The 56,764-nt window shown below is 72.2% G+C and carries 53 protein-coding genes, 1 pseudogene and 1 riboswitch (1 of these 55 cut by a window edge); of the genes and pseudogenes, 24 read left to right on the forward strand and 30 right to left on the reverse strand.

Annotated features, from left to right (window positions below):
• Positions 1–68: 68 nt before the first annotated feature.
• Positions 69–1,169, reverse strand: a complete 1,101-nt coding sequence (locus tag ABD932_RS42475; protein ID WP_345021712.1) for a pyridoxal-phosphate-dependent aminotransferase family protein — start codon at positions 1,167–1,169, stop codon at positions 69–71.
• Positions 1,170–1,352: 183 nt separating this feature from the next.
• On the opposite strand from ABD932_RS42475, the gene ABD932_RS42480 reads away from it, so the two are divergent.
• The 6 genes and pseudogenes from ABD932_RS42480 to ABD932_RS42505 all read left to right on the forward strand — a co-directional run.
• A complete protein-coding gene (locus ABD932_RS42480) occupies positions 1,353–2,201 on the forward strand; it encodes a transporter substrate-binding domain-containing protein (protein WP_345021714.1) in 849 nt (282 codons plus the stop codon).
• Between the two features lie 6 nt (positions 2,202–2,207).
• The gene (locus ABD932_RS42485) at positions 2,208–3,050 is read left to right on the forward strand and encodes an amino acid ABC transporter permease (protein ID WP_345021716.1); all 843 of its coding nucleotides are present in this window, start codon (positions 2,208–2,210) and stop codon (positions 3,048–3,050) included.
• Complete coding sequence (locus tag ABD932_RS42490; RefSeq protein ID WP_345021718.1) at positions 3,047–3,856, forward strand: amino acid ABC transporter ATP-binding protein; 810 nt, start codon at positions 3,047–3,049, stop codon at positions 3,854–3,856. Before ABD932_RS42485 ends, ABD932_RS42490 begins: the two co-directional genes overlap by 4 nt.
• Positions 3,857–3,890: 34 nt before the next feature.
• Positions 3,891–4,982: an amidohydrolase family protein gene (locus tag ABD932_RS42495; RefSeq protein ID WP_345021720.1), complete on the forward strand. Its 1,092-nt coding sequence runs from the start codon at positions 3,891–3,893 to the stop codon at positions 4,980–4,982.
• A gap of 166 nt (positions 4,983–5,148) precedes the next feature.
• Positions 5,149–6,081 carry an SCO1860 family LAETG-anchored protein gene (locus tag ABD932_RS42500; RefSeq protein WP_345021722.1) on the forward strand — a complete coding sequence of 311 codons (933 nt, stop codon included), beginning with the start codon at positions 5,149–5,151 and terminating at the stop codon, positions 6,079–6,081.
• A 117-nt stretch (positions 6,082–6,198) separates the two neighbouring features.
• Positions 6,199–7,310, forward strand: a pseudogene (locus tag ABD932_RS42505) (DUF2264 domain-containing protein); the annotation flags it as partial.
• On the opposite strand, the gene cobC reads toward ABD932_RS42505, so the two are convergent.
• From cobC to ABD932_RS42585, 16 genes are all read right to left on the reverse strand, one after another.
• Positions 7,258–8,319 carry an Rv2231c family histidinol phosphate aminotransferase CobC gene (gene cobC, locus ABD932_RS42510; protein WP_345021724.1) on the reverse strand — a complete coding sequence of 354 codons (1,062 nt, stop codon included), beginning with the start codon at positions 8,317–8,319 and terminating at the stop codon, positions 7,258–7,260. The pseudogene ABD932_RS42505 and the gene cobC overlap by 53 nt on opposite strands.
• On the reverse strand, positions 8,309–9,256 hold the full coding sequence (locus ABD932_RS42515) for a sirohydrochlorin chelatase (protein ID WP_345021725.1): 948 nt from the start codon (positions 9,254–9,256) through the stop codon (positions 8,309–8,311). Before ABD932_RS42515 ends, cobC begins: the two co-directional genes overlap by 11 nt.
• Positions 9,253–9,867 carry a precorrin-8X methylmutase gene (locus ABD932_RS42520; protein WP_345021727.1) on the reverse strand — a complete coding sequence of 205 codons (615 nt, stop codon included), beginning with the start codon at positions 9,865–9,867 and terminating at the stop codon, positions 9,253–9,255. Before ABD932_RS42520 ends, ABD932_RS42515 begins: the two co-directional genes overlap by 4 nt.
• Positions 9,864–11,591, reverse strand: a complete 1,728-nt coding sequence (gene cobJ / locus ABD932_RS42525; protein WP_345021729.1) for a precorrin-3B C(17)-methyltransferase — start codon at positions 11,589–11,591, stop codon at positions 9,864–9,866. The genes ABD932_RS42520 and cobJ overlap by 4 nt, the downstream gene beginning before the upstream one ends.
• Complete coding sequence (cbiE, locus tag ABD932_RS42530; protein ID WP_345021731.1) at positions 11,588–12,826, reverse strand: precorrin-6y C5,15-methyltransferase (decarboxylating) subunit CbiE; 1,239 nt, start codon at positions 12,824–12,826, stop codon at positions 11,588–11,590. Before cbiE ends, cobJ begins: the two co-directional genes overlap by 4 nt.
• Complete coding sequence (gene cobM / locus ABD932_RS42535; protein WP_345021733.1) at positions 12,823–13,641, reverse strand: precorrin-4 C(11)-methyltransferase; 819 nt, start codon at positions 13,639–13,641, stop codon at positions 12,823–12,825. The genes cbiE and cobM overlap by 4 nt, the downstream gene beginning before the upstream one ends.
• A gap of 100 nt (positions 13,642–13,741) precedes the next feature.
• Positions 13,742–14,488: a precorrin-2 C(20)-methyltransferase gene (gene cobI / locus ABD932_RS42540; RefSeq protein WP_345021735.1), complete on the reverse strand. Its 747-nt coding sequence runs from the start codon at positions 14,486–14,488 to the stop codon at positions 13,742–13,744.
• Complete coding sequence (locus tag ABD932_RS42545) at positions 14,473–16,026, reverse strand: cobyrinic acid a,c-diamide synthase CobB (protein WP_345021737.1); 1,554 nt, start codon at positions 16,024–16,026, stop codon at positions 14,473–14,475. Before ABD932_RS42545 ends, cobI begins: the two co-directional genes overlap by 16 nt.
• Entirely contained in the window at positions 16,020–16,619 is a 600-nt protein-coding gene (gene cobO / locus ABD932_RS42550; protein WP_126390914.1) for a cob(I)yrinic acid a,c-diamide adenosyltransferase, read from the reverse strand. The genes ABD932_RS42545 and cobO overlap by 7 nt, the downstream gene beginning before the upstream one ends.
• Positions 16,619–18,613: a putative cobaltochelatase gene (locus ABD932_RS42555; protein ID WP_345021740.1), complete on the reverse strand. Its 1,995-nt coding sequence runs from the start codon at positions 18,611–18,613 to the stop codon at positions 16,619–16,621. Before ABD932_RS42555 ends, cobO begins: the two co-directional genes overlap by 1 nt.
• Complete coding sequence (cobN, locus tag ABD932_RS42560; RefSeq protein ID WP_345021742.1) at positions 18,610–22,281, reverse strand: cobaltochelatase subunit CobN; 3,672 nt, start codon at positions 22,279–22,281, stop codon at positions 18,610–18,612. The genes ABD932_RS42555 and cobN overlap by 4 nt, the downstream gene beginning before the upstream one ends.
• The gene (locus ABD932_RS42565) at positions 22,278–23,828 is read right to left on the reverse strand and encodes a cobyric acid synthase (protein WP_345021744.1); all 1,551 of its coding nucleotides are present in this window, start codon (positions 23,826–23,828) and stop codon (positions 22,278–22,280) included. Before ABD932_RS42565 ends, cobN begins: the two co-directional genes overlap by 4 nt.
• On the reverse strand, positions 23,825–24,766 hold the full coding sequence (locus ABD932_RS42570) for a cobalamin biosynthesis protein (RefSeq protein WP_345021745.1): 942 nt from the start codon (positions 24,764–24,766) through the stop codon (positions 23,825–23,827). The genes ABD932_RS42565 and ABD932_RS42570 overlap by 4 nt, the downstream gene beginning before the upstream one ends.
• Positions 24,767–24,865: 99 nt before the next feature.
• A riboswitch (cobalamin riboswitch) is annotated at positions 24,866–25,011 on the reverse strand.
• 107 nt (positions 25,012–25,118) lie between these two features.
• The gene (locus ABD932_RS42575; protein WP_062142391.1) at positions 25,119–25,340 is read right to left on the reverse strand and encodes a hypothetical protein; all 222 of its coding nucleotides are present in this window, start codon (positions 25,338–25,340) and stop codon (positions 25,119–25,121) included.
• A 43-nt stretch (positions 25,341–25,383) separates the two neighbouring features.
• Positions 25,384–26,616, reverse strand: coding sequence for an inorganic phosphate transporter (locus ABD932_RS42580; RefSeq protein ID WP_345021747.1), 1,233 nt, complete (start codon positions 26,614–26,616; stop codon positions 25,384–25,386).
• Positions 26,617–26,780: 164 nt separating this feature from the next.
• A complete protein-coding gene (locus ABD932_RS42585; protein ID WP_345021748.1) occupies positions 26,781–27,527 on the reverse strand; it encodes a lysozyme in 747 nt (248 codons plus the stop codon).
• A gap of 206 nt (positions 27,528–27,733) precedes the next feature.
• Here ABD932_RS42585 and ABD932_RS42590 point away from each other — a divergent pair, with 206 nt between their 5' ends.
• The 3 genes from ABD932_RS42590 (at position 27,734) to ABD932_RS42600 (ending at position 31,356) form a co-directional block, all read left to right on the forward strand.
• Positions 27,734–28,474: a class II aldolase/adducin family protein gene (locus ABD932_RS42590; RefSeq protein ID WP_345021750.1), complete on the forward strand. Its 741-nt coding sequence runs from the start codon at positions 27,734–27,736 to the stop codon at positions 28,472–28,474.
• A gap of 167 nt (positions 28,475–28,641) precedes the next feature.
• Positions 28,642–29,769 carry an alpha/beta fold hydrolase gene (locus ABD932_RS42595; RefSeq protein WP_345021752.1) on the forward strand — a complete coding sequence of 376 codons (1,128 nt, stop codon included), beginning with the start codon at positions 28,642–28,644 and terminating at the stop codon, positions 29,767–29,769.
• Positions 29,770–29,952: 183 nt separating this feature from the next.
• A complete protein-coding gene (locus tag ABD932_RS42600) occupies positions 29,953–31,356 on the forward strand; it encodes a hypothetical protein (RefSeq protein ID WP_345021754.1) in 1,404 nt (467 codons plus the stop codon).
• Positions 31,357–31,368: 12 nt separating this feature from the next.
• On the opposite strand, the gene ABD932_RS42605 is transcribed toward ABD932_RS42600, so the two are convergent.
• Positions 31,369–31,782, reverse strand: a complete 414-nt coding sequence (locus tag ABD932_RS42605; protein WP_345021756.1) for a VOC family protein — start codon at positions 31,780–31,782, stop codon at positions 31,369–31,371.
• Between the two features lie 310 nt (positions 31,783–32,092).
• Here ABD932_RS42605 and ABD932_RS42610 point away from each other — a divergent pair, with 310 nt between their 5' ends.
• The 4 genes from ABD932_RS42610 (at position 32,093) to ABD932_RS42625 (ending at position 36,104) form a co-directional block, all read left to right on the forward strand.
• Positions 32,093–32,920, forward strand: a complete 828-nt coding sequence (locus ABD932_RS42610; RefSeq protein WP_345021757.1) for a hypothetical protein — start codon at positions 32,093–32,095, stop codon at positions 32,918–32,920.
• A gap of 92 nt (positions 32,921–33,012) precedes the next feature.
• Positions 33,013–34,611 (forward strand): ABC-F family ATP-binding cassette domain-containing protein, encoded by a 1,599-nt coding sequence (locus ABD932_RS42615; RefSeq protein ID WP_345021759.1) that lies wholly within the window; start codon positions 33,013–33,015, stop codon positions 34,609–34,611.
• Between the two features lie 335 nt (positions 34,612–34,946).
• Positions 34,947–35,168, forward strand: coding sequence for a helix-turn-helix domain-containing protein (locus ABD932_RS42620; RefSeq protein ID WP_004002281.1), 222 nt, complete (start codon positions 34,947–34,949; stop codon positions 35,166–35,168).
• 132 nt (positions 35,169–35,300) lie between these two features.
• Positions 35,301–36,104: an enoyl-CoA hydratase/isomerase family protein gene (locus ABD932_RS42625; protein WP_345021761.1), complete on the forward strand. Its 804-nt coding sequence runs from the start codon at positions 35,301–35,303 to the stop codon at positions 36,102–36,104.
• Positions 36,105–36,116: 12 nt separating this feature from the next.
• Here ABD932_RS42625 and ABD932_RS42630 read toward each other — a convergent pair whose 3' ends face one another.
• Positions 36,117–36,839, reverse strand: coding sequence for a nucleopolyhedrovirus P10 family protein (locus ABD932_RS42630; RefSeq protein ID WP_345021763.1), 723 nt, complete (start codon positions 36,837–36,839; stop codon positions 36,117–36,119).
• Positions 36,840–36,926: 87 nt separating this feature from the next.
• Between ABD932_RS42630 and ABD932_RS42635 the strand changes: the two genes are divergently transcribed.
• From ABD932_RS42635 to amaP, 5 genes are read left to right on the forward strand one after another with little or no spacing between them, the layout of a single operon-like run.
• Positions 36,927–37,403 (forward strand): Asp23/Gls24 family envelope stress response protein, encoded by a 477-nt coding sequence (locus ABD932_RS42635; protein WP_345021765.1) that lies wholly within the window; start codon positions 36,927–36,929, stop codon positions 37,401–37,403.
• A gap of 60 nt (positions 37,404–37,463) precedes the next feature.
• Positions 37,464–37,649 (forward strand): hypothetical protein, encoded by a 186-nt coding sequence (locus ABD932_RS42640; protein ID WP_345021767.1) that lies wholly within the window; start codon positions 37,464–37,466, stop codon positions 37,647–37,649.
• A gap of 20 nt (positions 37,650–37,669) precedes the next feature.
• On the forward strand, positions 37,670–38,029 hold the full coding sequence (locus tag ABD932_RS42645) for an Asp23/Gls24 family envelope stress response protein (RefSeq protein ID WP_345021768.1): 360 nt from the start codon (positions 37,670–37,672) through the stop codon (positions 38,027–38,029).
• Positions 38,026–38,706 (forward strand): DUF6286 domain-containing protein, encoded by a 681-nt coding sequence (locus ABD932_RS42650; RefSeq protein WP_345021770.1) that lies wholly within the window; start codon positions 38,026–38,028, stop codon positions 38,704–38,706. The genes ABD932_RS42645 and ABD932_RS42650 overlap by 4 nt, the downstream gene beginning before the upstream one ends.
• A complete protein-coding gene (gene amaP / locus ABD932_RS42655; RefSeq protein WP_345021772.1) occupies positions 38,703–39,290 on the forward strand; it encodes an alkaline shock response membrane anchor protein AmaP in 588 nt (195 codons plus the stop codon). The genes ABD932_RS42650 and amaP overlap by 4 nt, the downstream gene beginning before the upstream one ends.
• Here amaP and ABD932_RS42660 read toward each other — a convergent pair.
• The 5 genes from ABD932_RS42660 to ABD932_RS42680 all read right to left on the reverse strand — a co-directional run bounded on the left by ABD932_RS42660 (position 39,287) and on the right by ABD932_RS42680 (position 44,344).
• Positions 39,287–40,042, reverse strand: a complete 756-nt coding sequence (locus ABD932_RS42660; RefSeq protein ID WP_345021774.1) for an SDR family oxidoreductase — start codon at positions 40,040–40,042, stop codon at positions 39,287–39,289. The two genes, amaP and ABD932_RS42660, sit on opposite strands and share 4 nt — an antisense overlap.
• A 4-nt stretch (positions 40,043–40,046) precedes the next feature.
• Positions 40,047–41,831, reverse strand: coding sequence for a glycoside hydrolase family 15 protein (locus ABD932_RS42665; protein ID WP_345021776.1), 1,785 nt, complete (start codon positions 41,829–41,831; stop codon positions 40,047–40,049).
• An 88-nt stretch (positions 41,832–41,919) separates the two neighbouring features.
• A complete protein-coding gene (locus tag ABD932_RS42670) occupies positions 41,920–42,237 on the reverse strand; it encodes a hypothetical protein (protein WP_345021778.1) in 318 nt (105 codons plus the stop codon).
• Positions 42,234–42,809, reverse strand: a complete 576-nt coding sequence (locus ABD932_RS42675; protein WP_425587597.1) for a sigma-70 family RNA polymerase sigma factor — start codon at positions 42,807–42,809, stop codon at positions 42,234–42,236. Before ABD932_RS42675 ends, ABD932_RS42670 begins: the two co-directional genes overlap by 4 nt.
• A complete protein-coding gene (locus tag ABD932_RS42680) occupies positions 42,806–44,344 on the reverse strand; it encodes a sodium:solute symporter family protein (protein WP_345021780.1) in 1,539 nt (512 codons plus the stop codon). Before ABD932_RS42680 ends, ABD932_RS42675 begins: the two co-directional genes overlap by 4 nt.
• A gap of 171 nt (positions 44,345–44,515) precedes the next feature.
• Between ABD932_RS42680 and ABD932_RS42685 the strand changes: the two genes are divergently transcribed.
• The 4 genes from ABD932_RS42685 to ABD932_RS42700 all read left to right on the forward strand — a co-directional run bounded on the left by ABD932_RS42685 (position 44,516) and on the right by ABD932_RS42700 (position 48,286).
• Positions 44,516–44,764, forward strand: a complete 249-nt coding sequence (locus ABD932_RS42685) for a DUF3311 domain-containing protein (RefSeq protein WP_345021782.1) — start codon at positions 44,516–44,518, stop codon at positions 44,762–44,764.
• 96 nt (positions 44,765–44,860) lie between these two features.
• Entirely contained in the window at positions 44,861–47,014 is a 2,154-nt protein-coding gene (locus tag ABD932_RS42690; protein WP_345021784.1) for a carbon starvation CstA family protein, read from the forward strand.
• Positions 47,011–47,202 (forward strand): YbdD/YjiX family protein, encoded by a 192-nt coding sequence (locus ABD932_RS42695; protein WP_345021786.1) that lies wholly within the window; start codon positions 47,011–47,013, stop codon positions 47,200–47,202. Before ABD932_RS42690 ends, ABD932_RS42695 begins: the two co-directional genes overlap by 4 nt.
• A gap of 133 nt (positions 47,203–47,335) precedes the next feature.
• Positions 47,336–48,286: a hypothetical protein gene (locus ABD932_RS42700; RefSeq protein WP_345021788.1), complete on the forward strand. Its 951-nt coding sequence runs from the start codon at positions 47,336–47,338 to the stop codon at positions 48,284–48,286.
• 36 nt (positions 48,287–48,322) lie between these two features.
• On the opposite strand, the gene ABD932_RS42705 is transcribed toward ABD932_RS42700, so the two are convergent.
• The 3 genes from ABD932_RS42705 to ABD932_RS42715 form a co-directional block, all read right to left on the reverse strand.
• Entirely contained in the window at positions 48,323–49,114 is a 792-nt protein-coding gene (locus ABD932_RS42705) for an SURF1 family cytochrome oxidase biogenesis protein (protein WP_345021790.1), read from the reverse strand.
• A 58-nt stretch (positions 49,115–49,172) separates the two neighbouring features.
• Positions 49,173–49,406, reverse strand: coding sequence for a hypothetical protein (locus ABD932_RS42710; protein WP_078916415.1), 234 nt, complete (start codon positions 49,404–49,406; stop codon positions 49,173–49,175).
• A gap of 79 nt (positions 49,407–49,485) precedes the next feature.
• Positions 49,486–50,493 carry a DEDDh family exonuclease gene (locus tag ABD932_RS42715; RefSeq protein WP_345021794.1) on the reverse strand — a complete coding sequence of 336 codons (1,008 nt, stop codon included), beginning with the start codon at positions 50,491–50,493 and terminating at the stop codon, positions 49,486–49,488.
• A 196-nt stretch (positions 50,494–50,689) separates the two neighbouring features.
• Here ABD932_RS42715 and ABD932_RS42720 point away from each other — a divergent pair, with 196 nt between their 5' ends.
• Together ABD932_RS42720 and ABD932_RS42725 are read left to right on the forward strand one after the other, a co-directional pair.
• Positions 50,690–51,400, forward strand: a complete 711-nt coding sequence (locus ABD932_RS42720; RefSeq protein WP_345021796.1) for a VIT1/CCC1 transporter family protein — start codon at positions 50,690–50,692, stop codon at positions 51,398–51,400.
• 161 nt (positions 51,401–51,561) lie between these two features.
• A complete protein-coding gene (locus ABD932_RS42725; protein ID WP_345021797.1) occupies positions 51,562–52,605 on the forward strand; it encodes a zinc-dependent alcohol dehydrogenase family protein in 1,044 nt (347 codons plus the stop codon).
• 36 nt (positions 52,606–52,641) lie between these two features.
• Here ABD932_RS42725 and ABD932_RS42730 read toward each other — a convergent pair whose 3' ends face one another.
• The 3 genes from ABD932_RS42730 to ABD932_RS42740 form a co-directional block, all read right to left on the reverse strand.
• Positions 52,642–53,649 carry a CopD family protein gene (locus ABD932_RS42730; RefSeq protein ID WP_345021798.1) on the reverse strand — a complete coding sequence of 336 codons (1,008 nt, stop codon included), beginning with the start codon at positions 53,647–53,649 and terminating at the stop codon, positions 52,642–52,644.
• 135 nt (positions 53,650–53,784) lie between these two features.
• Positions 53,785–55,179 (reverse strand): CoA transferase, encoded by a 1,395-nt coding sequence (locus ABD932_RS42735; RefSeq protein ID WP_345021799.1) that lies wholly within the window; start codon positions 55,177–55,179, stop codon positions 53,785–53,787.
• A gap of 73 nt (positions 55,180–55,252) precedes the next feature.
• Positions 55,253–56,764 carry the 3' portion of a S8 family peptidase gene (locus ABD932_RS42740; protein WP_345021801.1) on the reverse strand. It continues 21 nt past the right edge of the window, so only the last 1,512 of its 1,533 coding nucleotides appear in the window; its start codon lies beyond the right edge, outside the window; it ends in the stop codon at positions 55,253–55,255.

Below are 56,764 nucleotides of genomic sequence, written 5' to 3' on the forward strand. Positions count from 1 at the left end.
GGCGGGGTGGAAGGGGCGGAGCCCCTTCAAGGGCGGGACGGGTAGGGGCGGCGGGGGCGAGAAAACCCCTACACCCACCCCGCGTCCACAGCCCGAAGCGCCCCCTCCACATCCACGCCCAGCCCCTCCTCCGCCAGCGCAGCGCCCAGCGCCGCCAGACTCCCGCGCACAGCCCCCACCGTCGCGTCCACCCCGTAGTGATTGACCCGAATCATTTCCTTGGCCAACGCCCCGCCCCCGGCGGCCAGCGGCAACGCCGACTCGGACGCCAGCGCCCGAGCCACCACCTCCGACGCCACCACCCCCGCCGGCACCCTCAACGTCGTGGCGACCGGCGCGGCCTCCCGGTCGTCGTACACATACGGCTCCAACCCCGCACCCAGCGCCACCGCCCCGGCCCGAGTCGCCAGCGCCGCGGCCCGATGGCGGCCCATCACCGCCTCCAGCCCGACCCCCTCGATCCGCTCCACGCACGCCTCCAGCGCCAGCATCTCCAGCTGCGCAGGCGCGTGCAGCAGCGCCTTGCGCCCGCCGTCGACCCAGCGCTCCTTCCAGTCCAGCAGCGACAGGTACGACCGCCGCGGCGCCCGAGGATTCGCCGCCATCCGCGCCCACGCCCGCTCGCTCACCGACACCGCCGACACCCCGGCCGGCCCGCCCATCGCCTTCTGCGCCCCGATCACGCACAGGTCCACGCCCCACGCGTCCGGCAGCACCGGCTCGGCCCCGATGGACGCCACCGCGTCCAGGTAGAACAGCGCCCCGTGGGCCCGCACGACCTCACCGATCTCGGCGACGGGGTTGGTGTTGCCGGTGGCCGCCTCCGCGTGCACGAGGGACACGAAGTCGATCTCGGGGTGCTCGGCGAAGGCCTCGCGGATCTGGTCCGCCGTGACGGCCGTGTGGAAGGGCACCGCCAGATCGATCACGGTCGCGCCGCAGTCGCGCAGCCAGTTCCCGAAGGTCTGCCCGTACGGACCGGTGATCACGTTCAGCGCGGTCGTGCCGGGCCCGGCCGTCCCGCGGATCGCGCCTTCCAGCGGCAGCAGCGCCTCGCCCTGCATGATCACGACGTCCTGCCCGGTCCCGAGCAGCCGTGCCACCCGGTCCTCGATGGCGGCGAATCGTGCGGCGCTCAGCGGGGCAAGGTCCAGGAAGGGGTGGGTCACGACAGGGCTCTCTTCGCTCTCTTCGCTCCGGGATCGACGATCACGAGGGTAACCGGCTGCCCCAACCCCCCTTCCGAATCCCGACTTCTTAGGTCGAACGGCCCCTATACCATCGGTTTGGTTTGAGGATCTCAAACATCTCCTTATAATCGGAACCCACAGTTCCCTGACAGGAGGCTCCCCGTGAAGACGACCTTCGGGCGCCGGACCCGCATTCTGGCCGCCACCACCGCGACGGCCGGGCTGGTGCTCGTGGCCGGCTGCACCTCCAGCGACGACGGCGGCAGCGGCACGAAGACCGCGGCCGGCGGTGTCGAGCTCGTCAAGGCGGGCCAGCTCACCACCTGCACGCACCTGCCGTACCCGCCCTTCCAGTCGGAGATCGGCGGCAAGGTGCAGGGCTTCGACGTCTCTCTGATCGACCTGGTCGCCAAGGACCTGGGCGTGAAGCAGGAGATCCTCGACACGCCCTTCGAGAACTTCAAGACGGGCGCCTTCCTCAACTCCGGCGAGTGCGACCTCGCCGCCGCCGGCATGACCATCACCGAGGAGCGCAAGAAGAACGTCGACTTCTCGGACCCGTACTTCGAGGCCACTCAGGCCGTCCTCGTCGACAAGAAGAGCGGCATCTCGTCCTTCGCCGACCTCGAGGGCAAGAAGGTCGGCGCCCAGGCGCAGACGACCGGCGAGGACTACGCCAAGAGCAAGGGCCTGGACCCGGTCTCCTTCGAGTCCTCCGACGCCGTCCTCAACGGCCTGCGCACCGGGCAGGTCCAGGCCGTGGTCATCGACTACCCGGTCGTCCAGGGCTGGCTGAAGGACAAGGCCAACGCGGCCGCCTTCGAGGTCGCCGAGCAGGTCAACACCGGTGAGCAGTACGGCGTCACGGTGAAGAAGGGCAACGACAAGCTCCGCGAGGCCATCAACAAGGCGATCAACGACGCCAAGGCCGACGGCACGTACAAGAAGCTGTACGAGCAGTGGATCGGCCCGTACGACGAGTCCGCCGCCTCTCCGTCGCCCGCCGCCTGACCCCCCATGAGTGACGCAGACGTACAACTCCAGTCGAAGCAGCCCAAGAAGAAGGGCCTGACCCGGCGGCAGAAGCGCAGCCTCTCGCGCGGCATCCAGTACGTCGTGTTCGTCGCGGCCGTGATCGTCTTCGCGGTCGCGGCCGACTGGGACCGGCTGGCGAACCAGTTCGCGCAAGGGGACATCGCCCGGGACATGTTCCCGGACGTCATCACGCTGGCGCTGAAGAACACCGTGCTGTACACCGTGTCCGGGTTCGTCTTCGCCCTGGTGCTCGGACTGGTGGTCGCGCTGATGCGGCTGTCGTCCGTCGCGCCCTACCGCTGGGTCGCCGGCGTCTACATCGAGATCTTCCGCGGACTGCCCGCCCTGCTGATCTTCATCTTCATCGGCGTGGCCGTTCCGCTGGCCTTCCCCGGCACGGAGATCGTCGGCGGGACGTACGGCAAGGCCGCCATCGCGCTCGGCCTGGTCGGGGCGGCGTACCTGGCGGAGACGTTCCGCGCCGGCATCCAGGCGGTGCCCAAGGGGCAGATGGAGGCGGCACGGTCGCTCGGCTTCTCGCCCGCCCGGGCCATGATCTCGATCATCATCCCGCAGGCCTTCCGGATCATCCTCCCGCCGCTGACCAACGAGTTCGTGATCCTCTTCAAGGACTCCTCGCTGGTCCTGCTCCTCGGCGTCACCCTCGAGGAGCGAGAACTCGCCAAGTTCGGGCGTGACCTGGCCAGCACGACCGCCAACTCCACGCCGATCCTGGTCGCCGGCCTGTGCTACCTCCTGGTGACCATCCCGCTCGGCTTCGTCGTACGCCGTATGGAGGCGAAGGCCCAGGAGGCCGTGAAATGAGCGAGAGCCTTCTCAAGGCCGGCCCGGAGATCGAAGTCCGCGGCCTGCACAAGTCCTTCGGCGACAACGAGGTGCTGCGCGGCATCGACCTGGAGATCAACCAGGGCGAGGTCGTGTGCGTCATCGGTCCGTCCGGCTCGGGCAAGTCGACGCTGCTGCGCTGCGTGAACCTGCTGGAAGAGCCCACCAAGGGCCAGGTCTTCGTCGGCGGCACCGAGCTCACCGACCCGGACGTCGACATCGACGCCGCACGCCGTCGTATCGGCATGGTCTTCCAGCAGTTCAACCTGTTCCCGCACCTCACGGTGACCGAGAACCTCACGCTGCCGCAGCGCCGGGTCCTCAGGCGGGACAAGGCGAGCGCCGCCGAGGTCGCCGCCGAGAACCTGGAGCGCGTCGGCCTCGCGGAGAAGGCGACGGCCTACCCGGCCTCCCTCTCCGGCGGTCAGCAGCAGCGCGTCGCCATCGCCCGTGCCCTCGCCATGGGCCCCGAGGTGATGCTGTTCGACGAGCCGACGTCGGCGCTGGATCCCGAGCTGGTGGGCGACGTCCTGGCCGTCATGCGCATGCTCGCCAACGAGGGCATGACGATGATGGTCGTCACCCACGAGATGACCTTCGCGCGCGAGGTCGCCGACCGCGTCGTCTTCATGGACGGCGGCGTGATCGTCGAGGACGGCGCCCCCGACCAGGTCATCGGCAACCCCCAGCACGAACGCACCCGGCACTTCCTGTCGCGGCTTCTGGACCCGGCGATGGCCGAGGTGGAGGAGGAGACCTCGGACCAGGTGGGCAAGAGCGACTAGCCGGTCACCAGGGTCCGGTCATTAGGGTGCAGTCATGAGCGAACGCGCGGTGCTGCACGTGAAGGGCCGGGTCCTCGTCGGACCGGACGACGTCCGGGACGAGCTGTGGGTCGTCGACGGCCGGATCTCCTACGACCGTCCCGTCGGCGCCCACGACGTCCGCACCGTCGAGGGCTGGGCCCTGCCCGGCCTCGTCGACGCGCACTGCCATGTGGGCCTCGGCGCGCACGGACCGGTCGACGACGATGTCGCGGAGAAGCAGGCGCTGACCGACCGCGAGGCGGGCACCCTGCTGATCCGGGACGCCGGATCGCCCTCCGACACCCGTTGGGTCGACGACCGCGACGACCTGCCGAAGATCATCCGGGCCGGCCGGCACATCGCCCGCACCCGCCGCTACATCCGCGGCTACGCCCACGAGATCGAGCCGGAGGACCTCGTCGCGTACGTCGCCCAGGAGGCCGAGCGCGGCGACGGCTGGGTCAAACTGGTCGGCGACTGGATCGACCGCGACCTCGGGGACCTCGCGCCCAGCTGGCCGCGGGAGACGGTCGAGGCGGGCATCGCGGAGGCCCACCGCCTGGGCGCCCGCGTCACCGCGCACTGCTTCTCCGCGGAGTCCCTGCCGGACCTGGTCGAGGCGGGCATCGACTGCATCGAACACGCCACGGGCCTCACCGAGGACCTGATCCCGCTCTTCGTCGAGCGCGGCGTGGCGATCGTCCCCACCCTCGTGAACATCGCGACCTTCCCGAAGCTGGCCGACGGCGGCCAGTCCAAGTTCCCCCGCTGGTCGGACCACATGCGCCGCCTCCACGAACGCCGCTACGACACGGTCCGCTCCGCCTACGACGCCGGCATCCCGGTCTACGTCGGCACGGACGCGGGCGGCACCCTGCCGCACGGTCTGGTGGCGGCCGAGGTGGCGGAACTGGTCACCGCGGGAATCCCCGCCGTCGAGGCCCTCGCGGCAACCACCTGGGCGGCCCGGACATGGCTCGGCCGCCCGGGCCTCGACGAGGGCGCGGCGGCGGACCTCGTGGTGTACGAGACGGATCCGCGGGCCGACGTACGGGTGCTGGCGGCACCGCGACGGGTCGTCCTGAACGGGAAGATCGTGAGCTGAGTCGGCTGTTGCGCCTGTGACTGTGGAGAACGTGCGTGCCACGGGGTTCGAAAACCTGCACGGGAAACACACGTAGGGGTGAACTCCCGTAAGGATGCTGACCGGGCATCCCGCATGCGCGATTCTTGGCAGGTCCCGAGCAAGTCTCCTCCGAGGGGTCCCCACCTTGAACGGCAAGAACTTCCGCCTGCCCGCACGCCGTCTCGCCACCGTCGCGACGGCCACCGCCCTGGCCGCCGGGCCCGCGGTCCTGGCCGCGGCGGGCCCCGCGCAGGCGACCGGCGACGAGGGCCGCGCGAGCGCCGTCGTGCTGCGTACCGGGCTCGACGTCTCCCTGCTCAACAAGACCGTGGACGTCCCGCTCGCGGTCTCCCTCAACGAAGTGCAGGCGCCGCAGAGCGCCGAGAAGTCGACGCTGACCGCCCAGTTGAACGGCGTAGACGGCGGCCAGCCCTTCAGCGTGCTGAACGCCGAGGTCGCCAAGTCGAAGGCCACCGTCGAAGGCGGCAAGGCCGAGGGGTACACCAACCTCGCCCACGCCAAGGTCCACGTCCCCGGCCTGCCGCTGCTCTCGCTCATCGAGGTCGGCCAGGTCACCTCCAAGGCCACCTGCGAGGCCGGCAAGAAGCCGACCGCCTCGTCCAACCTGCTGGGCGACGTCACCGTGCTGGGCAAGAAGGTCACGCTGACCGCGGGCGGGACCACGAACGTCGAGGTCCCGAACGTGGGCGAGGTGCGGCTGGACTACTCCAAGACGGAGACCACGTCGGATACGGCCGCCGCCACCGCCCTCGAACTCAAGGTCTCCGTCGACCCGTTGAAGCTGAACGTCGCCGAGGTCGAGGGCACCCTGACCCTGGCGAAGGCGACCTGCGAGACGCCGGCCGCGGCGGAGCAGGCGACCGACCCGAGCGCCGAGCCGAGCGCGGACCCGGGCACGGACCCGGCGGGCGATGTGAAGCCCCAGGGCGAGTCCGCCGACGACGGCCTCGCCGAGACCGGCGGCAACTCCATGACGCCGTACATCGCGGGCGGTGCGGTCGCGCTGCTCGTCGCGGGCGGGGGAGCGGTCGCGTTCGCGCGCCGGGGTCGCGGCTGACTCTCGCCGCCAACTGGGCGGAAGCGCTTTCACTCCTGGCCCAGGACTGCCTCAGCGGCTGACCTGGGCCAACTGGCGTTCTCCGTCAAAACCGTTGACCTGACTCTGAAAGCGACCGACGGCGCCCCGGTGCACCAGGGCCGCTCCCTCACCTACCGGTTCGCGGCCGCCGCACCCCTGTGGGCGGGCGCCCTCGCCGACGCCACCCCGCTGCCGGCCGGCCGCACCCGCCGCCTCGCCTCCGGCACGCTGAAGCACTTCGCCGAGCGCGGCGCACCCGACGAGCGGGGTCTGCTCACCCTCGGCTGGTACCGGCCCTTCCTCCCTGTCACCCAGCGCTACTCCGGCCCCGCCTCCCCGTACTGGGCGAGCAAGGCCTTCCTGGGACTGCTGCTGCCCGAGGACCACCCCGTCTGGACGGCGCCGGAGGAGCCCGCCCCCGTGGATGTCCAGGACGTGACCATGGCGCTGCCCGCACCGGGCTGGCTGCTGCACTCCACCGCGGCCGACGGGATCGTACGACTCGTCAACCACGGCAGCGACCGGCTCCCGCCCCCTCCCGCGACGGACGTGGACAGCCCGCACTACGCCCGCCTCGCCTACTCCAGCGCCACGGCACCGCAGACCCCGGGCCCCGACAACCAGCTCGCCCGCATCGCCGCCGAGGGCACCCCGTCCCGGCGTGGCCGGATCCGTCCCCTGGGCGCCGCGGGCAGGCGTGCCGCCTCCCGGTACGGCGACGGCATCGAGACGGTGAGTGTGGTGCACGGGCCGTGGGAGGTGCGGGTGCACCGTATTGACAGCGACCTACAGGCCGACACGGTGGTGCGTGAGGGGGTTGGGCCGTCGCCGACGACACCGCGCGGCCCGAGGTCCGTACCGGGCCGGGCTGGGCGCTGGCCCGCAGGGCCGACGGACTGACCAGCGCGATCGTCGGCCTGCACGGCTGGAGCGACGCCGAGGGTACGGTCGTGCGCGCCACCGGCACCAACGCCGTCGGACGCTACTCGGCGACGCCCGTTCTCGAACTGGCCGAGGCCGGCGGGCTGTTGGTGTCCCTCGTCGTCCTGACCGCCGAGCCGGCCGTCTCCCTCACGGGGGCGAGTGCGACGGTCGCCGCCGACGGCACCGTCGACATCCGCTTCCCGGACGGGACCCGGGAGCGCGTACCCCCGCTCAGCGCCCCGCGGCCGTCATCGCCCGCTCCAGCGCCCCGAGGAAGGAACTGACCGTCCCCCGGTCCCGCACCGCCAGCCGCAGCCACTCCTCGCCCAGCCCGGGGAAGGTGTCCCCGCGCCGGACCGCGAACCCGAGCTCGCGCAGATGCCGTCGTACGGCGGCCGCCCTCGGCAGTCGTACGAGGACGAAAGGGCCCTCGGCGGGCTCGACGACCCGGAGTCCGGCCGCGGCGAACTCGCCGAGCCCCGCGACGAGATGGGCCCGGTCGGAGGCGATGCGGTGGGCCGTGTGGGCCGCCTCCGCCAGGGCCGGGGGTGACACGCAGGCCTGTGCGGCGGCGAGCGCGGGCGTGGAGACCGGCCACAGGGGCTGGGCGCGCTCCAGGTCGGCGATGGTCTCCGGGGCGGCCAGGACGTAGCCGATCCGCAGACCGGCCAGCCCCCAGGTCTTCGTCAGGCTGCGGAGCACCACCAGGCCCGGCACGTCCGTCCGCCCGGCCAGCGCCTCCCGCTCACCCGGCACCGCGTCCATGAACGCCTCGTCCACCACCAACGTCCGCCCGGGCCGGGCGAGTTCGGCGACGGAGGTGGCCGGGTGCAGGACCGACGTCGGGTTCGTCGGGTTGCCGATCACCACCAGGTCGGCCTCCTCGGGCACGGCCGCCGGGTCGAGCCGGAAGCCGTCCTCCTCCCGCAGCAGCACCCGGTCGACCGTGTGCCCGGCGTCGCGCAGCGCCGCCTCCGGCTCCGTGAACTGGGGGTGGACCACGACCGGCCGGCGGACCTTCAGTGCACGCGCGAGCAGCACGAACGCCTCCGCCGCCCCAGCCGTCAGCAGCACCCGTTCCACCGGCAGCCCGTGCCGCGCAGCCACCGCCGCCCGCGCGGCCCGCCCGTCCGGGTAGGCCGCGAGGGAGCCCAGCGACCCGGCGATCCGCTCCCGCAGCCACGCGGGTGGCGTGTCCGCGCGGACGTTCACGGCGAGGTCGACGAGCGCCGCGCCGTCACCGCGGACCTCGGCGTCGCCGTGATGCCGGAGGTCGTGCGCCTCAGTGGGCATGGGAGTGGGCGCCATGGTGGTGGTGGCCGTGGTCGTGATGGCCGTGCCCGTGGTGGTGGCCGTCGTCGTCCGGGTGGAAGTGCGGCTGCTGGGGCATGCCGACCTTGTCCTCGAAGCCGGGCAGCGCGATGCGGTACACACACGAGTCGCAGTTCATCCGCAGGTCGCCCTTGAGGGCCTCCTCGTACCGCTCCATCACCAGGTCGAGCAGCTCCGGCTCCGGACCGATGACGTCCGCCGAGCGCACCTCGACCTCCGGGTGCGCGGCCGCCCAGCCCTCGGTCTGCTGGCGGACCCGGTCCGGCAGGATGCCGGTGAACAGGAAGTAGGGCAGGACCACGATCCGCCGCGCCCCGAGCTTCACGCACCGGTCGAGGCCGCTCGGCACGTCCGGCGCCGCCAGCGACACGAACGCCGTCTCCACACCCGCGTATCCGCGCCCCTCCCACAGCAGCCGCGCCGCCTTGTGCACCTCGGCGTTGGCGTCCGGGTCGGTCGAACCGCGCCCGACCAGCAGCACGGTCACATCGGCCCGGTCGCCGGGCGTGCGGTTGCCCTCGGTGCCGAGCGCCTCGTCGAGGCGCCGCTCCAGCACCGACAGCAGCGACGGGTGCGGGCCCAGCGGACGGCCGTAGGTGTACGAGATCCCGGGGTGCCGCTCCTTCTCGCGGGCCAGCGCGGCCGGGATGTCGCCCTTGGCGTGGCCGGCGGACACCAGCATCAGCGGCACGGCGGCGAACCGCCTCACGCCCTGTTCGACCAGCTCGGTGACGGCCTCGCCCAGCGGCGGCGGCGACAGCTCGATGAAGCCGCCCGCGACGGGCAGTTCGGGGTGGCGGCGCCCCAGCTCCCGTACGAAGTCGCGGAACGCCTCGGCTCCGGCCTCGTCCCGGGTGCCGTGACCGGCGATGAGAAGGGCGGGCGGCGGGGTGGTCACGATTTCTCCTCGGAATGCGAATCGGAATGCGAATCGGGGTGTGGAACGGGGTGGTACAGCAGGGCGTTGAGCGCGGCGGAGGCGACCGCCGAACCGCCCTTCTCGGACACGTTGCTCACGGCGGGCAGCCCGCTCTCGCGCAACGCGGCCTTGGACTCGACCGCGCCGACGAAGCCTACGGGCAGGCCGATGACGAGCGCGGGGGCGGCGTCCAGGGTCAGCAGTTCCTCCAGCGCGGTCGGCGCGTTGCCGATCACCCAGAGGGCGCCGGGGCCGACCTGCTCGTAGGCGAGCCGGATCGCGTGCGCCGAACGGGTCAGGCCGGGGCCGGCCACGGCGTCCCTCAGACGGCAGACGGTCTCGCGCCGGGTGATGCCGGCGGCGACCATCTCCACGTCCACGACGACCGGCGCCCCCGCGTGCAGGGCCGCGTGCGCCTTCTCCAACTCGCCCTCGTCCATGACGAGATCGCCCGCGTACTCCAGATCCGCGGCGGAGTGGATGACCCGCTCCACCACCGCCCGGGTCAGCGGCGGGAAGTGCGAGGTGTCCAGGCGGGCGCGCAGCCGCCGGTAGGACTCCTCCTCGATGGGGTGGACCACGCGGTTCACCGGGCGTCCTCCTGCTGGTCCGCGGCGGAGCCGCTGATCGACGGAGCCTGCCAGCGGTAGCCGCGCGGCGTCACCATGCGCCCCGCGATGTCCCGGGTCGCCGTGTTGCCCACGGTCACGACCGTCATCATGTCGACCGTCGCCGGGTCCAGGGCGCCCAGTGTCGTGAGCCGACCGGACTCGTCCGGCCGTGACGCGTTCCGTACGACACCGACCGGCGTCGTCGGCTCGCGGTGCTCGGCGAGGATGGCGAGGGCCTTGGGGAGCTGCCAGTGGCGGCCTCGGGAGCGGGGGTTGTAGAAGGTGACCACGATGTCCGCCTCGGCCGCCGCCCGCACCCGCCGCTCGATGACCTCCCAGGGTGTGTGCAGGTCGGAGAGGCTGATGGACACATGGTCGTGGCCGAGCGGGGCGCCCAGGATCGCGGCGGCGGCGAGGGCGGCGGTCACACCCGGCACACCGATCACGTCGATGTCGTCGGACGCCTCCGCGAGCGCGGGGGAGGCCATGGCGTACACGCCCGCGTCCCCGCTGCCGATCAGCGCGACGGCCTGCCCCTTGCGGGCCTCCGCCACGGCTGTGCGCGCCCGTTCCTCCTCGGCGCCGAGCCCGGACTCCAGGATCAGGGTGCCGGGCCGCAGCAGATCGCGGATCTGGTCGACGTACTGGTCGAGGCCGACGAGCACGGAGGCACGCCGGAGCTCGTCCTTCGCGCGGGGCGTCAGCAGGTCCCGGGCGCCCGGCCCGAGCCCGACCACCGCGAGCCGCCCGCGCCCCGGACGCCGTACGACGGCACAGGTCGCCATCGCCGGCTGCCCGTCGGCACGCTCCGACTTCCGCTTGGGTACGAGGAGTTCACCGCCGCCGACCAGGGCGGCTGCCTCGGCGACGGAGGGCGTGCCGACGGCCGCGAGGGGAGCGTCGGAGGGGTTGGGGACCTCGACGGCCGCCAGCTCCTCGGCGGAGTGGGTGACCAGGGGCACGCCGAGCCCCCGGGCGGCCTCGACGATTCCGGGTTCGTCGGCCTTGGCGTCGACGGTGGCGAGTTCGGCGAGGGACCCGGCGGACAGGCCGGCGTCGCGCAGCGCGCTCTCGACCAGCCCGAGCACCTCGTCGACGGGGGCGCCCTTGGAGGCACCGACGCCGACGACGAGGGTCGGCGGACGCAGGACGACCTCGCGCTCGGCGGGCTCGACGAGCCGGTCCGTCAGCCGGATCGCGTACGCGCCCTCGGCGCCGATCCGCAACGGCGGCAGCGGCCAGGACACCTCGGCCTTCAGCGCCACCGGTTCGCCGTCGAGCAGGGCCCGCGAGACTCCGGCGACATCGCCCTCCACCGGCAGCCCGAGCGTGTCCAGACCGGGCACCCCCACGGCGTCCGTCGCCGTGGTCACCACGGGCTCGGCGGCCAGCAACTCCCCGACCTCCCGGGCGAGTTCATTGGCCCCGCCGCCGTGCCCGCCGACCAGCGACACGGCGAACCGCCCGCCCTCGTCGACGCACACCACACCCGGGTCGGCCGCCTTGTCCCCCAGCAGCGGGGCGATCAGCCGTACGACCGCCCCCGTCGCCAGGAAGCACACCAACTGCTCGCACTCGGCGAACGCCCGCCGTACGGCGTCCTTCACGGGACCGTCGTACACGCGCGTGCGGTCCGGCCACGCCGCGGCCAGCCGGTCCCGCGCCGCAGCTCCCGCCGCGGTGGCGGAAATGAGGCCGATCACTGGGCAACTCCTTCAGAACAGGCTTGAGGCCGCACGCCCCACAGCAGGAAAACGGGATTGGTCGCCGCCAGCCGGGTCACGTCCCCCGGCAGCGGCGCGAGCCGGGACGACTGCAACAGCACCCCGTCGCAGGAGAACCCGGCGCCGGTCAGGGCCTCACGCGCGGCCGGCACCCGGTCGAGCGCGGCCATGGCGACGACCACCGTGCGCCGGGCACGCCGCGCGCAGGCGGTGACGACGGCGGGCAGTTCACGCCCGCCGCCGCCGACGAACACGGCGTCGGGGTCGTCGGCGAGCTCCGCGAGCGCGTCCGGCGCCGAGCCGTGCACCACGTGCACGTCCACGCCGTGCGCGGCGGCGTTGGCGCGGATCCGCTCCACCCCGTCCGGCGCCTTCTCCACGGCGACGACGGCCGCCCCGAGCCGGGCGCACTCCACGGCCACGGAGCCGGAGCCCGCGCCGACGTCCCACACCAGGTCGCCCAGGCGTGGCCCCAGCCGGGCCAGGGCCAGCGCCCGCACCTCGAACTTGGTGATCATCGAGTCGCGGTGCGCGAACTCGGCCTCGTCCAGGGCCCATCCTCCGGGCCCCGGAACCGGACCGGCCACCGCGCGCACCGCGCCCGGCGCCCGCGCGGGGTCCAGGCACAGCACGACGCTCACCGCCGTACCCCAGTCCCGGGCCGCCGCCTCGGCGGGCGTCACCCGCTCCACGCGCTCACGCTCCGGATCGCCCAGCGCGGAGGCGACGACCAGGACGCGCCCGGTGTGCCGCAGCGCCGCACCCAGCTCGGCGGGCCCGGCACCCGGCCCGGTCAGCACCGCCACCTTGGGGTGCGCCCGGCAGACGTTGACGGCCGTCCGCGGATCCCGCCCGTGCGCGCTGACGACAACGGCGTCGTCCCAGGTCAGCCCGAGCCGCGCGAAGGCGGCGGCGACGGACGACACCCCCGGCCGCACATCCAGCCGCTCGGACCCGAACCGCTCGGCGAGCACCCGCACGATCCCGAAGAACCCGGGGTCACCGGAGGCCAGCACCAGAACCGGCCGCTCCTTCGCGACGTACTCCTCGATGGTGTCGAGGGCCGGCGCGAGCGCCCCGAGCACGACCCGCTCCACCCCGTCGGGCAGCCGTACGGCCTCCAGATGCCGCCGCCCGCCGACGACCAGCTCGGCATCGGCGAGGACGTCCTCGGGCAGCGGCGCCCCCGTCCCCGTACCGACGACGGTGATCACGTACTGGCCCCCCGCTCACGCAGGGCCCTGCGTGCCTCCGGGTCGGCCTTGCGGTACCCGTGGAAGTGACCGGGGTGGTAGAGGTGCGAGCGCGTGCCGTGCGCGTCCAGGGCCGGGCCGACCAGGAACAGGGTGTGCTTCCAGAGCTTGTGCTCCTTGACGGTCTCCTCCAGCGTGCCGACGGTGCACCGCACGACGAGCTCCTCGGGCCAGGTCGCCTGGTAGGCGACGACGACCGGAGTGGACGTCGGATACCCGCCCTCCAGCAGCTCCCGTACGAGCTGCCCGCTGCGGGCGGCCGACAGGAAGATCGCCATGGTGGTGCCGTGCTTGGCGAACTCCCGGACCTCCTCCCCGGGCGGCATCGGCGTCTTGCCGCCGCCGAGCCGCGTGAGGACGACCGACTGGGCGACCTCGGGGATGGTCAACTCCCGCTGGGCGAGCGCGGCGACCGCGGAGAAGGCGGAGACCCCGGGCACGACCTCCGTCTCGATGCCGATCCCGGCACACCGGTCGAGCTGCTCCTGCGTACCGCCCCAGAGGGCGGGGTCGCCGGAGTGAATGCGGGCGACCCTGAGGCCCTCCTCCCGGGCCCGCTCGTACACGGCGACGACGTCCTCCAGGGACATGGTCGCCGAGTCGAGGATCTCGGCGTCCTCGCGCGCGTGATCGAGGACCTCCGCCTGGACCAGGCTGGCCGCCCAGATCACGACGTCGGCCTCGGCGATGGCACGCGCGGCACGGAACGTCAGCAGATCGGCGGCACCGGGGCCGGCACCGACGAAGGTCACCTTGCCGGTGAGGGCATCGGCCATGGGAATCGGTCCTCCTACAAGGGGTCGGCCACAGGGGGGCGGCGGGGGGTTGGGGTGGGATTGGGGGTGGGGTCGGCAGGGTCCAGGGTGTCGACAGGCGTCAGAGCTTGCCGCCCCGGCCGCCCTCCCGCCGAGCTGGTGCGATGAGCGTCGAGAGGTAGGGGAGGGGGGTGCCGTCGAGCTCGGCGGCCGGCCGGATCGACTCCTCCGTCAGCCCCAGCGCCGACCCCCACACCGCGTCCTGGAGCCGCCCGGTCTCCCGCAGGGCCTCGGCGACCTCGCCCGCCTGCCGCCCGAACTTGTAGGCGACGACGGTCCCGGGCCCGGCGAGGGCCTCCTTGAGCACGGTCGCCCCCGCGGTGACGGGCACGAGCGTGAGCGGCTCGGTCCCCTCGGTGAGCACGGCACCGGACCGGGCGGCGAGGTCCTGCATGGCGGTGATGCCGGGGACGGTCTCGACGACGACGTCGGGCACCAGCTCGCCGATGGTCTGGGCGAGATAGGTGAAGGTGGAGTACACGTTGGGGTCGCCGATGGTCGCGAAGGCGACGGTGCCGTGCCCGCGCAACAACTCGGCCACCCGCTCGCCCGCCGCGTCCCAGGCGGCCTCGCGCCGCGCTCGGTCGGTGCGCTCATTGAGGGCGAACACGACCCGGACGACCTTCTCCTCGGGCACGTAATGCAGCACGGTCGCCTCGGCGCGCCCACGCTCACCCGTGTCCATCACGGGTACGACGACGACATCGGCGGCCCGCAGAGCGTTGACGCCCTTGACGGTCACCAGCTCCGGATCACCGGGACCGACCCCGACTCCGATCAACCTGCTGCTGCTCATGACGTCCGGCACCTCTCCACGAACCGACGGGCGACACCGGGCTGTGCGGCCCAGTGCGTGTGCAGATAACTCGCGTGCACGCCCTGCTGTACGAAACCTTCGACCCGCCGCACGGGGCTGCGCACACCCCAGGCGGGCGCCGCCCCCGAGCCGGGCTCGACGACGGTCCGATGAAACTCGTGCCCCCGCATCCGCGTCCCCGCGACGGCGAGCGCACTGTCGCTGACGGCGACCGCGTCCCGATACCCGAGGGTGAGCCGCTCGGACATCCGGGCACCGGCGTCGAGTACCCCGCACATGGGCTGCCCGTCCAGCTCCCGGCAGAGGTAGAGCAGCCCGGCACACTCGGCGGCGACGGGAGTGCCACTCTCGGCGAGGGCGGCGACGGCCTTGCGGAGGGGCTCGTTGGCGGACAGCTCAGCGGCGTACACCTCGGGGAACCCGCCCCCGATGACCAACCCGCGTGTACCGTCCGGGAGTTGTTCGTCCCGCAGAGGGTCGAAGGGGACGACTTCGGCACCGGCGGCGGTGAGAAGCTCGGCGTGCTCGGCGTAGGAGAAGGTGAAGGCGGGACCGCCGGCGACGGCGACTCTCACTCTTGAGCCCAGGGCGGCGACATCCAGCCCGCCCGGCGTTCGAGGACGAGTCTCCCGCCGTCCCGAACCCCCACCCACCCGCTGGGGCCCCAGCTCCTCAACCGCAACCAGCCCGTCCGGCGTTTGAGGACGAGGCCCTTCGGGCCGAAGCGGGGGTCCGGGGGCGGCAGCCCCCGGGGACGGGACGGGAAGGGGCGGCGGGGGCGAGGAATCCAAGACCTCACCCGCATCCCAAGCCGCACACGCCAACGCACCCGCACTCCGCGCCAGCGCCCTCAGCGCATCCAGATCGCACCCGTCGGAAACCTGTGCCGCCATCGCCCGCACGGCCTCCACAGCGGCAGCGCGCCGCTCGGCGACCGGCACCAACCCCAGATGCCGCGACGGCGTGTCCACCTGAACAACCCGCCGCAACACCCCCAGCACCGGCACACCGGCCGAATCCAACGCCTCCCGCAACAACTCCTCGTGCCGATCCGACGCGACCTTGTTCAGGATCACGCCCCCGACCCGCACCTCCGGATCCCACGACGCGAACCCGTGCACCAGCGCCGCAACGGACCGCGACTGCGACGACGCGTCCACCACCAGCACCACCGGCGCCCGCAGCAGCTTCGCCACATGCGCAGTGGACGCCAGTTCACCTTCCCCCGCGGCCCCGTCGTACAGCCCCATGACCCCCTCGACGACGGCGATGTCACACCCGCCCGCCCCATGCAGGAACAACGGCCCGATCAACTCCGGCCCGCACAGATACGCGTCGAGGTTCCGTCCCACCCGCCCGGTGGCGAGCGCGTGATACCCGGGGTCGATGTAGTCCGGCCCGACCTTGTGCGGGGACACGGCGAGTCCCCGCGCGGCGAACGCGGCCATCAGCCCCGTGGCAACGGTGGTCTTGCCGCTGCCCGAGGAGGGCGCGGCAATGACCAGCCGAGGGACGGAAGAAGTCACCACTCGATGCCCCTCTGCCCCTTCTGCCCGGCGTCCATCGGGTGCTTGACCTTGGACATGTCGGTCACGAGGTCGGCGAAGTCGACGAGCTTCTCGGGCGCGTTGCGCCCCGTGATCACCACATGCTGGGTCCCCGGACGGTCGCGCAGCACGTCGATCACCTCGTCGGTGTCCACCCACCCCCAGTGCATCGGGTAGGCGAACTCGTCGAGCACGTACAGCTTGTACGTCTCGGCGGCCAAGTCCCGCTTGACCTGCTCCCAGCCCTCCCGGGCCTTCTCCTCGTTGTCCATCTGCTGATCGCGCTGCACCCACGACCAGCCCTCACCCATCTTGTGCCAGTCGACGGACCCGCCCTCACCGCTGGCCCCCAGCACCCGCAGCGCGTTCTCCTCGCCGACCTTCCACTTCGCCGACTTGACGAACTGGAACACCCCGATGGGCCACCCCTGGTTCCAGGCCCGCAGCGCGAGCCCGAAGGCGGCGGTGGACTTGCCCTTGCCGATGCCCGTGTGCACGACGACGAGCGGACGGTTGCGCCGCTGACGAGTCGTCAGGCCGTCGTCCGGTACGACACTCGGTTGCCCCTGCGGCATTACGCGGCCCTCCTGCTTCCCTGAACGTCCTTGACCAGCCCGGCGATCGAGTCGGCCCGCAACTCGTCCAACGTCACCGCCGTACCACCCAGCTCACCCGCGAGCTGCCCCGCGAGCCCCAGCCGCACGGGCCCCGACTCGCAGTCCACCACGACGGACGCGACCCCCTCGGCCGCGAACAGCCGAGCCGCGCGCCCGGCGAGCGCCACCGGCTCGGGCCCACCCGTGGCCCGCCCATCGGTCACCAGAACCACCAGGGCCCGCCGACCCGGATCCCGCAGTCGCTCCACCCGCAACACCTCATGGGCCTTCAACAGCCCGGCCGCCAGCGGAGTACGCCCCCCGGTGGGCAGCGACTCCAGCCGCGCCGCGGCCGCGTCCACCGAGGACGTCGGAGGCAGGGCGACATCGGCGGCCGACCCCCGGAACGTCACCAGCCCCACCTTGTCCCGCCGCTGATACGCGTCCAGCAGCAGCGACAGCACGGCCCCCTTCACCGCACTCATCCGCTGCCGCGCCGCCATCGACCCGGAGGCGTCCACGACGAACAGCACGAGGTTCCCCTCACGCCCCTCCCGCGTCGCCTGCCGCAGATCGTCCCGGCGCAGCACCAGGCCCGGCCCGGACCGCCCGCGCGCCCGCTGATGCGGCGCCGCCGCCTGCACGGTGGCGGCCAGGTGCAGCTTGGTCAGCGTCCCCCGGGGCCGCCGCGCACCGGTCGTCCGGCCGTGCTCGGTCCGCGCCCGAGAACGCCGTCCGGCAGCGCCGTCACCGAGCCCGGGCACGCTGAGCACCTTGGTGCGGAAGGGTTCGGCGGCCCGTACGGCGGACTGCTCGCCCGCGCCGGCCCCCGAGGGCTGCGGCTCGCCACCGTCACCGGCCTCCGGCTGAGCCCCGGAACCCCCCTCGCCCTGCGGCCCTTCGGACGGCGGCTGCCCGCCGCCCCCGCCGGGCCCGTCCGGGTCGGGATCCTCGTCGCCCTCGCCGCTGAACTCCTCCAGCGTCTGGTCGAGCTTGTCCTCGTCGAGTCCCGGCGCGTCGAAGGGATTGCGGCGCCTGCGGTGCGGCAGCGCGAGCAGCGCCGCCTGCCGCACGTCCTCGGCGAGCACATCGGTCCGCCCGGCCCACGCGGCCAGCGCGGTGGCCGTACGGGCCATCACGATGTCGGCCCGCATGCCGTCCACCTCGAACGCGGCACAGGTCGCCGCGATCTGCCGCAGCGCCCCGTCACCGAGCCGCACGGAGGGCAGCAGCTCCCGCGCCGCCACGATCCGCGCCCGTACGGCCGCCTCCTCGTCCGCCCACCGAGCGGCGAACCCGCCCGGATCGTCGTCGTACGCGAGCCGCCGCCGTACGACCTCCACCCGCTGGTCGGGCTCCCGTGAGGCCGCGACCTCGACGGTCAGTCCGAACCGGTCGAGCAACTGCGGCCGCAGCTCGCCCTCTTCGGGGTTCATGGTGCCGACGAGCAGGAAACGCGCCGCGTGCCGGACCGACACACCCTCGCGTTCCACGTACGACGCACCCATCGCCGCCGCGTCCAGGAGCAGGTCCACGAGGTGGTCGTGGAGCAGGTTGACCTCGTCGACGTAGAGGATCCCGCGGTGGGCGTCGGCGAGGAGTCCCGGCTCGAAGGCCTTGACGCCCTCGGCCAGTGCGCGCTCGATGTCCAGCGCGCCGACCAGCCGGTCCTCGGAGGCACCGACGGGGAGTTCGACCATGCGGGCGGGGCGAGCGGTGCCCGCGCCCGTCTCGTGCGGCCCGTCCGGGCACGCGGGGTCGGGGGTGCGCGGGTCGCAGGAGAAGCGGCATCCGGCGATCACCGGCACCTCGGGCATCAGCGCCGAAAGCGCGCGCACGGCCGTCGACTTGGCGGTGCCCTTCTCGCCGCGCACCAGCACGCCGCCCACCGCGGGCGACACGGCGTTCAGCAGCAGCGCGAGCCGCAGATCGTCCTGGCCGACAACGGCCGTAAAGGGGAAGGGGGTGGTCACTTCTCGTCGCCCTCCAAGTCGCCTTCCAGCTCCAGGTAGGTGGCGCGCAGCCGCTCCAGCGTGTCCGCGTCCGGCTCGGCCCACAGCCCGCGGTCGGCGGCCTCCAGCAGCCGCTCGGTGATGCCGCGCAGCGCCCACGGGTTGGACTTCTTCATGAAGTCCCGGTTCTCGGCGTCGAAGACGTACTCGGCCGACAGCTTCTCGTACATCCAGTCGTCGACCACCCCGGCCGTGGCGTCGTACCCGAAGAGGTAGTCCACGGTCGCCGCCATCTCGAAGGCGCCCTTGTAGCCGTGCCGCCGCATGGCCGCCATCCAGCGCGGGTTGACCACGCGGGCGCGGAAGACACGGTGGGTCTCCTCGCCGAGCGTGCGGGTCTTCACCTGGTCCGGCGTGGCCGAATCACCCACGTACGCCTCGGGGTTGGCGCCCGTCAGGTGCCGCACCATGGCGACCATGCCGCCGTGGTACTGGAAGTAGTCGTCGGCGTCGACGAGGTCGTGCTCGCGGGTGTCGACGTTCTTCGCGGCGACGGCGATCCGCTTGAACGCGGTCTCCATGTCCCCGCGCGCCGCCCGCCCGTCGAGCCCGCGCCCGTAGGCGTAGCCGCCCCAGACGGCGTACACCTCGGCCAGGTCGGCGTCCGAGCGCCAGTTGCGGGCGTCGATCAGCGGCAGCAGACCGGCGCCGTACGCCCCCGGCTTCGAGCCGAAGATACGGGCGGTCGCGCGCCGCCGGTCGCCGTGCCCGGCGGTGTCCTCGTCGGCGTGGGCCTTCACGAAGTTCCGCTCGGCGGGCTCGTCCAGCTCGGCGACCTTGCGGACGGCGTCGTCGATGAGGCCGACGACATGCGGGAAGGCGTCCCGGAAGAAGCCGGAGATACGGACCGTGACGTCGATGCGCGGGCGCCCGAGCTCCTCCAGGCCGATGACCTCGAAGCCCGTCACCCGGCGCGAGGCGTCGTCCCACACCGGGCGGCAGCCCAGCAGCGCGAGGATCTCGGCGATGTCGTCGCCCTGGGTGCGCATCGCGGACGTACCCCACACCGTCAGACCGACGGACTGCGGGAACTCGCCGGTGTCCTGCAGATACCGCTGCACCAGCGAGTCCGCGAGCGCCTGCCCGACCTCCCAGCTCAGCCTGGACGGGATGGCCTTGGGGTCGACGGAGTAGAAGTTCCGGCCGGTCGGCAGGACGTTGACCAGTCCGCGCGTCGGCGAACCGGACGGGCCCGCCGGCACATAACCGCCGTCGAGCGCCTTGAGGATGTGACCGATCTCGTCGGTGGTGCGGGCGAGACGCGGCACGACCTCGGTGCAGGCGAACTCCAACACAGCCAGCGCGTCCGGGAGTTCGGTGCCGAGGACGTCGCGGACGAGCGAACGGACCTCCGCGACCGCCCAGTCGCGCTCCTCCATCCCCTCCGCGATCCGCCGGCACAGCTGCTCCAGCAGGTCGATGGCGTCGGCGGCCGTACGGGACGGGCCTTCGACGAGATCGCTCAGCTCGACCGGAACCTTCACCGGCGCGCCCGGCTCGGCGAGCAGCTCCTTCTCGACCAGCCCGAAGTGAGCGGCCAGCGCGGCCCTGAGCCCCGGCAGCGCGTTCGCCTGTCCGCCCCACACCTGCGAGGCGCGCAGCACGGCGAGCACGAGGTTCACGCGCGGCTCGCCGACCGGACCGCCACCCAGAATGTGCAGACCGTCGCGGATCTGCACGTCCTTGATCTCGCACAGATAGCCGTCGATGTGCATGACGAACTCGTCGAACTCGTCGTCGTCCGGCTGCTCGTCGACATGCAGGTCGTTGTGCAGCTCGGCCGCCTTGACCAGCGTCCAGATCTGCGCGCGCACGGCCGGCGCCTTGGTCGGGTCCAGGTCGGAGACGAGCGCGTACTCGTCGAGCAGCTGCTCCAGCTTGGCCAGGTCGCCGTAGGTGTCGGCGCGAGCCATCGGCGGCACGAGGTGGTCGACGACGGTGGCGTGCCCGCGGCGCTTGGCCTGCGTGCCCTCGCCGGGGTCGTTGACGATGAACGGGTAGATCAGGGGCAGATCACCGAGTACGGCGTCCGGAGCGCACCCGCCGCTGAGCCCCAGTCCCTTGCCCGGCAGCCACTCCATCGTGCCGTGCTTGCCCATGTGCACGATCGCGTCGGCACCGAACCCCCCCTCCGATGTTGCAGCCTCCAGCCACCGGTAGGCCGCCATGTAGTGGTGCGACGGCGGCATGTCCGGGTCGTGGTAGATCGCGATCGGGTTCTCGCCGAAGCCGCGCGGCGGCTGGATCATCACGACGACGTTCCCGAACTGGAGAGAGGCGAGGACGATGTCGTCGCCATCGACGTAGAGGGACCCCGGCGGCTCGCCCCAGGCCTCCAGCATCGCGTCCCGCAGCTCCGGGTCGAGCTTGTCGAACCAGGCCTGATAGTCGGCCAGCGGCACGCGCGCGGGCGCGGACGCCAGCTGGTCCTCGGTCAGCCACTCGACGTCGTGCCCGCCGGCCTCGATGAGGCGGTGGATCAACTCGTCGCCGTTGTCCGGGTACTCGGTGACGCCGTACCCGGCCTGCTTGAGCGCGTCCAGGACCCGTACCGCCGACGCGGGCGTGTCGAGGCCGACCGCGTTGCCGACGCGCGAGTGCTTGGTCGGGTAGGCGGTGAAGACGAGCGCGAGCTTTTTCTCCGCGTTCGCCTTGTGCTTCAACTGCGCGTGCCGTACGGCGATTCCGGCGACGCGCGCGGCCCGCTCGGGGTCGGCGACATAGACCGGGACGTCGTCCGGGCCCTGCTCCTTGAAGGAGAACGGGACGGTGATCAGGCGGCCGTCGAACTCGGGGATCGCGACCTGCATCGCCGCGTCCATGGGGGAGAGGGCGGCGTCGGACTCGTCCCAGGCGCTCTTGGAGGACGTCAGGCACAGACCCTGCAGCACGGGCACGTCGAGCTCGGCGAGCCTGCCGATGTCCCACGCCTCCTCGTCGCCGCCCGCCGACGCCTGCGAGGCGTGCGTGCCACCGGCGGCGAGGACGGTGGCGACGAGAGCGTCGGCCTTCCCCAGGATCTCGTACAGCTCGGCGTCGGCCCCGCGCAGCGAACCGCAGTAGACGGGAAGGGCGTTGGCGCCGCGTGCCTCGACGGCGTCGCACAGGGTGTCCACGAAGGCGGTGTTGCCGCTCAGTTCATGGGCCCGGTAGAAGAGCACACCCACGGTCGGACGGCCTTCCTGGACCGTTCGGTCGCCGTGGACGCCGTACTCCGGCATCTTCTGCGGCTCGACGAACCCCTCGCCCGTCAGCAGCACGGTGTCGGAGAGGAACCGGGCGAGCTCGGTGAGGTTGGCGGGGCCGCCCTCGACCAGGTACTTCAGCGCCTCGGCCACCACACCGGCCGGCACGGACGACTCGGCCATCAGCTCCGCGTCCGGCACGGCCTCGCCGCCCAGCAGCACGGTCGGGATGCCCGAGGCCTTGAGCCCGGCGAGCCCGTCCTCCCAGGCCCGCTTGCCGCCCAGCAGCCGTACGACGGCGATGTCCGCCCCGTCCAGCAGCGCGGGCAGCTCGGCCTCGACGTCCAGGCGGGTCGGGTTGCCGATCCGGTAGTCGGCACCGGAGGCGGCCCTGGCCGCCAGCAGATCAGTGTCGGCGGTCGACAACAACAACACAGTGCTCATGCGGGCGCTCCCGGTGGAATGAAAGGCAGTCCTTGCGGCGCGCCCGACTCGATGAGCCGCCAGAGCGCGTCCGTGTCCGCGTGCTGTTCGATCAGATCGCCGAGCCGGTCGAGCTGCTCCTCGCGCAGCGCGGCGAACGACGTGTCGGCGGCCGGCACAAAGCGACGGCCCGCGGCGGCCGCCACCTCGCGCAGGAACGCCCGCCGGAAACCGTCCGACTCCAGCGAGCCGTGCCAGTGGGTGCCCCAGGTCTGCCCGACCCGGCAGCCGTCGAGGAAGGGTTCGCCATCGGTGATGGAAGCGACCCCGTGATGGATCTCGTACCCCTCGACGGGCTCCCCGAGGGCCTCGCCGACGGGCCGGGTGAGGGTCTTCTCGCGGGCGAACCGGACACGGACGGGCAGGATGCCGAGCCCTTCCACGTGCCCGCGCCGGCTCTCGACGTCGTCCTCGATGTGCTCGCCGAGGATCTGGAAGCCACCGCAGATGCCGAGGACGGGCCGACCTTCGGCGGCCCTGCGCCCGATGGCCTCCGCAAGCCCCCGCTTCCGCAGCCACTCCAGGGCACGCACCGTCCCACGGGTCCCCGGAATGACGACGAGGTCGGCGTCGGCCAGCTCCTCGGGCCGGTCCACGAACCGGACGACGACGCCCGGTTCGGCGGCGAGGGCGTCGACGTCGGTGAAGTTGGACATGAGCGGGACGGCACAGACGGCGACGCGCAGCACGTCCTCCCCGACCGGCGGGGCGACGTTCGACTCCCGGACGGTCCCGCGCAGGGAGACCCGAAGCCCGTCCTCCTCGTCGATGCCGAGGCCGTGCTGGAACGGGAGGACGCCGTAGGTGCGCCGCCCGGTGAGCCCGTGGAGCATGTCGAGACCGGGCTCCAGGAGACCGACGTCCCCGCGGAACTTGTTGACGAGGAACCCGGCGACGAGCTCCTGGTCTTCCGGCGAAAGGAGGGCCACGGTGCCGAAGAAGGAGGCGAAGACGCCGCCACGGTCGATGTCACCCACCACCAGCACGGGCAGCCCGGCATTGCGGGCGATGCCCATGTTGACGATGTCGGTCCGCCGAAGATTGATCTCGGCCGGGCTGCCGGCCCCCTCACAGATCACCGCGTCATAAGTGCCCCGCAGTTCGGCGAGGCACTCCAGGACGGTCCCGAGGAGCTTCTGCTGCCGCCCCCCGTGCAGCCTTTTCCCGGGGGACGACCCCCCAGACCCCCCGAAGAAGCCGCGCGCACTGAGCTCACCGACCGGCTTCCCGAGCAGCACGACCTGACTGCTCTGCTCGCCACCCGGCTTGAGCAGCACGGGATTCATCAGCGCGGTCGGCTCGACGCGACAGGCCTGCGCCTGCATGGCCTGAGCCCGCCCGATCTCGGCGCCTTCCCTCGTCACGAACGAATTCAGGGACATGTTCTGCGCCTTGAACGGCGCGACCTTGACCCCCTGCCGTACCAGCCACCGGCAGATCCCGGCGGTGACGACGCTCTTGCCGGCGTCGGAGGTGGTGCCGGCGACGAGAAGCCCACCGCCCGTCATGACGTACGCCCCTTCACGATGCGGCGAGCGGCGACACAGGCGCCGAGAGCCAGCCAACTGACGCGCTTCGACAGCCGTACGGCCCGCTCGATGTCGTGGACGGCGACGGTGCGCCCCGCCCCGTTGAGGACGGGCCGGTGCTCGACCCGCCCGCCGTACGACAGGGTCCCGCCCAGCCGAACCCCGAGCGCCCCCGCGAACGAGGCCTCCACGGGGCCTGCGTTGGGGCTCGGATGCTTGGCGGCGTCGGCGCGCCAGGCCCGTACCGCCCCTCGGGGATCGCCTCCGGCGACCGTCGCGAGTACGGCTGTCAGCCGCGCCCCCGGCCACCCGGCGACGTCGTCGAGCCGCGCCGAAGCCCACCCGTACCGCCGAAACCGGGGCGACCTGTGCCCCACCATGGCGTCCAGCGTGTTGACGGCCCGGAACCCGAGCAGCCCCGGCACCCCGCCGACGGCGCCCCACACGAGCGCCCCCACCACCGCGTCGGAGGTGTTCTCGGCGACGGACTCCACGACGGCCCGCGCGATCCCGTCGGCGTCCAGCGCCTGCGGATCCCGCCCGCACAGATGCGGCAGCCGTTCCCGGGCCCCCTCGACGTCCCCCGTCTGCAGAGCACGCCCGATGACCCGGGCCTCGCGCGCGAGCGAGGTCCCGCCGACAACGGCCCAGGTGGCGGCGGCGGTCAGTGCGACGGAGGCGGTACGGGACGGACGGACGGCTCGCTGCGCGACGGCACCGAGCGCCACGGCACCCCCCGCACACACGGCGGTGTGCAGCGCGCCCCACCCCCGGTGATCCCGCCACGCCACCTTCTCCACGGCCCCTGCGGCCCGCCCGAACGCGGCGACCGGATGCCCGCGACGCGGATCGCCGAGCAGCAGATCACCGAGAAGTCCGGCGGCGGCGCCGTACGCGAAGACGCGATCGGCACGCATCGGGGTCAGCCGGCGTTCGGTTCAGACGAGGGTCCGAGACTGCATGTCGATCGGCAGGCGAGCATCGCGTTATGTCCTCACTCAGGGTGTCCACGCCCTGGTACGACGAGACCGGCGGCGAGAGTTCCTGGCTCCCGGGGCTATCTACCCCGGTGACAGTGGCGGGACCGCGCCGGATTCACACCGGCTTCCTCTCCTGCCGCCGTATATGGCTCCGGCAGTCCACCATGGGGTTGGAAGGGGCGTCAACTTGCCTTTGACCTGCGACGGGAGAGTGTGCGAAGGCCCACACAGACGTGAGGTGCGGGACGGTGGTCCGTCCCGCACCTCAGGTGTTCTCGCGCGCTGTGCGTCAGGCCACGATCAGATAGATCCCGTACCCCACGGCAGCCGCGCACGCCGCGAAGCACGCATACGCCCCCGTCACCGCGAGCGCGGCCGAGCCCCCCTGCGCGGAGGCCTTCTCCTGGCGGGACAGGCCCGCGATGCCGAGGGTGAACAGGCCCACCAGGGCCACGGTGACCACGAGGCTGACGCCGAAGACGGAGCCGAGAGCTGCCCAGTCGATCTTCATGCTTCTACTTCCTGAGGAGATAAGTCGAGTAACCGGGCGGGAGTCAGACGGTGGCCTGCGAAGGCGCTGCCTCGGAGGCGGGGGCCGGAATCGTGGCCGACAGGTCCTCGGTCGCCGTGCCCGCCGGAGGCGGGGTCACCGCGGCGATGGCGGTGGTCACCACGCCGGCCGGCTCGTCGGTCTCGTTGACGTTCGTGTGGTCGACGACCTCGCGGCGGGAGACCTTCCAGATCGCGGCGCTGGAGGTGACCAGGAAGACCGCGACGAGGGCGGTGCCCCAGGCGCCGAAGCCGGTCACGTACTCCGCGAGTGCGCCGACCAGGGCCGCGGCCGGGAGCGTGAGGCCCCAGGCGACGAACATGCGGGTGGCGGTCGACCAGCGGACCACGCCGCCCTTGCGGCCGAGGCCCGCGCCCATCACCGCGCCGGAGACGGAGTGCGTGGTGGAGAGGGAGAAGCCGAGGTGGGAGGAGGCCAGGATGACCGTCGCGGCGCTGGTCTGGGCGGCGAAGCCCTGCTGCGGCTGGAGGTCGGTCAGGCCCTTGCCCATGGTGCGGATGATGCGCCAGCCGCCGAGGTAGGTACCGAGCGCGATGGCCACGCCCGCGGAGAGGATGACCCACATGGGCGGGTCGGAGTCGGGGGCGAGGGTGCCGCCGGCGACCAGGGCGAGGGTGATGATGCCCATCGTCTTCTGCGCGTCGTTGGTGCCGTGGGCGAGGGAGACCAGGCCGGCGGAGGCGATCTGGCCGGCGCGGTAGCCCTTCTTCGAGGCGTTGCCGTCCGCCTTCTTGCCGAGGCTGTAGGTCAGGCGGGTGGCCAGCAGCGCGGCGATGCCCGCGACCAGCGGGGCGGCGATCGCCGGGATCAGGACCTTGGTCACCAGGACGTCGCCGTGGACCGCGCCGACACCGGCGGAGGCGATGGTGGCGCCGATCAGGCCGCCCATCAGGGCGTGCGAGGAGCTGGACGGCAGTCCGACCAGCCAGGTCAGCAGGTTCCAGAGGATCGCGCCGACCAGCGCGGCGAATATGACTTCGGGACGGATGCCGGTCTCGTCCACGAGACCTTTGGAGATCGTGTTGGCGACCTCCACGGAGAGGAAGGCGCCGACAAGGTTCAGCACGGCGGACATGGCCACCGCGACCTTGGGCTTGAGCGCACCGGTCGAGATGGTCGTGGCCATCGCGTTGGCGGTGTCGTGGAAACCGTTCGTGAAATCGAACGCGAGTGCGGTTACCACCACAATCGCGAGGATCAGCGAGAAGTTTTCCATTTACCCAGGCAATCGTTCGAGGTCATTGGCCGGACGAACGTAGGTAACCTGAATGAACGGAAGGTGAACTGAGGCAGGCCGCATGGTGTCCGGGAGGGAGGGCTTTCCTCAATGGGGGAGGGTCCCCGTTCCGCCGGGCAGCGCGCGGCCCAGGCGCCGCAGGGCTAGTAGCCCCGGGCGAACTTCCGCAGCTGGGTCATGGACCCGTTGAAGAGATTTTGATCACCCGGCAGGCTGCCGCCGTTGTCGTACTGCCAGATGGTCCAGAACTGCCATCCGGCCGGCAGCGCCCCCGCGCTGGAGGAGTTGTAGCGGGCTATCCACAGCGCGTGATTCGAGGCGAAGGCGCGGCTGGCGCCGGTGCACGTGTTCCACCAGTGGGTGGTGGTGTAGATCACCGGGCGGCGGCCGGTGAGCCGCTTCACCTCGTTGCTGAAGGACTGGATCCAGCTGACCATCTTGGCCTTGCTCAGTCCGTAGCACTTGTGCTTGCTGTACGGGTTGTATTCGATGTCGAGCGCGGGCGGCAGAGTCCAGCCGTCCGACGTCCAGCCGCCGCCGTTGCGCACGAAGTGCTGCGCCTGTGTCCTGCCCGCCGACTTGTTCGGCAGGGCGAAGTGGTACGCGCCGCGGATCAGGCCCGCGTTGCGGGAGCCGTTGTACTGCTGGTTGAAGTACGGGTTGCGGTAGGTGTGGGACTCGGTCGCCTTGACGTAGACGAACCGGGCGCCCTTCGCCTTCGAGCTCTGCCAGTTGACGTTCTTCTGATGGGAAGAGACGTCGTGCCCCTTGGGCTTGCCGGCTGCCATCGCCGGGATCTCGGCGAGTGCGGTTCCCCCCAGCGCGAGTGCTGCCACGGATGCCGCTATGAGGCGGGAGCGGTGACGGGACGGTTTGTGATCACGGGCCATATTTCCCCCCGGAATGGCGACGTGCACGACAAATCCCCCAGAGATTACTGGAGGACCGTTGAAAGCCGATCGAACTCAGGCCAAGCCGGAGGGAAGGGGATTCCTCCTGATATGTCATCTTCCGGATGCCTGCCTTCCGCCCTAAAGTGCCCCGGCCCGTCGGCGACTTGAGACCGCCTCGCGGTCGCGCCTGGCAGGATCGCCGCATGGCTGAGGAGCGGCGGGACCAGCGGGGCGATCGGGATGCGCGGGATGCGCGGGAGGGCGCACAGGAAGTGGGGGAGCCGTGGGGCAGAAGTGCGCGGGCCGAGGAGACGGAGGCCTGGGAGGCCCTCGTGGCCACGGCGCGGCGCACCGTGTCCGACGGGCTGGTCGTCGGCACGTCCGGGAACGTCTCGGTGCGGGTCGGTGACACGGTGCTGGTCACGCCGTCGGGAGTGCCGTACGACCGCCTGACGCCGGACGATGCGACGGGGGTCGACCTGGACGGCAGGCAGGTGCTGGGGTCGCTGGTGCCGACGAGCGAGCTGCCCATGCATCTCGCCGTCTACCGGGCCACGGACGCCGGTGCCGTCGTCCATACCCACGCGGTCCACGCGACGGCCGTCTCGACCCTCGTTCCCGAGCTTCCACTGATCCACTACATGGCCGGCGGCCTCGGCGGACCCGTCCGAATCGCCCCGTATGCGACGTACGGCACCGAGGAGTTGGCCGAGAACATGCTCCGGGCGCTCACCGACCGCACCGCCTGCCTCCTCCAGAACCACGGCACGATCAGCTACGGCACGACCCTGGACCAGGCCTACGACCGTACGGCCCAACTGGAGTGGATGTGCCGCCTGTGGCTCACGGCGTCCTCGGTACCGGGGCTCGCGCCGACACTGCTGTCCAAGGAGCAGGTGGCGGAGGCGGGGGAGCGGTTGCGGGGGTATGGGCAACGGGGGTGAGGGGTGGGGCCTCGGGTGGTGGAGGTGAGGGACGGGGCCCGGGTGGTCGGGGTTGCGTGGCCGACGCGTCGCGCCGCCGGCCCACGGCGACGACATCACGGCACTTGACCTCACCCGGAGTCGTCCTCCCACTGGCCGGTCGCCGGGTCCGCCCGGACACTGGAGCTGTGCGCACTGTCAAAGCGACGGCCGCTGCCGTCACCGTGGCTCTGGCCGCCGGCGCCGCGAGCGTCGCGGCCGGTCGGTTCGCCAGTGGGGCCGCGTTGACGGCGCCTCCTGGCCGGCCCCTGCCCACCGAACCCCGGCTCACCGTGCACGCCACGGCCGCCGGCCAGATCGCGCTCACCCGCGACCTCGCCTCGCTGCGCCCCGGCACCTACGGCCTCTCCGGCGACGGCTCGCACGCGGTCGTCGGCCCCGTACTGCCCGCGGCGAACCACTCCGCCGACACCGTGGTACGCCGCCTGGAGCGCGTCACCCACGGCACCTTCCAGCCCGGCGACACCGTCTGGCTCACCCCGAACGTGTACGTCGGCAACCCGAGCGCCGCCCTCGGCCTCGACCACGCCGACGTCGACATCCCCGGCGAACTCGGCGCCCTGCCCGCCTGGTTCGTCCCCGGCAGCCGGGGCACCTGGGTCATCGCGGTGCACGGCCTCGGCACCACCCGCGAACACGCCATGAACGTCATGCGGTTCCTCAGTGGCCGCCACTTCCCGGTCCTCGCCCTCTCCTACCGCGGCGACCTCGGCGCACCCCGCCCGCCGGACGGACTGAACCACCTCGGCGAGACCGAGTGGCGCGACCTGGACGCGGCGATGCGCTACGCCGTGCGGTACGGCGCCGAACAGTTCGTCCTGCTCGGCTGGTCCACCGGCGCGACCATGGCACTGCGCGCCGCCGCGCACTCGGGCCTGCGCGACCGTGTCTCCGGCCTCGTCCTGGACTCCCCGGTGCTCAACTGGGAGGCCACACTGCGTGCCCTCGCCAGGGCCCGCCACACGCCGAGCGTGCTGCTGCCGCTCGCGGTCCGCGCGGCACAGGGCCGCACCGGCCTGGACCCCGACCGCGACACCGGCAACGGTGCCCCCGACCGCCTCACGGTGCCGACCCTCGTCTTCCACGGCCCCGGCGACAGGGTGGCCCCCTGGACCCTCTCCCGCCGGCTGGCCGACGCCCACCCCAACCTGGTGGCCCTGCACACGGTCCGCAACGCTCCCCACGCCGCCATGTGGAACGCCGACCCCGAGTTCTACGAAGAGGCCCTGCGCCGCTTCATGACACCGCTCATGTGACGCCGCTCGACCGACGTCGCCTCCCCTCTCTCCCGCACCGGTGGCACAGGTTCCGTTTAACCCCGTACCACTGGCCTGTTATCGGTCCTTCGCCGCCCGCAGGGCCCCGTGCGTTGGCCATCCCCGTAGCCCCTCGTGACATTCCGTTTGGGTTTTCGGACCGTCAACCGGAAGACTGCACCCGTGACGTCCCGTATCCCGCGCGACTCCAGGCTTCGACTCGTCCGCCCGCGACCCCTGGCCGCCGCCCCCAGAGCCGTGAACCAGCGACGCCCACGGCGCCCCGTTCCTCGCCCTCCGGAGGGCACACCGGCACCGTCCGAGCTGGCCAGAATGGCTCGCTCCGGTCTGGCCACCGCGGCCCGCGTCGCCCACTGGGCCGACGCCGCCCTGCGCCCCGGCCGGGACGGTGCCGACTCCGACGGCAAGGGCACCCTCTCCGACGCGACCGCCGAACGGGCCGCGATCGACCTCGGCCTGACCGTGGCTCAGGTACGCGCGGACTGGGACACCGCCCGGCTCGCCGGCCTCGTCGAGGTGCACGGCGACAGCGCACGGCCCGGCTGGCGACTGCGCGCCTGGGACCGCGACGACAGCGCCGTCCTGCGCGGCTGGGTCGCTCTCTTCGACGCCTGGTCGCTCGCCCACCCGGAACCCGAGCGGCTCGCGCACGGCGCCGTCGCCGACGTCGTGTCCGCCATGCCCCAGGTGCTCTCCTTCCTCCAGCTGTCCGCCGGGCCCGTCCCCGTCGAGCAGCTTCTGGACCTGCTGGAGCAGCGCGTCACCGAACTGCGCACCGAGAGATGCGAGATCCCCTACGGGCCGCAGCCCGAGCCGATGGCCGACCCGGCCGCCGCCGTGGACACACCCCTCGCCCCGCTCCTCGACTGGGCCCTGCACGCCCTCGCCTCCGTCGGCGCCCTCACCTACGGCGACGGCCAGGCCACCCTCACCCCGCTCGGCAGCTGGGCGGTCTGGGTCAAGCTGGAGCAGATCTGCGTCGCCGCCCAGAGCCCCGCCGGGAACATCGAGCAGGCGGCCGAGGACATGCTCCGCGGTTGCGCCCAGCTCCGCCCGAACGCCGCCCGCGACGAGTACCGCGCCTGGCTCGCCGCCCGCCCCGTCGGCAGCGCCGTCACCGAACTCCTCGGCGCCGCCCGCGGCGACGACGCTCTGCTGCGCGGCCTCGCCTTCGAGGCGCTGCGCGTCGTCGGCGCCCCCGCCGAGCCCGACGTACGTGCCGTCGTCGACGAGCCGACCCTGCGGCCGTACGCCCTGCTGTGGCTCGCCGAGCACGACGGGATCGACCCCGAGGACGCCCACGAGGTGCTCACCCGGGAAGAGGCCACCTGGCTGTGGGTCGACACCGCTGCCGCCGTCGCCGACCACGGCGAGGCCCCCATGCTCGTACGGCACCTGGAGTCAGCGCTGCAGCCGACCGTGCCCGCGCTTCTCGCCGAGGTGCGTGCCGTGGGTCATCCCCGCACGGTGCAGGTTCTGGTCGCGCTCGCCGCCGCGCACCCCGACCCCGCGCTCGCGAAGGCCGTGCGCCGCGCCGCCTTCCAGGTGCACACCGGGGGGAGCTGAGCCGGGCCGGCCTCAGTTCCCCAGCGCGGGGGCGTAGGTGCCGAAGCTCCACACATTGCCCTCGCTGTCCCGGGCCATGTAGTCCCGCGAGCCGTAGTCCTGGTCCGTCGGGGGCATCAGGATCTCCGCGCCGTGTTCCACGGCCCGCCGGTGGTGTGCGTCGACGTCGTCCACCACGACGTACACGCCGGTCGGGCCCGCGTCCTTCATCAGCTTGTCGAAGGCGCTGCCGGTGCCCGTCGAACCGAGCATCACCGCGCCGTTGCCCTGCACCAGCTCGGCATGCGCGATCTTGCCGTCCTCGGTCTCGTACACCGCCAGTTCCGTGAACCCGAAGGCCTCCGTGAGCTGCTTGATCGCCGCCTTCGCGTCCACGTAGTGCAGCGTCGGGTAGATGCTCGGACGCCCACCGCTCGTGCCTGCCATGCCGATCACCCCTTTGTGATCAATCGCCGCGGCCCACAGCCGCCGAATGCCGGTTCCCGACCCGTTGCCCAGTCTTGCAGCGACCACTGACAACGGCCCGTGGATCGAGCCACCGTGCCCCGTCCGAGGGCCGAACGGGGGAGAAGGTCCCGGCGAGTCGCCGTGTCCCGACCGCCCGCCCCCGCCGTCCGCCCCGGACCCGGCTACGCTCTGCGCCTGATCCGCCGGAAGCGGGCCCCGGCGCAGTCGCCGCCCCGCAGGCCGCCGAGGCCGAGGAGGAGGACCCGGGACGGGGTCCGAGGGAGCGTTGGTGATCGTCCTGCCGACCGAGGTGACCGAGCAGCCCCGCCCCCTTCCCGAGGCCGCCCCGAACCCGGCCACCACTCCGCGCCGCCCGCCCCGAGCTCCCCTCCTCGCGGCCGCCTCGCTCCTGCTCCTGGCCCTCCCCGTCCTCACCGCCGCCCACCACGCCCGCCCCGCCCCCTACGGCGACCACCTCACCGTCCACGCACGCGTGCCGCACGCCACCCCGCCGCCGCTGCGGCCGCACCCACAGGCCCCGGCACACCTGCGCACGCACACCACCGCCATCGAGGCCCACGACCCCCGCACCGGACACCCCCTCTGGCGCTACGCCCGCGAAGGCCGCCGCCCTCTGACCTCGCTCCACGCGCGGCCCCACGCGCGCGTGGACGTCATCACGCTCTGGGACGACGGCATGGTCACCGACACCGACGGTCGTTCCGTGCGCTGGCATCGCGCGCTGCCCGCGGCCGGTGACTGGCTGCCGGCCCACGGCGGCACCGGCGTCCTGCGCCCCCTCGGGCGGGGCATGCTCGCGGTCGTCACGCCGGGCCGTGTCGTCGCGTACCGGATCGCCGACGGCGACCTGCGCTGGGTGCTGCCCGCTCGTGAGGGCTGTGCCTTCGAGCCCGCACGTGCCGAACGTCACGGTGGGGCGCTCCTCCTCGCCCAGCCCTGCCCCCGCGCGGCCTGGACCGCCCAGCTCATCGCCGTGGACGACCTGGGGCGGATCACCCCCGACCGCAGGCCGCTCGGCAACGAAGTCCGCGAGGAAGGGGCTCGGCCGCGGCTCGAACACGCGGACCCACGAAAAGTGGTTGCACGGCCCCGTTAGACTGGCCTCATGGCCATTCTCCTCGCGCATTAGACGGCGGGAACGTCCTCAGCCGCCCATCCCGCCACTTAACCCCGCCCTGGAGTCTGTCCGTGATCTCCGCCTCCGGTATCGAGCTGCGCGCCGGTGCGCGCGTCCTCATCGAGTCCGCGACCTTCCGAGTCGCCAAGGGTGACCGCATCGGCCTCGTCGGCCGCAACGGCGCCGGCAAGACCACCCTCACCAAGTGCCTGGCCGGCGAGGGCATCCCCGCCGGCGGCAACATCACCCGCTCCGGCGAGGTCGGCTATCTCCCGCAGGACCCCCGCACCGGCGACCTCGACGTCCTCGCCCGCGACCGCGTCCTGTCCGCGCGTGGCCTGGACGTACTGATCCGCAAGATGCGCGAGAACGAACAGCGCATCGCCAACGGCCAGGGCGCCACCCGCGAGAAGGCGCTGAAGCAGTACGAGCGCCAGGAGACGGAGTTCCTCACCAAGGGCGGGTACGCCGCCGAGGCCGAGGCCGCCACCATCGCGGCCGCGCTCAACCTGCCCGACCGGGTGCTCGGCCAGCCGCTGCACACCCTCTCCGGCGGTCAGCGCCGCCGTATCGAGTTGGCCCGCATCCTGTTCTCGGACGCGGACACCCTGCTGCTCGACGAGCCGACCAACCACCTCGACGCCGACTCGATCGTCTGGCTGCGCGACTACCTCAAGACCTACCGCGGCGGCTTCATCGTCATCTCCCACGACGTCGACCTGGTCGAGACGGTCGTCAACAAGGTGTTCTACCTGGACGCCAACCGTGCCCAGATCGACGTCTACAACATGGGCTGGAAGCTCTACCAGCAGCAGCGCGAGGCCGACGAGAAGCGCCGTAAGCGCGAGCGGCAGAACGCCGAGAAGAAGGCCGCCGCGCTGCACTCGCAGGCCGACAAGATGCGCGCCAAGGCCACCAAGACCGTCGCCGCGCAGAACATGGCCAAGCGGGCCGACCGGCTGCTCGCCGGACTCGAGGCGGTGCGGGTCTCCGACAAGGTCGCCAAGCTCCGCTTCCCCGAGCCCGCGCCCTGCGGCAAGACCCCGCTGACCGCCGAGGGCCTGTCTAAGTCGTACGGCTCGCTGGAGATCTTCACCGACGTCGACCTGGCCATCGACAAGGGGTCGAGGGTCGTCATCCTCGGGCTCAACGGCGCCGGCAAGACCACCCTGCTCCGCCTCCTCGGCGGCGTCGAGAAGCCCGACACCGGCGAGGTGATAGAGGGCCACGGCCTCAAGCTCGGCTACTACGCCCAGGAGCACGAGACCCTCGACCCCGACCGCACCGTCCTGGAGAACATGCGCTCCGCAGCCCCGGACATGGACCTCGTGGAGGTCCGCAAGGTGCTCGGCTCGTTCCTGTTCTCCGGTGACGACGTCGACAAGCCGGCCGGGGTCCTCTCCGGCGGTGAGAAGACCCGTCTCGCGCTCGCGACCCTGGTCGTCTCCTCGGCGAACGTCCTGCTCCTCGACGAGCCCACCAACAACCTCGACCCGGCCAGCCGCGAGGAGATCCTCGGCGCGCTGCGCACCTACAAGGGCGCGGTCGTGCTCGTCACCCACGACGAGGGCGCCGTCGAGGCGCTGCAGCCGGAACGGATCATTCTGCTGCCGGACGGTGTCGAGGACCTGTGGGGCGCCGACTACGCGGATCTCGTCGCCCTGGCTTGATCGAATGCGTGATCACCGGCGTATGGATCATTCGGCCCATCGGTGATCCATCATCTGTGTGAGATCTCCTCGTACCGAGGTGTGTACTACATCAATTTCACGGCCGAGTCCTTTATCGACAAGGGCTCGGCCGTCTCGCGTCCCTGACCTGGCACTTCGCGAAACAACTCGTTCGGCCGTACGGACACCGCTCTGCGGAATTCCAGATTCCGCTTGTGGGGATGCGCTCCTGTCGTCACGACGATGTCCTACGGACCTTGCCGAATGGGTGGCCATGAAGGCCCGGAGGGGTGATCATGAGGAGACCAGAGCGCACTTCCCATGAGGAGGCACGGGTGGCCGAGACTCTGAAGAAGGGCAGCCGGGTAACCGGCGCCGCGCGCGACAAGCTCGCGGCAGACCTGAAGAAGAAGTACGACTCCGGTGCGAGCATTCGGGCACTGGCCGAGGAAACCGGCCGCTCGTATGGCTTCGTTCACCGGATGCTCAGCGAATCGGGCGTCACGCTCCGTGGGCGTGGCGGGGCGACGCGGGGCAAGAAGGCCGCATCGTCCTGAGCCCGGGCGGCCCATCGGCTTCGATGGTGGCCACCCGGTCGGTCGGCTGACTGACCGGGTGGTTACTGTGCAGTCACTTAGGGGGTGCCCTCCCGGGCATCCCGTGATGACCGCACTCATCGGAGGCACCCCATGGCTTCGTCCGGCCAGGAACTCGCTCCCCTGCTCGACAAGAACGGCGTACGGCTCACCGTCGACGGCGCGATCGCCACGGTGACCCTGACCAACCCGGCCAAGCGCAATGCGCAGAGCCCCGCCATGTGGCGGACGCTCGCCGAGGCCGGACGGGCTCTGCCGGGCAGCGTGCGGGTGGTCGTGCTGCGCGGAGAAGGCCAGTCCTTCTCCGCCGGGCTCGACCGGCAGATGTTCACGCCTGACGGGATCGAAGGGGAGCCCTCCTTCATCGACCTCGCGCGCAGCAGCGACGGTGAACTCGACGCTGCCATCGCCGAGTTCCAGGAGGGCTTCACCTGGTGGCGGCGCAACGACATCGTGTCCATCGCCGCCGTCCAGGGCCATGCCATCGGGGCGGGCTTCCAGCTCGCGCTCGCCTGTGACGTGCGCGTCGTCGCCGACGACGTGCAGTTCGCCATGCGTGAGACCAGCCTGGGGCTGGTGCCGGACCTGACGGGTACGCATCCGCTGGTCGGGCTGGTCGGTTACGGCCGCGCGCTGGAGATCTGTGTCACGGGCCGGTTCGTGCTGGCCGAGGAGGCCGTGAGCAGCGGGCTCGCCAACCTCGCGGTGCCCGCCGAGCAGCTCGACGACGCCGTACGGGATCTGGCGGGGGCCATCGTGGCCGCGCCGCGGGATGCCGTGATCGAGACCAAGGCGCTGCTTCGTGGTGCCGTGGATCGGACGTACGACGAGCAGCGCGGCGCCGAGCGGGCCGCGCAGGCGCGACGGCTGCGGGACCTGGCCGGCCTCGGCGAGTGAGCCATGCGCGGATCAGCCGACGGCGGTGACCAGTACCGCCACCGTCGGGCGATCGGCCAGCGCCTCTCCCACCCACTCGCGGACCTCCCGGGCCACCTCCACGGCCCGGCGGTCCGTGCTCACCGCGAGTTCCACGCGCACGTGCCGGTGCGGCAGGGCGGCCTCGTCCTGCCGTTCCTCGATGTGCACCGCACGCCCCAACCCGCTCAGGGCGCCCGTCAATTGGGTCACTCCCGGGACCATCAGGGCCGCGGTGGCGACGCGCTCCTCGTCGGGGCCGGCGGGCTCCGCGGCGCGCGCCGGCTCGGGCTGCCGTACGGGAGCGGGTTCGGCGTCCTCGTCGAGCAGGGCCGTCACCCGCAGGTCCACCTCGGTCACCGTCAGGCCGAGACGGTCCGTCGCCGCTGCGGCCAGCAGATCGCGCAGCCGTTCCGCCGTCGCCGGCAGTGGCTCGGTCGCCGGCGCGGCGAACTCCGCCGTCACTCGCAGGGGGCCTGGTGGCAGGGCGCTCGGCGGGGGCGGTACGGCGGCCTCGTGCGCCTCCTCCGGGTCGGTGAGCCCGATCCGGAGCGCGTCCAGCCGCACGCCGCGCATGTCCTCGGCCGCGCGCCGCAGCACCGCCTCCGCCGCCCTCTCGGAGATCCATGCGCCATCGTGCGCGCCGCCCAGGGGCAGCAGCCTGCCGAGCCCCAGCTGATTCCGGACTGCTTGCGTCCACCTGTCCGCCGTCGTCATTCCTCCAGCCTGCCGCATCCCTGGCGCGCGATGGCGTAACCGTGCTTACCGTGGTCAAGGGACGACGACCGAAAAGGACGAACGGCCATGACTGAGACGACGGAGCAGAACCGGGGGACGGAGGGCGAGGCCCTCATCACCCGAAAGACGCAGGTGTCCAAGCGCGGTGGGGGAGACCCCGGCGCCCGGGGGCGGACGACCATCGCGGACGGCGTCGTGGAGAAGATCGCCGGGATGGCCGCACGCGATGTGGACGGCGTACACGCCATGGGCAGCGGACTGTCGCGGACCTTCGGGGCCGTGCGCGACCGGGTGCCGGGCGGGACGAAGTCGGTGGCGCGCGGGGTGAAGGCCGAGGTCGGCGAGGTACAGGCCGCGCTCGACCTGGAGATCGTCGTCGAGTACGGCGTGTCGATCGCCGATGTGACCCGGGACGTGCGCGAGAACGTGATCACCGCCGTCGAGCGGATGGCCGGCCTCGAAGTCGTCGAGGTCAACATTGCGGTGAGTGATGTGAAGCTGCCGGAGGAAGAGGAAGAGGAACCGGAGCGCCGGATCCAGTGATGCGCCGACGACCGGACAACACGGCGGCCGGGCAGTCGCCGAGAAGCTGAGGAGCGCATCATGAGCATGGCCGTGGTCGGCATGATCGCCGGCATGGCACTGGGCTTCGCCGGGTATTTCGGCGGATTCGGCGCCTTCTTGCTGGTGGCGGCCCTGGGCGCCGTCGGTTTCGTCGCCGGGCGGTTCCTGGACGGGGACTGGGAGCTCGGTGACTTCTTCCGGCACCGTGACGAACGGCGGCGGTGACGTCCGTGAGCGGTGGGGCCATGGAGCTCCGGAGACCGCCGGCCACCGTCCCGGCCGGTGAGCGCGGGGCGACCCGGATCGCCGACCGGGTCGTCGCGAAGGTCGCCTCACAGGCCGCACGCGAGGCGGTGGGGGCGTTGGCCAAGGACGCCGCCCGGCCGTCCGCCGACGTCGTCGTCGCCCATGAGACCGTCCGGGTCCGCGTCCACGTCGAACTCGACTACCCCACCGACATCGGCGCCCGCTGCGCGGCCGTGCGTCGGCACGTCGCCGAACGGGTAGGCGCGTTGGTGGGAATGGAGGTGCCGGAGGTCGCCGTGCACGTGGAGCGGCTGCACCCGGCGGGCGTGCAGGGCACGGCACAGGGGAGGACGCGATGAGCGAGTCCCAGGGCTCCGAGGGCACCACACAACAACTGCCGGTCATCGAGAAGGAGACCGGCCCCGACCCACTCGACCAGTCGGCGTCGGCGGCGGACTACGAGCCCCCGCCCCCGCTCGACGGCGAGGGCGGCAAGGACGGCCGCTTCTGGTCGGCACGCCGCATCCCGGCCGCGATCATGGCGCTCCTGCTCTTCCTCGTCGCAGGCTTCTTCCTGTACGACATCGCCTCCGTGCGCGCCGACCGGCCCGCCATGCGCTGGCGCCGGGAACTGGCCGACCAACTCGCCGCACGTCCCCTCGACGACATCTGGGTGCTCGTCGGCGCGGGTGTCGCCGCCGTCGTCGGCCTCTGGCTGCTCGTCCTGGCCACCACGCCCGGACTGCGCGCCGTTCTGCCGATGCGGCGCACCCATCCCGACGTCCGCGCCGGACTCCACCGCGATCTCGCCGCCCTCGTGCTGCGCGACCGGGCCATGGAGGTCTCCGGTGTCCAGTCGGTACGGGTACGGATGGGCCGGGCCCGCGCCGATGTCCGTGCCGTCGCGCACTTCCGCGACCTGGACGACGTACGCGCCGACCTGGACGCCACGCTCGCCGACGCGATCCGGGGCCTGGGCCTGTCCCGCCCGCCCGCGCTGTCGGTTCATGTACGGCGACCCGGACGGAAGGGGTGAGGGCCGTGCTCAGGGTGGTCAACCGGGTGCTGATCGGGTTCGTCGGGCTGGTGCTGCTCGTGATCGGGGGTTCCGTGCTGGCCGTGGGACTCGGGCTGGACCCGCCGTCCTGGTGGATCCACGACAGTCGGCACGACGTACTGCTCAGCGACGCCGAGCGGACCCGCTGGCGGGACGACGGCTGGTGGTGGCCGACGGTCCTCGCCGTACTGGCCGTCCTGGTGCTGCTCGCCCTGTGGTGGCTCACCGCGAACCTGCGCCGACGCCGCCTCGCCGAGGTCCTGGTCGACACCGGCGACGGCGAGGGCGCGCTGCTGCGGGGGCGCGCCCTGGAGAACGTCCTGGCGGGCGAGGCGGCGGGCGGCGAGGGCGTGCAGCGGGCCCACGTCCACCTGACGGGCAGGCGCAGCACCCCCGAGACCCGGGTACGCCTCCTGCTGGAACCGCACGTGGACCCCGGGACGGCACTGAACGACCTCACCACTCAGGCCCTGGCCCACGCGCGCAATTCAGCGGGACTGGCGCAATTGCCGACGGAGGTTCGATTGAAGGGCGTCAAACACCGTGCGGAAAGGGTCAGTTAGAACCCGTGCCGCATGCCGCCGTCCACCGGCAGCATGATCCCCGTCAAATAGGAAGCCGCCGGAGACAGCAGAAACGCGGCCGCACGCCCGAACTCCTCCGGAGTTCCATAACGCCGCAGCGGAATACGTGCCTCGTGCGCGGCCCGAGTGGCCTCCGGATCCGCGGACAATCCGTCCAGCTCCCGCACCCGGTCCGTATCGATGCGGGCCGGAAGCAACCCGACGACTCGAATGTCCCGCGGCCCCAGTTCGTCCGCGAGGGACTTGGCGAATCCGGCTAGCCCCGGCCGCAGTCCGTTGGAAATGGTCAGCCCCGGAATCGGCTCGTGCACCGACCCGGATAGCACGAACCCGATGACGCCCCCCGCCTCCAGTTCGGCCGCCGCGGTCCGCGCCAGCCGCACCGCGCCCAGGAACACCGACTCGAACGCCGACTGCCACTGGTCGTCCGTGTTGTCGGCGACAAATCCCGGAGCCGGTCCGCCGACGCTGATGAAGATGCCGTCGAACCTGCCGAAGGCCTCCCGGGCGACCGCGATGAGCCGCCCCGGAGCCTCCGGATCGGCGTTGTCGACGGCCACCCCGACGGCGTTCGGCCCCAACTCGGCGGCCACGGCGGCGACCCGCTTCTCGTCCCGGCCGGTCAGGACGACCTTCGCCCCGTCGGCCACCAGCTCACGCGCCGTCGCGTTGCCCAGTCCACGGGTGGCCCCCGTGACGACGTACACCCGGTTCTTCAGTCCAAGATCCATGGCCCTATCCTGCCCCGTCGCCCCCGAACAGGGCGAGAGCGGTGTTCACCAGGCCGATGTGGCTGAAGGCCTGCGGGAAGTTGCCGAGCTGGCGGTCGGCCACGGGGTCGTACTCCTCGGACAGCAGGCCCACGTCGTTGGCGAGGCGCACCAGCCGGTCGAACAGCTCCCGTGCCTCCTGCCTACGCCCCGTCATGTGCAGCGCCTCCGCGAGCCAGAACGAGCAGGCCAGGAACGTGCCCTCGCCGCCCGGGAGTCCGTCGACGGGCGTCTCCTGGCTGTAGCGGCGCAGGAATCCGTCGTGGCTGAGTTCGGCGCGGATGGCGTCGATGGTGCCGATGACGCGCGGGTCGTCGGGCGGCAGGAAGCCGACGCGCGGCATGAGCAGCAGCGCGGCGTCCAGTTCACGGGAGCCGTAGTACTGAGTAAAGGTGTTCCGCTCGGCGTCGTAGCCCTTCTCGCACACCTCGCGGTGCACCTCGTCGCGGAACTCCCGCCAGCCGGCGAGGTCGCCCTCCAGGGCCGGGTTCATCTCCAGCGTGCGCACCGCCCGGTCCGCGGCCACCCACACCATCACCTTCGAGTGCACGAAGTGCCGGCGCCCGCCGCGTACCTCCCACAGCCCCTCGTCGGGCTGCCGCCACTGCTCGCTCAGCCAGTCGATGAGGGCGGCCTGGATCGCCCAGATGTGCGGCTTGGAGGGCAGTCCCGCGGCCCGGGCCAGCGCCAGGGTGTCCATGACCTCGCCGTACACGTCCAACTGGAGCTGTTCCACGGCCTCGTTGCCGATGCGTACGGGGGCGGATCCGGCGAAGCCGGACAGCCACGGCACCTCGAACTCGGGCAGCCGCCGCTCGCCCGCCAGGCCGTACATGATCTGCAGGTCGGCGGGGTCGCCCGCGACCGCGCGCAGCAGCCAGTCGCGCCAGGCCTCCGCCTCCGCCCGGTAGCCCGCCGACAGGCCCACGTTCAGGGTGAGGGTGGAGTCGCGCAGCCAGCAGTAGCGGTAGTCCCAGTTGCGGACGCCGCCGATCTCCTCGGGGAGCGAGGTGGTGACGGCGGCGACGATGCCGCCGGTCGGGCGGTAGGTGAGGGCCTTGAGGGTGATCAGGGAACGGACGACGGTGTCGCGGTACGGGCCGGCGTAGTGGCAGCGGCTCACCCACTTCTGCCAGTCGCGGATGCTGGCGTGCAACGCCTTGTACGGGTCGACGAGCGGCGGGCGCGGCTCGTGCGAGGGGTGCCAGGTGAGGACGAACGCGACCCGCTCACCGGCCTCGACCGTGAACTCCGAGTGCGTACCGAAGTCCTCGCCCCAGGTGGGCACGGCCGGTTCGCTGCGCAGCCAGACCGAGTCCGGGCCGGCGACGGCCACCCGGTGGCCGCGGGACTTGCGCACCCAGGGGACGATCGAGCCGTAGTCGAAGCGGAGCCGCAGGCTGCTGCGCACCGTGACCCGGCCGCTCAGCCCCTCCACGATGCGTACGAGGTCGGGGGCGCGGTCACGTTGGGGCATCAGGTCGGTGACACGGATCGCGCCCTCGGCGGTCTCCCACTCGGTGTCCAGCACCAGGGTGTCCGGGCGGTAGGCGCGGCGCGTGCAGGGACCCTTCGTGTGCTTGGGGGCGATGCGCCAGTGGCCGTTGTCCTTGTCGCCCAGGAGCTTGGCGAAGCAGGCGGCCGAGTCGAACCGGGGCAGGCACAGCCAGTCGACGGAGCCGTCCCTGCCGACCAGGGCGGCCGTCTGCTCGTCGCCGATGAGGGCGTAGTCCTCGATGCGGGGGTGCACGCAAGTGCGGGTTCCCCAAGGGGCGGTGGGGCAATCAGGGTGGGGCCGAGGGAGTGATGGGGCGGGGGGAGGGCGGAGGGACGGCGTGTCAGGGCTGAGGCCGGGCGAGTGGTCCGCTCGCTGCGGAGCCGGTGCCGGTGCCGGAGAAGATGACGCCGGGGTCCGCCGGGGCCTGGTTGAGGACCCACAGCCCGATCAGCGTGGCCAGGGCGAACACGACCGCGATGAGGACGGCGAGGACGAGGCGGCGTCGGCGTTCCCGGCGCAGCCACTCGCCGCGTGCCGTGCGGTAGGCGTCGGGCGCCGCCCGCACCCCGTCGGCGAGCGCGGACAGCGCCTCGCGCAGCTCCCGCTCCGTGCGGTCCGGACCGGTGTCATGCGCCGGAGTCGCATCTCGATGCGTCATCGCCGGGCCTCCATCGCCTGGGTCAGGGCGGCGAGGCCGCGTGAGGTATGGGTCTTCACGGAGCCGCAGGAGATCCCCATCGCCGCCGCGATCTCGCTCTCCTTCAGCCCGAGCCAGTGCCGCAGCACCAGCGCCTCGCGCTGCCGGGCCGGCAGCTGCTGAAGCGCGTCGATCAGCACACGCTGGTCGTCGTGCAGAAGCGCGGTGCTCTCGGCGGAGGCGACGACCTCGTCCGGCGTCGGCTTCTCGACGTGCCTGCGGGCCACTTGGAGATGCCGTATCCGCATCCGCGTCAGATTGCACACCGTGGAGCGCAGATACGCCTCCGCCGCCTCGATGTCCCTCAGCCGCCGCCACTTCCGGTAGATCTGGTAGTAGGCCTCCGCGACCACGTTCTCCGGATCGTCGGCCCCGAGCAGGACGGCGAGGCGCAGCATCGAGGAGTAGTGCAGCTCGAACAGGCGGGCCAGACCGGCCTCGCGTTCCAGGTCCGCCGGGTCGCTCACCGCGGGGGTGAGCGGGACGGCCGGTACCGCGGCACCACCGGTTTCATGTCTCAGGTGCTGTCTCACGGGTTGTTCGCTCCCGTCTCGGGGCGCCGCCTGACGCTCAGGCGCGACGGCAGGTCGGTGAGATCGGCGCCGCGCGGGACGCCGAGGCGTTCGAGCACCGCGGTCCCGGCCACGGCGACGGTCAGGTTGAGGAACAGGGCGGCGAGCCCGGCGTAGATCTCGGGCCCGCCGCCCAGGGGCACGACCGACGAGAACCCTTCCCGTACGACCATGAAGGTCCCCGCCACCATGCCCACGCCCCACCCGGCGAGCAGCGCCCGCGGATGCAGCCGCCCGGTGAACAGGCCCACCGCGACGGCCGGGAAGATCTGCAGGATCCAGACCCCACCGAGGAGCTGGAGGTTGATGGCGTCCTGGTCGCGCAGCCCGAACACGAACGCCACCGCGCCCACCTTCGCGGTGAGCGACACCGCCTTGGCGATGCGCACCTGCCGCTTGGGCGTGGCCGTCGGATGGACGTACTCGACGTACACATTGCGTACGAACCCGGTGGCGGCCGCGATCGACATCACCGCCGCCGGGACCAGCGCCCCCACGGTGATCGCCCCGAACACCAGCCCGGCCAGCGGCGCCGGCATCAGCCGGTCGACCAGCATCGGTACGGCCGCCTCGGCACCGCCCGCAGGAGCGCGCACGCCCGTCGCGAGGGCCGCGATGCCGAGGAAGCCGAAGAGGGCGAGCAGCCCGGTCCAGGCGGGCAGCGCCACGGACACCTTGCGCAGGGTCCGAGGACCGTCGGCGGCGAAACCCGCGGTGAGCACGTGCGGGTACATCAGCAGGGCGAGCGCGGAGCCGAGGGCGAGGGTGGCGTAGGCGGGCTGCTGCTCGGGGGCGAGGAGCAGGGCCGGGCCGCCGAGGCGCTCGGCCGCACCGTCGAAGACGGCACCCGGGCCGCCGAGCCGGGCGAGGACCAGCCAGGTCACCGCGGTCAGCGAGACGAACACGGCCACGGCCTTCAGCGCGGAGATGACGGTGGGGGCACGCAGCCCGTGCCGGTACGTGGCCACGGCCAGCCCGGCGAAAAGCGCCACCATTACCAGATCACCGGCCGCACCCCGCGGATACACGCCCCCGGCCGCCAGCACCGCCCTTATGCCGAGCAGCTGCAGCGCCAGATACGGCATCGTCGCGAGGATCCCGGTCAGCGCGACCACCAGGGCCAGCGGCGCCGAGCCGTACCGGCCGCGCACGAAGTCGGCCGCCGTGACGTAGCCGTGTCTGCGGGCCACGGTCCACAGGCGGGACAGCAACACGAAGGCCAGCGGACAGACGATCACCGTGTACGGCACCGCGAAGAAGGCCGGCGCGCCGTTGCCGTACGCCAGTCCCGGTATGGCGGCGAAGGTGTACGCGGTGAAGATCGTGCCGCCGAGCAGCAGCCAGGTCCACACCGGGCCGAGGCTGCGGTCGGCGAGCGCCCAGCCCTCCAGGGACGGCAGCCGGTCGCTCGGGCTCAGGCGTCGCGCGGTGACGGCGAGCAGCGACGCTCCGCCGATCACGGCGAGGAACGTCGCGGTCATGGCGCCGTCGGCCATGGGTGGTCACCGTCCTTGGTGTGCCTGTGCCCTCGCGTCTGAGTTGCGCGAGCGGCCGGAACGGATGACAGAGAACCGGCGGGAAATTTCCCGGAAATTCCCTGTCAACCGGTCTCCGGGGGTGGGCAACTCTTGCACAGACCGACAGCGAGCGGGAGAGGAGCGCAGGTCATGGCACGGACCGGTCATCACCGGCTACGGCGCGTCGCGATCGCCGTACTGCTCCTCGCGCCCGCCGCAGGCCTGCTGTGGGTCCCGCTGTACGCCGGTGCCGAACCACGGCTGGCCGGGACGCCGTTCTTCTACTGGTACCAGCTCGCCTGGGTGCCGGGGTGCGGCCTCTGCCTGCTCGCGGCGTACGCGCTGACGGACCGGCATCGACATCGAGATCGGTATCGAGATCGACATCGAGAACGCTGAGCCGTCCTTCCGCTTCTGCTGCACACCCGGTTTCCGCCGCACACCTGCCTTCTGCCGCACACCCGCTCTGCCCACCCGTTGAGTTCAGGAGCCGCCATGCCCACGTCAGTCATGCCCGAATCCGGTCGCGAGGCGCCGGACAAATCCCGGATGTCGCCTAAGTCGGTTGCCCTCTGGATCGCGGTCGCCCTCGTCGGTGCCCTCGCCTGGGCCGTGCTCGCCCTGTCCCGGGGCGAGGAGATCTCGGCCGTCTGGCTGGTCGTGGCGGCCCTCGGCTCGTATGCGATCGCCTACCGCTTCTACTCGCGGTTCATCGCCCGGCGGGTCCTGCGGGTCGACGACACACGGGCCACGCCGGCCGAACGGCTGGAGGACGGCGTCGACTACCACCCCACCGACAAGCGGGTGCTGTTCGGCCACCACTTCGCGGCGATCGCCGGTGCCGGCCCGCTGGTCGGCCCGGTCCTGGCGGCCCAGATGGGTTATCTGCCGGGCACGATCTGGATCATCGCGGGCGTGATCTTCGCCGGTGCGGTGCAGGACATGATCGTCCTGTTCCTCTCGATGCGCCGGGACGGCAAGAGCCTGGGCCAGATGGCCCGTGACGAGATCGGCAAGGTGGGCGGTGCCGCCGCGCTGATCGGCGTCTTCGCCATCATGATCATCCTGCTCGCGGTGCTGGCGATGGTCGTCGTCAACGCGCTGGCGGAGTCCCCGTGGGGCACCTTCTCGGTCTCCATGACCATCCCCATCGCCCTCTTCATGGGCTTCTACATGCGCTATCTGCGGCCCGGCCGGGTCGTGGAGACCAGCCTGATCGGGGTGGCGCTGCTGCTGCTCGCCATCCTCGGCGGCGGCTGGATCCAGGACTCCTCGCTCGCCGAGTACTTCGTCTGGAGCCCGGAGACCCTGGTCTTCTGCCTGGTCGGCTACGGCTTCGTCGCCTCCGTGCTGCCGGTGTGGATGCTGCTGGCGCCGCGCGACTACCTCTCCACCTTCATGAAGGTCGGCACCATCGCCCTGATGGCCGTCGGCGTGGTGATCGCCGCCCCGAACCTCAAGGCCGAACCGGTGACGGAGTTCGCCTCGACCGGCGCAGGACCGGTGTTCGCCGGGTCGCTGTTCCCGTTCCTGTTCATCACCATCGCCTGCGGCGCCCTGTCCGGCTTCCACGCCCTGGTCTCCTCCGGCACCACGCCGAAGCTGATCCAGAAGGAGTCCCAGGTCCGGCTGATCGGCTACGGCTCCATGCTCACGGAGTCCTTCGTCGCCGTCATGGCGCTGATCGCCGCCTGCGTGCTCGAACCGGGCCTGTTCTACGCGATGAACTCCCCGGCCGCGCTGCTCGGCCCGACCGTGGACACCGCGTCGGAGGCCGTGAAGAACCTCGGCTTCACCATCACCCCGGACCAGCTCACCGCGGCGGCCAAGGCCGTCGAGGAGGAGACGCTGGTGGGCCGCTCCGGCGGTGCGCCCACGCTGGCCGTGGGCATGTCGGAGATCTTCGCCGGGGTGTTCGGCGGGGCCGGGATGAAGGCCTTCTGGTACCACTTCGCGATCATGTTCGAGGCGCTGTTCATCCTCACCACCGTGGACGCCGGTACCCGGGTGGGCCGCTTCATGCTCCAGGACATGCTCGGCAACGTCTGGAAGCCGATCGGCCGGGTCACCTGGAAGCCCGGCATCTGGATCACCAGCGCCCTGGTCGTCGGCGCCTGGGGCTACTTCCTCTACGCCGGTGTCACCGACCCCCTGGGCGGCATCAAGCAGCTCTTCCCGCTGTTCGGCATCGCCAACCAGCTGCTGGCCGCGGTGGCGCTGGCCGTCACCACCACCGTGCTGATCAAGTCCGGCAAGCTGCGCTGGGCCTGGGTCACCGGCATCCCGCTGGCCTGGGACGTGGCCGTCACCTTCACCGCCGGCTGGCAGAAGATCTTCTCGGACAACCCGGCGATCGGCTTCTTCGCCCTGCGGGACAAGTACGCGCAGGCCATCGACGACGGTCAGCTGCTGCCGGGCGCCACGAACATGGACGACATGCACACCATCGTGCTCAACAACACGGTGGACGGCGTCATCATGGCGATCTTCCTGCTGCTGGTCCTCACCGTCCTGGTCAACTGCGCGGTGGTGTGCGTCCGTGCCGTCCGCGCCGGGCAGCCGCTGCCGACCACCGAGGCGCCGTACGTGCAGTCCCGTATCGACGTACCGGAGCAGTCCGCGGAGCCGCTGGTCGGGGCGCGCTCATGAGCACCGTGCGGAAGGTGCTGGGGGCGCTGCGCTGGTACGCGCGTGAGCTGACCGGCGAGGCGGAGTACGACCGCTACTGCGACCGGCAGCGCCGCCACCACCCCGAGGCTCCGATACCGACCCGCCGGGAGTACGACGTACTGCGCACCCTGCACCGAGAGGAACACCCACAGAGCCGCTGCTGCTGACACCGCACCTTCCCCGCGCCTACAGGTATGCGTGCACTGCACGCCCCCAGGGGCGCGGGGAACTGCGCGAGCAACCACGAACAACCCGCACGCACCCACACAGCAGACCTTCCACGGCGAGACATACACCCAGATGCTGAGACGCCGACCATCCCTCCTGATCCGCCCCGAACTGGACGACGCCCCCCTGCACAAAACCCTGCGTGAACTCCGCCCCACCCAACAACTCCACGGCCTCGGCGCCGGCCGCACAAGCCCCGCATGGGACCCCGTGGCCGAACTGCTGCATGCCACCGGACGCGACTGGGACCGCCGTGCCCACCGGGTCTCCGTCCTCGCCCGGGGCCTGCCGGCCGTGGTCTCCGAGCGATGGGCCGCCGAACGGCCCGACGACGGTGACGCCCTGGTCCTGCGTGCCTTCGTCCAGTCGGCCCGCGCCCCGGCCGAGGGACACGCCGCGGTCCGCCAGGCCGAGCAGACGTGTCTGCACGCGGCCGCGGCCTGCCCGGAGGACCCGACGCCCTGGCTGGCGCTGCTGTCCCTGATGCACGCCGCCGCCGTACCGGTGCGGGACGCGGTGCCGGTCTGGACGCAGGCCGTCAACCGCGCGCCCTGGCATCGGACGGCCTATCACCTGCTCCTGCGGTACCTGTCCCCGCGCGGCCACGGCACGGTCCCCGACATGATGGACTTCGCCTGGCAGGTCGCCTTCCAGGCGCCGCACGGATCCCCGATCGCTCTGCTGCCGGTCGCGGCCCGGGTGGAACTCGTCGCTCACCGCCAGGAGCGGACGGGCCGCGACGCGCTCGGCGCGAGCGGTCACTGGAACGAACCCAGGGCGGCAAGGGAGATCGACACGGCCCTCTCCCGCTGGTTCCACGCCGCCGCGGCACCGCACGCCGAAGCCGTCGTCGACCTCAACGTCCTGGCCTTCGCCCTGACCCGCGCCCACCGCCCGACCGAGGCGGGACCCGTCTTCCAGCGCGTCGGCCGCCACATGACCCGCCACCCGTGGGACCTGCTGCCCGAGCCGGAACGCGCCTTCCACTACTGGCGGGACCAGCTGAACGGCCGCCGGAAGTGACAGTGGCGACCGAGCACGTATGCCGCGCTCGGGACGCTACACGGGGGCGGGCGCGGTCTCCGTCTCCTCCGCAGCGGCCGCGTGCGCCCGGTCGCGGGCCTCACGGCGCAGCAGAATCCACCACCCGACGGGCACACCCGCGGCGAACAGCCACCACTGCACGGCATACGCGTAGTTCAGCGGAGCGTTCTCGTCACCGGGCTTCCCGATCAGCTCCGGCGTGTCGCCCTTCGGCTCGGGCGCCGTCAGCACGGCATAGCCGCCCAGCACCTGGGCGTCCAGCCGCTGCGCCTCCTGCTCGCTGTTGATCAGCATGACCTGCCGATCGGGCAGCCCCTTGAGGTTCTTGATCCCGCTGGCCTCGGTCGTCTCGTCGGGCATCAGCCGCCCGGTGACGGTGACCTGGCCGCTGGGCGGCGCGGGGATCTTGGGGAAGGCGGTCTGGCTGGGCCCGTCCGCGGGGATCCAGCCGCGGTTGACCAGCAGCACCTTGCCGTCCGTCAGGACGAAGGGGGTGAGGACGTGGAAGCCGACCTCCTCGTCGGCGTTGACGCGCCGCCGGACGACGACTTCCCGGTCGGTGTCGAACCGCCCCTCGGCGGTCACGGTGCGGTACCGCTGCTTGGAGGTGATGGTGTGTCCCGGGGAGGTCAGCTTCTCCACGGGCACCGCCTGCGCGCCCAGCGCGTCGGCGACCAGCTGGTTGCGGGCGCTGCGCTCCTCGTAGCGGTGCATCTGCCAGATGCCCAGCCTGATCATCGTGGGGATGAGGAGCAGGGCGACCAGCGTGAGGATCACCCACTGCCGGGACAACAGGAAGCGGTACACCCCACGACCGTACAACTCGGTCGTGGGGTGTTTTCAGGCGGGTACGGGTCCTGGCCGGTCACACCTTGTCGACGATCCCCACCTTTCCCTCCGCGCGGGCGCAGTGGGCGCCGCAGTACCACTGGCCCTCGACCTCGACGCCCTGCCCGATGATCTGGACGCGGCAGTGCTCACAGACCGGGGCCATGCGGTGGATCGCACAGGAGAAACAGTCGAAGACGTGCACCGCGCCCTGCGCGTGCACCTCGAAGGTCATGCCGTAGTCGTTTCCGCATACTTCACATGTCGCCATGCGCCACAGGGTGAGCCGTCACCGCGGCCCGGGCGAGACGGCTCCGGGCGAGTCGCGCGGCAATCACCCGTCCGTACGGTCACCGCTCCGACGCCGGTTCCACATCCCTCAGGAGCTGCCCGAAGGCGGCCTCGTCGATCACCGGCGTCCCGTACTGCCGTGCCTTGACCACCTTCGAGGTGCCGGCGTCCGGGTCGTTCGTGACGAGCAGGCTGGTGAGCCGGGACAGGCTCGTCGACACATGCAGCCCGGCCTCGGTCGCGCGGTCCTCCAGCAGGTCGCGCTCGATCGAGGTGTCTCCGGAGAAGGCGACCCGCATGCCCTGCTTGAGCCTTTTGCCCTCTTCGTATCGGCCTGGGTTGGGATAGGGGCAGGCGGGCCTCTTCCGGGACGGACGCCAACTGGTCGGCCGGTAGCCGCCGTAACCGCCACCGCCGTAGCCCCCCGCCTGCTGTCCGATCCGGGGCGCGGCGCTGTCCCGCCACTCGGTCAGCGGCCGGCACTCCTGCAGCGGCAGTCGCACGCTGTCCGCCGCCGCGGCCCGCAGGCTCGGCCGGAACGCCTCCGCCAGCACGCGCGCGTCGTCCAGCGCGTGGTGCGCGCGCTGCTGTACGACGCCGAAGTGCGCGGCCAGTGACTCCAGCTTGTGGTTGGGCAGCGGCAGTCCCAGTTCCTTGGAGAGCGCGATGGTGCACAGCCGCTGCCGTACCGGCGCCTCCCGCTCCGCGCGCGCGTACTCCCGCGCGATCATCTGCCAGTCGAAGACGGCGTTGTGCGCGACGAGCACCCGGCCGTCGAGGCGGGCCGAGAACTCCTCGGCGATGTCCGTGAACAGAGGCGCCGATTCGAGCACATCGCTCGTCAGCCCGTGGATCCAGACCGGGCCCGGATCGCGCTCCGGGTTGACCAGCGTGTACCAGTGGTCCTCGACCTCGCCGCGTGCGTCCAGCCGGTAGACGGCCGCGGAGATTATCCGGTCGTCCCGGGCCAGGCCGGTGGTCTCCACGTCAACGACCGCGTACCCCTGGGGATACGCGGTCGGCCATGCTGTGGGGGAGGACGCTGCGGTCGCACGGTCTTCGAGCATGGTCACTGAGGATACGGGCCGGGACTGACAGTCCTGACCGTCAGGTGCCTTGCCGCGCCCGCCTGTTCGAGCGCGGCGAACGCACGGACGTCAACCGGTCGGCGGGCGCGCCGTGTTGCCGTGCCCCGGTGGCCGCGGTGTCCGGCCGGGTGCGTCGGTACGTCCGGGATGTCCCCCGCGGTGCGATCCTCCGCATGTGACCGAACCAACGCATGACGAGGCCCACGGCGGCGCGCTGGGCGAGCGGCTGAACTGGCTGCGGGCTGCCGTCCTGGGGGCGAACGACGGCATCGTGTCGACCGCGGGACTCGTCGTCGGTGTGGCCGGCGCGACGGACGACCGCTCGGCGCTGCTCACGGCCGGGCTGGCCGGGCTGCTCGCCGGGTCGATGTCCATGGCGGCGGGGGAGTACGTCTCGGTCTCCACCCAGCGCGACTCGGAGAAGGCCGCGCTGGCCCTGGAGAAGCGGGAGTTGCGGGAGCGGCCGGAGGCGGAGTTGGAGGAGCTGGCGGTGCTCCTGGAGCGGCGCGGTCTGACCCGGGACGTAGCCATGGAGGCGGCCGTCCAGTTGACGGAACGGGACGCGCTGAAGGCCCACGCGCGCGTGGAGCTCGGTATCGACCCGGACCAGCTGGCCAACCCGTGGCACGCGGCGTGGGCGAGCTTCCTGGCGTTCACGGCGGGGGCGCTGCTGCCGCTGCTCGCGATGGTGCTGCCGCCGGCGGACTGGCGGCTGGCGGTCACCGTCGCCTCCGTGCTGGCCGCCCTCGCCCTGACCGGCTGGAGCAGCGCCCGCCTGGGCGCCGCCGCCCCGGCCCGAGCGGTGCTGCGCAATGTGGCGGGCGGCGCGCTGGCCATGGGGGTCACCTACGCGGCGGGGTCGCTGCTGGACGTGGCGGGGGTGTAGCGCCGCGACCCGGCCGGCTCAGGACCACGTGGTTTCCGCACTTCAGCACAGTTTCCGGGGCCCTCGGAGCGCGGCCGTCCCGAACCGCGGCGTACGGTGGGATGCGCGCTCGACCACCCCTTTCGAGCGCATGCAGGACAAGAGACGACAAGGACCTCGCCATGCGCGCCACCACCATCCACGCCCCGTTCGACATGCGTGTGCAGGACGTGCCCGACGCCGTGGTGCGCCAGCCCACCGACGCCGTGCTCCGCGTGCTGCGCGCCTGCATCTGCGGCAGCGACCTGTGGGCGTACCGGGGCGAGTCGGCCCGGCAGCCGGGCCAGCGGATCGGCCACGAGTTCCTCGGCGTCGTCGAGGAGACCGGCTCCGAGGTGACCGGCGTCCAGCGGGGTGACCTCGTCGTCGCGCCCTTCATGTGGTCCGACGGCGTCTGCGACTACTGCCGCGAGGGGCTCACCACCTCCTGCGAGCACGGCGGCTTCTGGGGCTCCGTCGGCTCCGACGGCGGCCAGGGCGAGGCCGTGCGCGTCCCCTACGCCGACGCCACCCTCGTCCAGCTCCCCAAGGACGCGGCCGGCGACGACCACCTGCTGTCCGCCCTGCTGACCCTGTCCGACGTCATGGGCACCGGTCATCACGCCGCCCTCGGCGCCGGAGCCCGCCCGGGCGCCACGGTCGCCGTCGTCGGGGACGGCGCCGTCGGCCTGTGCGCGGTGCTCGCCGCCAAGCGGCTCGGCGCCGAGCGGATCATCGCGCTGGGCCGCCACCAGGTCCGTACGGACATCGCGCGCCGCTTCGGCGCCACCGACGTCGTCGCCGAGCGCGGGGACGCGGCTGTCGAAGCCGTACGCGAACTCACGCGCGGGCAGGGCGCGCACGCCGTGGTCGAGGCCGTCGGTACCGAACAGTCAATGCGTACGGCGGTCAACATCACCCGGGACGGCGGCGCCGTCGGCTTCGTCGGTGTGCCGCACGGCAGCGGCACCGGGCTCGACCTCAGTGTCATGTTCGACGGGAACATCGCGCTGCGCGGCGGCGTCGCGCCGGTCCGCACCTACATCCCCGAGCTGCTGCCCGACGTCCTGGACGGCACGATCGACCCGTCGCCCGTCTTCGACATGACCGTCGGCCTGGAGGACGTGCCCGCCGGCTACAAGGCGATGGACGAGCGCACCGCGCTCAAGGTCCTGGTCACCAACTGAGGGCGCGGAGAAGCCGGCTGAGGGCCTGCGAAGGGTTCACCAGCGGATCGGCACCGGCAGCGCCGTCAGCAGCCCCGACAGCGCGACCACCACTCCCAGGGCGACGACCTCCGCTCGCGCGGGAGCGCAGGCGGTCAGCGGGTCGGCCGCCCGGCGCAGCCGGATCCGTGCCCACAGGGCGAGCGCTGCCACGGCCACCACCAGGATCACCTTGGCCAGCAGCGCACGGCCGTACGCCGTGTCCGTCAACTGCGCCAGGACCGTGTCCGACGGCATCCGGCGCAGCGAACTCCACACCCCGGTCGCCGTGATGGCGGCGAGCAGTACGGCCGCCACGCGCGCGTAGAGGCCGAGCAGGGCCGCGCCCGCCTCCGCGGTGCCCCATCCGCGCAGCGTCCGCAGCGCGTACAGCAGCCCGCCGGCCCAGAGCGACGCGCAGGTGAGGTGCACGAGCGTCAGACCGGAACCGAGCAGCGGGCCGTGCTCGGTCGTGGGGTGCGCACGCAGTGCCTCGGCGACCACGACCGCGGCCAGCGGCCAGATCTGGGCGGCCGGCCGGCGCGACAGGGCGCACAGCCCCGCCACGGCGAAGGCGTTCACCTCCACCAGCGCGAGCTTGCCGTCGCGCGACGCGTACAGGCCGCCGAAGTCGAGGTCGGCGGGGCTGTGCGGCACGAGGTTGCCCGTGGACACGACCGAGGCCAGACCGAGGGCGGCGACGAAACCGGCGGCGGCCGCGTACGGCGCCCAACTGCGGGGCAGAGCCCTGGGAGCGCCGGGCACGGTACGGGCCAGCCGGCTCACGAACAGCTCGCCCACCGGGACGCACAGCGCCGCGAACAGCACCGCGCGCAGCAGCGCGATCCCACCGGTGCCGGGCGCGGCGGCCTCCCCGGTGCCGTGCAGCGCGGCCGGCGGTCCGAGCAGCGGGATCAGCGCCGCCAGCCCCACCAGGACGAGAACAGCGACGGCCGGGCCGACGCCGGGGCGGGGTCTCGGTGCGCTCCCGTCGGACCGGGCGGGGGAGGGTTTGGTCAATGTCACCTCAAGAGCTTCACAAAACATCACAGATTCGGGCAAGCGCCGGAAAACAAGTGGTGGTGCGGCATTCCGCCCAGAGGTACGGCTCGGGCGGCCCTCCCGCTCAGGGCCGACGCGAGGGGCTCAAGGCTCGGCCGTTCAGACCCACCGCGCCGGTTCCGCGCCCCACACCCCCGGCGGACGCGCCCAGTCGACGGGGCCGCCCGCGAACGACACCGGTGGCAGGGCGTACCGCAGTCGCCCGAGCGCGCTGTCCCGTTCGCCGAGCCAGGCGTCCGGCGCGTCGTACGTCAGGTGCCCCTCCGGGCCGGGCCGGATGCCGTTCGTCAGCCACTGCGCCGTGCGCGCCAGAGACAGCCGTACGCAGCGGCCGTAACCCTCCTCCTGCCGCTCGGTCAGCGCCCGCAGTACGGCCGCCGCCAGTAGATACCCCGTCCCGTGGTCGAGGGCCTGCGCGGGCAGCGCGCCGGGCCGTTCGGCCGCTCCGTCGGCCGTGGCCCCCTCGATCGCGGCGATGCCGCTGGCGACCTGCACGAGGCTGTCGAACCCGCGCCGCTCGCGCCACGGCCCGTACGCCCCCCATGCCGACAGCTGTGCCACGACCAGACCGGGCCGCCGCTCGGCCAACTCCCGCGCCGACAGCCCGAGCCGGTCGAGGGCGCCCGGCCGGTACCCGGTCACGACGACGTCCGCCGTCGCGAGCAGTTCCTCGAAGACGCGCCGGTCAGCCGCCAGGTCCAGGGTCGCCGAGCGCTTCCCGAAGCCCGTGTCGGCGTGCTGGTCGGCCAGTTCGGGCAGCCGCGGAGTGTCCAGGCGCAGGACCTCCGCGCCGAGCAGCGCGAGTGTGCGCGTGGCGACGGGGCCCGCGATGACCCGCGTCAGGTCCAGGACGCGAACTCCGGCGGCGGGCAGCAGGGGAGTGCCGTCGAGAGGCGGGAGCACGCGCGCACGTGCCGTGTCGAGCCGTTCGCGCTCCACGAGAGGCCGTCGGGCCACCGCGGCCGCCTGCTCGTGCGCCGCCCATTCCTCGGGCGTCCGCAGCGCCACGGCCAGCCCGCCGGCCGCGTACACGGACTCCTCGATCTCGTGCGCGGACCGCTCGGCGAGCGCCGCGGCGACGGCGGCCGGATCCTCCTGCGTCACCCCCAGCGCGGCCAGCAGCCGGGCCCGGTGATGCGGATAGTTCGCGTGGGTCCGCACCCAGCCGTCCGCCGTGCGCCAGAACCGCGACAAGGGGGCGAAGTTGACCGGTGCGCGCCCGTCGACCAGGAGATGCCGTTCACTCACGAACGCCGTGGCGATCGCCCCGTCGTCCAGCCGCACCTCGGGCACCTCGGTGAGCCCGGCCCGCCGTGCCCCCAGCTCGGCCGCGGCCAGCGCGCACGCGCCCACGCACGCGCGCGCCAACTCCCGTACGGGAAGACGCGCGTGAAGCGCGCCCTCCCGCACCACGGTCGACACACGGGGGAGCAAGGCGGGATCGCCGCCCATCGCGGACCAAGCGGCACTGATTCCCGCACTGATTCCCGTCATGACTGCACTATGCAGTGTTGACTCGATCAACATGTTGACCGGATGGCCGCCGGGCTACCTGGGGCTCATCCGGTCAGTCAACGGCGTCCAGTGCGTCGACGACGCCGAACCCGTAGAAGCCGTTGAACCGCTCGCCGCCCTCGCACACCGCGTCCTGCTTGCCGTCGCCGTCCTGGTCGTACGACTCGGGGCAGCCCGGGTTGTCCGCCTGGACCTTCAGCAGCCCCTGCAACTGGGCCGGAGACGCCTTCGGGTACCGCGACTTCAGCAGCGCGGCCACGCCGGCCGCGTGCGGGGAGGCCATGGACGTGCCCTGCAGCCACCCGTACTCGCCGTTCGGCATGGTGGACAGGATGCGGCCGTTTGCCGACGGGGTGTCCGTCGGGATCTGGAACTTGCGGTCACCGCCCGGCGCCGCCACGTCGACGACGCGGTAACCGTAGGACGAGTAGTACGACTTGACGTTCTGCACGCCCGTCGCGCTCACCGTGACCACGCCCGGCAGCTGGGTCGGCACGTCGAAGCACTCGTGCGGGTCGATCGTGCGGGTGACCGGCGTGGAGTCGTCGGGGCTGGTCTCGTCCACGATCGAGTCGGCGTCCATGTCGTGGTTGGAGTTGCCCGCCGAGGCCAGGTGCAGCGTGCCCTTCTTCTGGGCGTACAGCTGGGCCCTGTTGACCGAGTCGACGATGGCCTTCTGGTCGGGGTCGTCCATGCAGTTGTACAGCCACGGGTCGACGTAATAGCTGTTGTTCGTGATCTCCACACCGTGGTCGGCGGCGAACACGAAGGCGCAGACGACGCTCTCCGGGTAGAAGAGGCCGTTCTTCGGGTCGCTCACCTTGATGCCCGAGACCTTCACGCCGGGCGCGACACCCGCGACGCCGATGCCGTTGCGGGCCGCGGCGATCTCACCCGCGACGTGCGTGCCGTGGTAGTCCTCGGCGGTGTACGGGCGCCAGGCGCCCTCGCTGGTGTCCGCGACGCCGCCGGCGCAGTTCGCCGACTGGGACGCGGCGAAGTTCGGCGCCAGGTCCGGGTGGGTGTCGTCGACGCCGGTGTCGATGACGGCGACGGTGACCTTCGGACTGCCCGGGTTGATCCGGGCGGCCTTGTCGGCGCCGATCGCCCGCAGGTCCCACTGGTCGGCCTCGAGCGGCTCGCTGCCCTCCGCCGCGGCCGACGCGCGCGCGATCTTCGAGGCCTGGCCCTTCGTCATCGGCTGGGCGGGGCCCTCGTCCGTCGCCCCGGCGGGGGCCAGGGGCGCCGTACGCGTCGCGCCCGCCGACTGCACACCGCGCACCGCACGTATCGCCTTGGCGAAGTCGGGGTTCGCCGAGTGGACGACGATCACGCCGATCTTCTCGTAGGCGATCACGACGGTGCCGCCGGCCGCGGCGATCGCCTTCTTCACCGACTCGATCGTGCGACGGTCCGTGTGGGTGTTGACGACATATGCCAGGCCGGTCGCGTCCGTGGCCTGCGCGCCGGGCTCCGCGAACGGTGCGGCCGAGGCCGCCGCCGGAAGGAAGCCGAGCGAGGCGGTCAGCGACAGGGCGAGGGATGCGGCGAGGCCGAGTCGGCG

It is taken from the genome of Streptomyces shaanxiensis (assembly GCF_039537145.1).
Classification (GTDB): Bacteria; Actinomycetota; Actinomycetes; order Streptomycetales; family Streptomycetaceae; genus Streptomyces; species Streptomyces shaanxiensis.

What these genes read in the sequence shown, in the direction of transcription:
- ABD932_RS42485 (WP_345021716.1), top strand. Translation starts at nt 2,208, where the DNA reads ATGAGTGACGCAGACGTACAACTCCAGTCGAAGCAGCCCAAGAAGAAG.
- ABD932_RS42490 (WP_345021718.1), top strand. Translation starts at nt 3,047, where the DNA reads ATGAGCGAGAGCCTTCTCAAGGCCGGCCCGGAGATCGAAGTCCGCGGC.
- ABD932_RS42495 (WP_345021720.1), top strand. Translation starts at nt 3,891, where the DNA reads ATGAGCGAACGCGCGGTGCTGCACGTGAAGGGCCGGGTCCTCGTCGGA.
- cobC (WP_345021724.1), bottom strand. Translation starts at nt 8,319, where the DNA reads ATGCCCACTGAGGCGCACGACCTCCGGCATCACGGCGACGCCGAGGTC.
- cobM (WP_345021733.1), bottom strand. Translation starts at nt 13,641, where the DNA reads ATGGCCGATGCCCTCACCGGCAAGGTGACCTTCGTCGGTGCCGGCCCC.
- cobO (WP_126390914.1), bottom strand. Translation starts at nt 16,619, where the DNA reads ATGCCGCAGGGGCAACCGAGTGTCGTACCGGACGACGGCCTGACGACT.
- cobN (WP_345021742.1), bottom strand. Translation starts at nt 22,281, where the DNA reads ATGAGCACTGTGTTGTTGTTGTCGACCGCCGACACTGATCTGCTGGCG.
- ABD932_RS42565 (WP_345021744.1), bottom strand. Translation starts at nt 23,828, where the DNA reads ATGACGGGCGGTGGGCTTCTCGTCGCCGGCACCACCTCCGACGCCGGC.
- ABD932_RS42570 (WP_345021745.1), bottom strand. Translation starts at nt 24,766, where the DNA reads ATGCGTGCCGATCGCGTCTTCGCGTACGGCGCCGCCGCCGGACTTCTC.
- ABD932_RS42575 (WP_062142391.1), bottom strand. Translation starts at nt 25,340, where the DNA reads ATGAAGATCGACTGGGCAGCTCTCGGCTCCGTCTTCGGCGTCAGCCTC.
- ABD932_RS42580 (WP_345021747.1), bottom strand. Translation starts at nt 26,616, where the DNA reads ATGGAAAACTTCTCGCTGATCCTCGCGATTGTGGTGGTAACCGCACTC.
- ABD932_RS42585 (WP_345021748.1), bottom strand. Translation starts at nt 27,527, where the DNA reads ATGGCCCGTGATCACAAACCGTCCCGTCACCGCTCCCGCCTCATAGCG.
- ABD932_RS42590 (WP_345021750.1), top strand. Translation starts at nt 27,734, where the DNA reads ATGGCTGAGGAGCGGCGGGACCAGCGGGGCGATCGGGATGCGCGGGAT.
- ABD932_RS42605 (WP_345021756.1), bottom strand. Translation starts at nt 31,782, where the DNA reads ATGGCAGGCACGAGCGGTGGGCGTCCGAGCATCTACCCGACGCTGCAC.
- ABD932_RS42625 (WP_345021761.1), top strand. Translation starts at nt 35,301, where the DNA reads ATGGCTTCGTCCGGCCAGGAACTCGCTCCCCTGCTCGACAAGAACGGC.
- ABD932_RS42630 (WP_345021763.1), bottom strand. Translation starts at nt 36,839, where the DNA reads ATGACGACGGCGGACAGGTGGACGCAAGCAGTCCGGAATCAGCTGGGG.
- ABD932_RS42635 (WP_345021765.1), top strand. Translation starts at nt 36,927, where the DNA reads ATGACTGAGACGACGGAGCAGAACCGGGGGACGGAGGGCGAGGCCCTC.
- ABD932_RS42640 (WP_345021767.1), top strand. Translation starts at nt 37,464, where the DNA reads ATGAGCATGGCCGTGGTCGGCATGATCGCCGGCATGGCACTGGGCTTC.
- ABD932_RS42645 (WP_345021768.1), top strand. Translation starts at nt 37,670, where the DNA reads ATGGAGCTCCGGAGACCGCCGGCCACCGTCCCGGCCGGTGAGCGCGGG.
- ABD932_RS42650 (WP_345021770.1), top strand. Translation starts at nt 38,026, where the DNA reads ATGAGCGAGTCCCAGGGCTCCGAGGGCACCACACAACAACTGCCGGTC.
- ABD932_RS42660 (WP_345021774.1), bottom strand. Translation starts at nt 40,042, where the DNA reads ATGGATCTTGGACTGAAGAACCGGGTGTACGTCGTCACGGGGGCCACC.
- ABD932_RS42670 (WP_345021778.1), bottom strand. Translation starts at nt 42,237, where the DNA reads ATGACGCATCGAGATGCGACTCCGGCGCATGACACCGGTCCGGACCGC.
- ABD932_RS42680 (WP_345021780.1), bottom strand. Translation starts at nt 44,344, where the DNA reads ATGGCCGACGGCGCCATGACCGCGACGTTCCTCGCCGTGATCGGCGGA.
- ABD932_RS42685 (WP_345021782.1), top strand. Translation starts at nt 44,516, where the DNA reads ATGGCACGGACCGGTCATCACCGGCTACGGCGCGTCGCGATCGCCGTA.
- ABD932_RS42690 (WP_345021784.1), top strand. Translation starts at nt 44,861, where the DNA reads ATGCCCACGTCAGTCATGCCCGAATCCGGTCGCGAGGCGCCGGACAAA.
- ABD932_RS42695 (WP_345021786.1), top strand. Translation starts at nt 47,011, where the DNA reads ATGAGCACCGTGCGGAAGGTGCTGGGGGCGCTGCGCTGGTACGCGCGT.
- ABD932_RS42700 (WP_345021788.1), top strand. Translation starts at nt 47,336, where the DNA reads ATGCTGAGACGCCGACCATCCCTCCTGATCCGCCCCGAACTGGACGAC.
- ABD932_RS42710 (WP_078916415.1), bottom strand. Translation starts at nt 49,406, where the DNA reads ATGGCGACATGTGAAGTATGCGGAAACGACTACGGCATGACCTTCGAG.
- ABD932_RS42715 (WP_345021794.1), bottom strand. Translation starts at nt 50,493, where the DNA reads ATGCTCGAAGACCGTGCGACCGCAGCGTCCTCCCCCACAGCATGGCCG.
- ABD932_RS42725 (WP_345021797.1), top strand. Translation starts at nt 51,562, where the DNA reads ATGCGCGCCACCACCATCCACGCCCCGTTCGACATGCGTGTGCAGGAC.
- ABD932_RS42735 (WP_345021799.1), bottom strand. Translation starts at nt 55,179, where the DNA reads ATGACGGGAATCAGTGCGGGAATCAGTGCCGCTTGGTCCGCGATGGGC.